Origin of the sequence: Microbacterium sp. NPDC080005 (genome assembly GCF_040702445.1) — a bacterium.
In the GTDB taxonomy this organism is placed as follows: Bacteria; Actinomycetota; Actinomycetes; order Actinomycetales; family Microbacteriaceae; genus Microbacterium; species Microbacterium oleivorans_D.
Genome location: NZ_JBFBLD010000002.1, coordinates 1,303,564 through 1,346,882 on the forward strand (window position 1 = coordinate 1,303,564; position 43,319 = coordinate 1,346,882).

Consider the following 43,319-nt stretch of genomic DNA (forward strand, 5'->3'; position numbering starts at 1 on the left):
ATGAAAGAGCGCGGGCTGCTGAAGGACGACACGCTCGTCGCGACCGTGATGAGCAACCTCGGTCTGCATCGCGCGATGGCGGCCCGCGGCATCCACCTCGAAACGACCGCCGTCGGCGACCGCTATGTGCTCGAGCGCATGAACGAGGGCGGCTACTCTCTCGGCGGTGAGCAGAGCGGCCACGTCATCATGAGCGACTACGCCACCACGGGTGACGGCCTGCTCACTGGCCTGCACCTCGCGGCGGAAGTGACTCGTCAGCGGAAGCCGCTGTCGGAGCTCGCCAAGGTCATGACGGTGTTCCCGCAGGTGCTCATCAACGTGAAGGGTGTCGAACGGTCGCGCGCGACGGATGCCGATGTGCTGTCGGCCGTTGCCGAGGCGGAAGCCGAGCTCGGTGATTCGGGGCGGGTGTTGCTGCGCCCGTCGGGGACCGAGCCGCTCGTGCGCGTGATGGTGGAGGCGGCGTCCGAGGCGGACGCGAAGCGGGTCGCGGAGCGTCTCGCAGAGGTTGTGCGCGGCTGAGTACGGCCCGCCTGCAGACGGCCGTGGCCGGCAGCGCCTGACGACGCGACGAGTCATGCCATAGTGTGAGCGGGTCACCCTCGAGGAGACCAGCGACCTGGGGGTTGAGCATGCTTCGAACGCGCCGCGCGGCGACCTTGTTGACGGCCTTCCTTATCGCGGTGCCGTTGACGCTCGTGTCGACGGAGGCGTCCGCAACGGACACGTCGACGGTCACGGGTCACATGCTCGGACCGGATGGCGAGGGGATCGTCGGTCAGGTCCAGGTTTACCCCGTAATCGGCCGCGAGAACGATCCCAGCGGCAACCGCACCATTCCGACCGACCGAGAGGGGGCGTTTGTCCTCGATGAGATGGCGTCCGGGGATTACATCCTCGAGTTCCAGACGCGGAACAAACTCGTCCTCGACGAGTATTGGCAGGACGCCACCACCTGGGAGACCGCCAACATCCTGACCGTGCAGGCGGGCGAGGACCTCCCCCCTCTGATCGCGCGCCTCGACGCCGCAGGGTCGATCTCGGGGCGTGTCGTCGATTCCGATGGGAAAACGCCATTCGCCTCAGCGCGGGTCCAGTTGACGCCCATCGTCGAGGGGGGAGGGCTCTACTCGCCCCTTACCGCGAACACGGCGGCTGACGGCACGTATCGAATCACCGGCGTGAAGCCGGGCGACTATCGGCTCGCTTTCGTCCCCGCATCTCCCGACTTCCGCCCCGGGGTCAGCAGCCTTTGGAGCGGTGCGCCGGACGGCAGACTCACCCTTGGCCGGAGCGAGGACCGTGTCGGCGTGAATGGCTCGGCGTGGTTCATCGACTGGCTTAGTGGCAACGTCTATCACCCCGACGGCTACGCGCAGCATGACGTCGATGTCACGCTGCGCTACCGCGACGGCAGACAATTCACGACGACCACGGGTGGCCGTGGCCAGTACCGATTCGATGAGGTGCCCGTCGGTGAGGTGACCTTCAAGTTCACCCCTCGGTCCGGCATCGATGCCCGCCCTCAGTGGTACGGCGGTTCAGAGACGTTGTCCGGAGCGACATGGCTGAGCACCGCTGACGCCGTTGGACTGCGCACCACTCTCGTGGGCACGATCCGGACGGAGCCCTCGTGGATCACCGGAACACCTGCCGCCGGGCGGACGTTGACCGCGCATGCCAACCCGTTCCTGCTCGGCATCACCTTCTCGTACCAATGGCATGCAGACGGCAAAGCCATTGCCGGTGCGAATAAACGGACGTTCACTCCGAATTCGTCGACGGTCGGTAAGCGAGTTACCGTCACCGTTACGCACAAGAAGGCCGGCTACCAGTCGGTGTCCCGTACTGCCCCAGCCACCGCCAGAGTGCAGCTCGTCGGCACGCCACGTATCACCGGTGTCGCACGCGTCGGTCGCATACTCTCGGCGAGCCCGGGCACGTGGGCCAAGGGCACCGCCTTTCGCTACCAGTGGTATGCGAACGGGAAAGCCGTCTCGAAGGCGTCGAAGAAGACCTTCACGGTCCCGGTCTCAGGACGCGGCAAGAAGTACACCGTGAAGGTGACCGGGACGCAAAAGGGCTTCGTCTCGATGAGCGCTACTTCCGCTCCGACCGCCGCCGCTCGCCCGCGGTGATCGGCGGGCCTCTGTCGGTCGGCCCGCGCAAAATCGGGTGAGCATCCGTCTCCTTCCGCGTGTAACCTCCGGAGGGTGAGGGGACCACACCGTTTTCGCACGCTTGGGGGCGTGTACGACCCGCGGATGAACGCGCTCAACTTCATCCGCCTGATGCTCGCCGTGTCGGTGATCGTCTGGCATTCGTTTCCGCTGACCGGGAATCCGGTCGAGTGGCCGGCGCTCCGGCAGGCACTCGGGGAGCTCGGCGTCGACGGCTTCTTCGCCATCAGCGGGTTCCTCATCTACGGCAGCTGGAAGCGCAATCCGAGCTGGTGGCGCTACCTCGCCGCCCGGGCCCTGCGCATCTTCCCGGCTTTCTGGGTGTGCCTCATCGTCACGGCGTTCCTCATCGCGCCGATCACCACCGCGCTGGTCACCGGTCGCAGCTACCTCGACGTCATCTCCGTCGAGAACGTGAAGTACGTGGTGCAGAACGCTGCGCTGCGCATCTTCGACCACAGCATCGCCGGCACACCGCTCAACGTCCCCTACCCGGGGTACTGGAACGGATCGCTCTGGACCCTCTTCTGGGAGTTCCTCTGCTACCTCGGCGTCCTCGCCCTCGGATTGCTCGCCCTCTACCGGTTCCGCGCCACGGTCCCGCTCATCTTCGGCCTGACCTTCCTCGGCCTGCTCGCCACCGCCTACGGTCCCGTCGAGAACTACTGGGCCGTGCACGGATCGCGCTTCGGCATCATGTTCGCGGCCGGCATGCTCATCGAGCAGTACGCCCGCCGCATCCCGGTCAGCTGGCCGCTTCTCGGAGCTGCAGCCGTCGTCACGGCCGCGAGCATGCTCCTCCCGGACTACCGGGTCGTCGGCGCGCTGCCGTGGGCCTACCTGATGCTCGGGCTCGGCGCGATGCTCAAGCACCCGCGCCTCAAGCTCGAGAACGACATCTCCTACGGCGTCTACATCTACGGGATGCCGGTGCAACAGGTGCTCGCCAGCTTCGGCCTCGCCGCGCTCGGCGTGCCGCTCTTCGGCATCCTGTCGATCCTGCTCACCCTGCCGCTCGCAGCGGCGAGCTGGTTCCTGCTCGAGCGGCACGCGATGAAGCTGCGCCCGGGGCGGCGGGTGCAGCGGAACGTGCAGACCGAGGCGGTGGCGGGCTGACGGCTCAGCTCCAGGTGTGCACCGGCTCGTTCGTGTGCATCGCCTCGCGATACTCGAGCAGCGTTGCGCGCAGGGCGTCGAAACGCTCCATGCCCTCGCGCGCCCGCATCCGCTTCGCGAACCACTCCGCCCCGTTCGTCTTCGCGACGCACCGTCCCTCGATGATCCCGAGGTAGCGGTCGCGCTCAGCGGGGGAGACGCCCCACGCGTCCAGGCCGTCAGCAGCGAGCGGCAGCAGCGTCTCGAGGATCAGCTCCGTCGCCGGCACCTGACCGACACCCGGCCACGACAGGCGCGCCTCGATGCCGTCGCGCGCTGCCGACAGGAAGCTCTCGCGTGCCGTCGCGAACGGCATGCGCGACCACACGGGGCGCTCATCCTCCGCCAGCGAACGCACGAGGCCGAAGTAGAACGCGGCGTTCGCAACCGTGTCGACCACCGTCGGCCCGGCGGCGAGGATCCGGTTCTCCACCCGCAGGTGCGGCATGCCGTCGGCGACGTCGTACACCGGGCGGTTCCACCGGTAGACCGTGCCGTTGTGCAGCTTCAGCTCGGCCAGCGACGGCACGCCGCCCGACTCGAGCACCTCGAGCGGGTCCTCGTCGTCGATGATCGGCAGCAGCGCCGGGAAGTAGCGCACGTTCTCCTCGAACAGGTCGAACACCGACGTGATCCAGCGCTCGCCGAACCACACCCGCGGACGCACGCCCTGCGCTTTCAGCTCCTCGCTGCGCGTGTCGGTCGCCTGCTCGAACAGCGGGATGCGCGACTCGCGCCACAGCTCCTTGCCCAACAGGAACGGCGAGTTCGCCGCCGCCGCGAGCTGCGCTCCGGCGATCGCCTGCGACGCGTTCCAGTACGACGCGAACTCCGCCGGCGAGGTCTGCACGTGGAACTGCGTGCTCGTGCACGCCGCCTCGGGCACGATCGAGTCCGTCGTCGTCTCGAGTCGCTCCCGACCGGCGATCGAGATCGCGATGTCCTCGCCGCGCGCGTCGAGCACCTGCTCGTTCAGCAGGTCGTACCGCGAGTCCGCGCTCAGCGTGCTGCGGCCCAGGTGCCGCTCCGCCAGCGTGGGCAGGATGCCGATCATCACCAGATGCGCGCCGAGATCCTCGCTCCGCACCTCGGCGTCGTTCAGCCGCTGCCGCATGCCCTCCTCGAACGTGGTCAGACCGCCGTCGCGGAGCTTCGCCGGCGGCACATTGATCTCGACGTTGAACCGCCCCAGCTCCGTCACGAACGCCGGGTCCGCGATCGCCCGCAGCACCTGCTCGTTCCGCATCGCGGGGTCACCCACGGAGTCCACGAGATTCAGTTCGAGTTCGAGCCCCGTCATCGGGTCATCGGTGTCGAAGCGGGCTTCGCGCAGCATCCGCTCGAAGACGTCGAGATTGCGACGGATCTTCTCCCGGTGAAGGGTGCGGTCGGCTCCGGTGATCTCTTGCTTCTCGACTTCTTCTCCCACCCCGCCACGATAGGTCGGGCGGAGGGAGGGGGCGGGGCGGTTGACAAGGCCACCGCCGTCGACCATGACGCGCTAACTCATCCCGGTCCGAATTGCCAGGGGTTGGCTCGTTCCCTGCCGCTGCCTAGCGTGGTCAGTCCCGGAACGCTCCGCTTCCGGGTGGATCGACGGAAGGACCAGATCATGGGACTCGACGACAAGATCAAGAACGCCGCTCAGGACCTCACGGGTCAGGGCAAGGAAGCTGCCGGCAAGGCGAGCGACAACGAGCGACTCGAAGCCGAAGGCCACCAGGACCAGACCGAGGCCAACCTCAAGAAGGCCGGCGAGAACGTGAAGGACGCGTTCAAGTAAGCCTTTCCACCGAACGCCCGGGCCCGTCACGGACCCGGGCGTTCGTCGTTCCCTGCCGCCTCGATCCGATGACTCACAGACGGATGCCGGGGCCCGCCGCACCCGTTCACGTACACTTCACTCGACGTTTTCCCCCGACGTGACGCGTGATCCCCCCTCTCCACGGCCGTCGGCGGACGCTTCGGGAGATCCATGAAACGGCTGACATCGCTCGACGGTCTGCGCGGTCTCGCCGCGCTCATCGTCCTGGTGCACCACATCATGCTGACGTTCCCGCTGTTCGCGGAGCCCTATCTCGAGGGCCGCGCCGAGAACGGTCTTCCCGAGCTGCTCGCCTACACGCCTCTGCACATCTTCTGGGACGGCGCGGGCGCCGTCTTCATCTTCTTCGTCCTGAGCGGTGTCGTTCTCACGCTGCCCGTCCTGAAACAGGGCCGCGACTTCTCCTGGGTCGGCTACTACCCGCAGCGACTGCTGCGCCTCTACCTTCCGGTGTGGGCGGCGATCATCGTCTACCTCGGATGGGTGCTGATCATCCCGCGCGACCGCGGCATGGAGAGCGCCTGGCTCGACATCACGAGCAAGCCCGTGAGCCCCGAGGCGATCTGGGGCGATGCGACCCTCCTTTTCGGCACCGGGGACCTCGTCAGCCCGCTGTGGTCGCTCCAGTGGGAGATCGCGTTCTCGTTCCTGCTGCCGGTCTTCGTGTTCCTCGGCGTCCGGTTCGCCCGCTACAACTGGATCCTCGCGATCGCCGCGATCGTGGGCATCGGCGTCTCGGCATCCCTCGGCAACCGGGCCCTCGTCTATCTGCCGATGTTCCTCATCGGCGTCGTGATCGCCACCTGGCTGCCGACCATCCGGGAGTGGAGGCCGAGCCGGGGCACGCAGGCCCTCCTCCTGCTCGTCGCACCGATCCTGCTCGTCTCCCCGTGGCTCATCCGGCCGTTCGAGTCCCTCCGGTTCCTCGTCAAGCCGTTCGACGCGGTCACCACGATCGGCGCCGTGGTCGCCGTGATCGCCGCCATCGTCGTGCCGATCTTCCGGCGCTTCCTCGAGAGCCGCGTCATGCAGTGGTTCGGGCTCATCTCATTCAGCCTGTACCTCGTCCACGAGCCGGTCGTCATCTCCATGGCGCACCTGTTCGGCGACCAGAACCTCCGCATCGCCGCGCTCGCGAGCATCGTGCTGTCGATCCCGCTGTCGTGGGTGTTCTTCAAGATCGTCGAGATCCCCAGCCACAAGCTGTCGCGCCGCGTCGGCGACGCCGTCCGCGCGCGGACGAAGAAGCGGCCGCAGCCGCACGCGCCGATCGCCCCCGACGTGCACGCACATCGCGCCTGACCCCTCGCTAGACTGGCGCCGGGCCAGCCCGGGCCCACCGGGGAAAGACGAAACATGGCCGGGGGAGATCCCGCACCCGCCGCCGTTCGGCGACGCATCGGTCTCGGCGCTCACGTGTGGTGGGATGCCGTGACCAGTGGTGCCTTCTTCTCGCCCGCTGCGCTGTGGATCAGCATCCTGATCTCGGTCACCGTCATGGCCCCGTTCCAACACGTCGGCGACGTCGTCGGATTCGCCCACGTGATGTTCGTCGGCTTCCTCGGGTGGGCAGCGCTCGCGCTGCTTCTCGTTCCTGTCGCGCTCGCCGAGCGACGTCTGCGTCGCCCGTCGCACCGCGGCATCCTCGTCCTCGCGGCGGTCGCCCTCGCCGCCGGCATCCGCCCGTTCGTCAACGAGGCCATCTACGTCGGGCTCTACGACGTCGCCCCCGACTTCGAGGCACTGGCGGCGCGCGTCGTGTCGAACATGTTCGTATGGCTCGCGGGCCTCTCGATCATCGCGATGACCGTGCGCTCCATCGAGCTGACCCGAGGTTCGCGCAGGCGGCTCACCGACGCGATCGCGGCACTGACCACCGGGCGACGCCGGCTCGCACGGTTCGAGTCCGAGAACCGGGCCGAGCTGGCGCCGCTCATCTCACGACTGCGCCGCCGGCGCGACGAGATGCTCAGCGGGACGATCGACTTCACCGCTGTCCGGGACTACGCCGACGAGGTGCGCACCGCCAGCCACCGCCTCGAGGAACGCGCCGGACTCGACCTGCGCGCCGTCGAGGGTGACACGGGCGAGCACAGGATAGACACCACGTCGCGCTCGCCGCTGACGATGCTCCGCCCGGCGCCGTATCTGCTCACCGGGTTCGTCTTCCTCGTCGGCGCCGTGCCCTACGCCTTCCAGTCGAACGGACCGTGGGCGGCGGTCGCCGCGATACTCGCTGGCGCGCCGGTGACGCTGGCTGGCGACGCGATCATCCGCTGGCTGTCACGCAGGAAGGCGCCGGCGCGTCGCGGACGGATCGTCGTCGCCGTGTGGCTCGCCGCCGGGGTCGGGATGACCGTCGTGGCCTGGGTCATCCTCGGACCGGATGATCCCACCCGGTTCGTGCCGCTCATCTCGTTGCCGCTCGTCGCGATCGCGTTGGCCGCGTGCACCGACGCCATCGCCCGCGCCGCCGACACCGCCCACCGTCTCGAAGCGGTGCTGAGCCTCGTGGCGCGGACGCTGACCGCGAAGACCGCGTCGGCCCGCCGCCCGCTGCGGAATGCGGCGCACGTGCTCCACGGGCGCGTGCAGGGCAGATGCGTCCTGCTCGCGGCGGCGGCCGACGAGTGGGAACTGACCCCGGAGGACATCGAGGCCTTCCGGCGAGAGACCGATGCCGCCTTCGACTCGATCCTGGCGTTCATCGCCGAAGCCGACTCGGTCGCGCTCGAGGGAACGCTGCAGAGCGCCCACGAGGACCTCTTCGAGCTCCTTGCCACCTGGCGCACGGTGCTCGGGGTGTCGAGCGAGATCTCGGCGGAGGCGACCGACGCGCTGCAGGAGCCCGCGCTGTCACGCCGGGTGGCGACCGTCGTCAACGAGGGGTTCGTCAACGCGATCAAGCACTCCGAGGCGAAGGACGTGTGGCTCTCGATCGACGTCGTCGACGGCGCGCTCCTCGTCCGCACGTGGTCGCGCGGAGTGCTCGACCGCGTACCTGCCGTGGGACCCGAGCTGCGCGGGATCGACGTGCTGGGGGCCGGGTCGAGGATCTATCAGCGCGACGACACCGTCGTGCTCGAGGTGCCGGTGCCGCTCAGCCCCGAAGCCGCGATTGCGGCGGCCCCTGCGACGCGACGGCACTGGTGGGCGCCGCGAACGTCGAGTGCCGGCTGAGGGTCAGTACTCCATGAGCGCCGCGACGACCAGTGCGATGGCGCCGAGTGCGACCACGACCAGCGCGACGTAGGCCCACCACGGCAGTCCCGGCGGCTTCGGCGCGGAACGCTTGCGACGGCGACGGGTCGACGAGCGAGCAGACATGAGTTCCTCCCCCAGGACGGTGTTTCGTCGCCGTTGACGAGGATCTGCGGTCAGGCTAGCGCAGCCGTGTGTCGGGGTCGTTGCGCAGCGGCGGGGGCGTCGGGTCGCTGTTCGCGGATGCAACGGATGCCGGGCGACACCCGGCATCCGTGGGTCGGACAGTGGCGTGTCGGGGCAGATCCATTGCATCCGCGAACGCGGCGGTGCCGGAGGAGCGCCTCAGCGCCCCGCGAGCATGAGGTCGGCGGTGCGCAGCGACAGGGCCATTTGCGTGAGGGCCGGATTCGCGGTCAGAGCGCTCGGGAAGGTGGAGTTGTCGCAGATCCAGAGGTTCTCGACCTCGTGGGACCGACCGGATGCGTCGACGACGCCGTCTTCCGGATCGTCGCTCATGCGCGCGGTCCCGAGAGTGTGGCACGAGCGCTGCGTGACCCGCGTGTTGCGTGCGCCCGCGGCGCGCAGGATGCGCTCCATGACGGCCACACCGTGCCGGTCGATGGCCCGCTCGTTGTCACCCTGCGAGAACGTGATCTCGGCCCGCGGCATCCCGTCCTCGGCGAGTTCGTCGCTGAGCGTCAGGGCGTTGCGGTTGTCGGGCAGGCACTCGCCGTTCATGCCGACGCCCGCGCTGAACGGGTACTCGTTCATAGCCGACATCAGGTCCTCGCCCCACAGGCCAGCACCGCGCACGAGCTGCGTGCCGAAGTTCAACGGCATCACGCCGAGGCTCTGCAGGAGGTATCCGCCGATGAAGTCCGCGTCCTCGGGCCGCACGAAGTCCTCGCTGATGATCGACGACGGGTAGCCGCGATATCCGCGGATCGGTTGGTCGAACCGACCCCACACCTGCACGCCGCCGTGCGCCATGAATCCCCGGCCCACCACACCGTTCGCGTTCGCGATATCCGTGTGCAGCAGCAGCCGCGGCGTCTCGACGCCACCCGCGGCGAGCACGAGCGCCGCGCATCGCTGGCGCACGTCGACCCCGCCCGCGCGGTACACCACGGCTGTCACCCGGCCGGCGGCATCCCGTTCGATCCCGTGCACGAACGAGTCCGGGCGCACCTCGGCGCCGGCTGCGACGGCGGCGGGCAGGTAGGTGTTCGCGGTCGTCGCTTTCGCGCCGAACCGGTCGCCCTGGTGGATGTCGCCGTTGTCGAGCGTCGCGGGCCGCAGGCCGTAGTGCGGCTGGTCGCGGTCGTGGGTGAGGATCGCGGCGGGGCCGTCGGTCGCGGTGATGCCGAGCGCCTCGCAGCCGCGGATCATCACGTCCGATGAGCCGTTCCGACGGACCGGCGGGTACGCGTAGCGGCGCGACGGGTCCCAGGGATAGTGCGCGGGACCGCTCACGCCGATGTCGGACTCGACGCGCTCGATGTAGCGGATCAGCTCGGCGTGGTCGATCGGCCAGTCGCGGCCCTCGCCCGTGTCGCTGCGCAGCCGCAGGTCGCGGGCATCCGGACGCGGCGTGAACGCGCCCCAGTGCAGGGTGCTGCCGCCGACGCCGTACCCGCTGTTGTTCGGCCCGAACGCGGTCGGATCCGCTCCGCCGCTGAGGCGCTCGGACATCCAGTTGATCTTCGTGGACTCGAGCTCGTCGGGCGTGAACTCGCTCGGCGCGAAGTCCGGGCCCGCTTCGAGCGCCACGACGCGCAGCCCCGCCGCGGCAAGACGTGCGAGCAGGGGAGCGCCGCCCGCCCCCGTACCGACCACGACGACGTCGACGACCTCGTCCAGGTCGAAGCGCCGCATCCCGGGGGCATCCGTCACCCGGCGACCGTCGCCGCTCATGCTGCACCTTCCCCGAGCTCGGCCGGCTCCCACGACTCGCGTGCACCGCCGGAGATCACGGTCCACCCCACGGGGCGCTCGCCCGTCCCCCCGACCGCGAAGCCGTCGAACCCGATCCGTGCCAGCGACGCCGGGTGCGACAGCCACATGCGCAGCAGGTCGTTGCGTGCGTCCTCGAACCAGGAGCGGATGCCGTCGGCCGGCAGACCGGCAGCGGGCATCCCGTCGGTGATGAGACGCGTGATCAGCGCGCGCTGCTCCGCGGCATCCTCCGGCCAGACCTGGGCTACCGCGTCCAGCCCGCGCGCGTAGGCGATCGTGTCATCGGGGGAGCCCGCGGGCCGCCAGCCGTCCCCGCCGCCGTCGGCGAGCATGTCGTCGATGCGCGCGGCGAGGTCGATCGGGGCCCCGTGCTGCGGCACGATCCGCGCGGCCAGCTGCCGCAGGGTCGCCACCTGCGCGTCGGTGAGCGCGCGCGGCACGCGACGCGGGTCGTCCGCGATCGCGCGGTGCGCGAGAGTGCGCCGCACCGCGACGTCCACGCGGGTCGACCCGAGCACACGTCCCCACTCCGCGGGGATCGTCGGGGCTGAGGTGCGAATCGCGTCCCACAGCTCGGCCAGCGCCGCCGCGACCCGCTCGGGAGCCTCGTACGGCACCAGGTGACCGACACTCGGCATCCGCTCGACACGGGCGCGGGGGTAGACGTCGGCGACCAGTGCAGGCTGCGCGTCCGCGCCGAGCGCGTCGTCGTCCTCACCGGCGAGGACGACGACGGGCAGGTCGAGGACTCCGATCAGTCCGGTGGCGTCCTCCAGGCTGCCCGAGGTGAGCCAGTCCCGCCACGCGGATGCAGGCTGTCGGACGACCGCGTCGACCGCGGACTCGTGCAGCTCACCGGGAAGCGGGGCGGCGACGTTCGCGGCGATGAAGGAGGCGGCATCCTCTCGCGACAGGTGCTCGCCCTGCGCGGTTGCGAGCATCTCGCCGCGCTTGTCGTCGGCCATCGGCTCGGGCTTCGGAGGAGAGGGAGCGAGCAGCACCGCGCCCGCGAGACCGAACAGCGGCTCGGTGCCCGAGAGCACCCGCGCTATGACGCGCGCCGCGACTTTGCCGCCGAGGCTGTGTCCGCAGACGAGGAAAGGCCCGCCGTCGGCTTCGGCGACGATCCGCTCGAGCGCGGTGTCGGCGAGGTCATCGACGGATGCCGCCCGGCCGCGGTCCAGAAGGTCGATGCCCACGATGCGCAGCCGCGGGTGGGCGGCGGCGACGATCGGGTCGGCAGCGGCAGCATCCAATCCCAATCCGGGCAGGAAGAAGACGGTGCACTCGTGGGTGGGGGACGGGTCGCTCGGCACGCGATAACTCTAGAAACGCGCCGGATCTCGACAGAACACTTGCGCCCCGGGCAGGCACCTGCGATCATCTCGGCGCGCGTCACGCAGCCCACTGCCACTGCGGGCCGCCGCTGGCAAGGGGGCGAGCGGATGCCGCATCCCGGCCTACGGTGGCGCGATGACCGATCAGTACACGTTCGACAACCCCGTCACCCGGTACGCCCGCGTCGAGCCGCCCCTGCAGCACCAGCCCGAGCCGGGCGTGCAGGCGCGCATGACGCCCGTGCCCGACCTCGGAGAGTCGACGTACCGCGGGTCTGAGCGTCTGCGGGGGCGCAAGGCGCTCGTCACGGGCGGGGACTCCGGCATCGGCGCCGCGGCGGCGATCGCGTTCGCGCGGGAGGGCGCCGACGTCGTCATCGTGCATCTGCCCGACGAGCAGGAGGACGCCGACCACGTGCTGCAGGTCATCGCCGACGCCGGCGTGCGGGGCCACGCCATCGTCGCGGACATCAGCGACCGTCAGCAGTGCCGTGAGCTCGTCGCAGAGGCGGCGGAGTTCCTGGGTGGCATCGACATCCTGGTGAGCAACGCGGGCAAGCAGGTCGCGGTCGAGCGTGTCGAAGACCTCTCCGACGAGCAGTTCAGCGCGACGTTCGAGACCAACGTCTTCGCCTTCTTCTGGATCGTGAAGGCCGCCCTCGTCCACATGCCTCCCGGGGCATCCATCATCAGCACGGCGTCGCTCGAGGCCTACAAGCCCGCTCCCGACCGCCTGGACTACGCGGCGACCAAGGCGGCGATCAACAACCTCTCCAAGGGTCTCGCGCAGCAGCTGGCGCCCCGCGGCATCCGGGTCAACGTCGTCGCGCCCGGTCCCGTGTGGTCCGCCCTGCAGGTCAGCGACGGGGTCTCGGACCAGCAGATGCAGGCCTTCGACGAGGAGAACGAGTACAAGCGCGCCGGGCAGCCCGCCGAGATCGCGCCGGCATTCGTGTTCCTCGCCTCGGCGGAGTCGAGCTACGTCTCGGGCGAGACCCTCAACGTCAACGGCGGCATGGTCACGCCCTGACGGTCAGACCGTCGGAGCGTTCCAGCTGAGCGACTCGATGTAGCGCAGCAGCACACCCTCGCGCAGTGCCCACGGCGACACCTCGAGCTCGTCCACCTGCAGCGCCGTCATCGCGGTGTGCAGCACGACCGCGCCCGCGACGATCTGGAAGGTGCGGTCCGCGGTGATCCCCGGCAGCTCCTGCCGAGCGGATGCCGGAATCCGCGCCAGCCGCGGGATCCACGACCCGAGCGCCCCGCGCGGCAGCACCATGCGCTCGGAACCCGCCCAGCCCGGCGCGGGGTAGCCGACGAGCTTGGCGAGCGAGCGGATCGCCTTCGACGAGCCGACGACGTGCTCCGGCGCGGGCTGCGACGACATGAGCGCGACGACCGGCTTCAGCGTGGCCTTCGCGTGCTCGCGCAGTCGCTCGACGGCATCCTCTCCGGGCGGGTCGTCGTGCAGGTACTCGACGGTCATCCGGCCGGCGCCGAGGGGGACGGATGCCGCGACCTCGGGCAGTTCGTCGCGCCCCGCCGCGAGCTCCAGCGAGCCGCCGCCGATGTCGAAGAGGAGGATCTGCCCGGCCGACCAGCCGAACCAGCGGCGGACCGCGAGGAAGGTGAAGCGCGCCTCGGTCTCGCCGCCGAGCACCTGCAGGTCCTGTCCCAGCGCGGCCTCGATGCGGGCGATGACCTTGGCGCCGTTGGTCGCCTCGCGCACGGCGCTCGTGGCCGTCGCGAGGAGCTCGACGACGTTCTCGCGCTCAGCGACCGCACGCGCCTCGACGACCGCCGCGACGAGGGCGTCGACCCCCCCCGCGCTGATCGACCCGTCCGGCTCGAGGTAGCGCATCAGCCGCAGGACGGTGCGGTTGCTCGTCGCTGCCAGCGGGCGACCGCCGGGGTGCACATCGGCGACCAGCAGGTGGACGGTGTTCGAGCCGATGTCGAGGACTCCGAGGCGCACGATGTGAGGCTAGCGGCTGGCGGAGAGCGACAGCTTCGGCTTCGCGGGCGGCTGCGGCGCGCTCAGGATGACGCCGACGTCGACGCGCGCCCCGTTGGTGAGGTTGGTGACGCCCCACTCGGTACCGCGACACGTGACGCGAGCGGACGAGGAGCCTGCTCCCGCGACGGAGCACGACATGCCCCACGCGTTGTCGATCGCGCTCGCTCCCGGAGATGCCCAGGAGGCGGTCCACGCCCGCACCTTGCCGGTGGACGGCGCGGTCAGCGAGAGGCCGACCTGGTACTTGCCCTGCCACGCACTCGTCACGGTGAGCGTGGCCGACACCCCGTTCGACGAGGCGCTCGACGTTCCACCGACCGCGGGGGGCTGGGACGGCTGAGGCTGCGATGGCTGCGGTTGTGGCTGCGAGGGTTGCGACGGCTGGGGCGCCGGCGTGGGTGCCGCCGGGTACGGCACGTTCTTCGGCGTGAGGATCGGCTTCAGCGCGGCGAGCTTCGCCTTGTCGCGCGTGTACCAGTCATCCTTCAGCAGGCCGCCGGTGTCGCCGCTGTTCGGGTTGAACGACCAATAGGCCCAGCTGAGCCCCTTGCCCTTCATGTAGGCCGTCAGCTTCGCGAGCCACTGCTTGTCGGAGGTCGTCTGGAGTTTCGTGCCGAACTCCCCGACGAACACGGGAGCGATCTTCTTCGTCGCGATGTAGCCCCAGTTCCGCTCCCACACGCTGGGGAGATTCGCGGGGTAGTTGGACGTGTGGAACCACGGCTGATCCGAGATCGACGACGGGTATTCGTGCGGCGAGTAGACGACGCGGTTCTTGACCTTCAGCGTGACCGGCTTCTTCGCGACGCCGCGGAGGTTGCCGCCCCACCAGGTGGCGCTCCCGTCGGGCGCGAACTGCACGCCCTCGACGATGATGATTAGCTTCGGGTTGACGTCCAAGACCGCGTTACCGGCGCGCACGGCGGCCGCCTGCCAGTCACGCGCGCGCACACCGCACCCCCAGCACGCGTTGCCGCGGGGCTCGTTGTGGAGGTCGACACCGATCACGGTCGGGTCGGACTTGTAGCGGGCGGCGAGCATCCGCCAGTCCGAGATCCACCGCTTCTCGGAGTACTTGTCGGTGTACCAGAGCTCGGACTGCGCGTCCGTGCCCGGCCGGTGTCGATCGAGGATCACGCGCAGACCGTACGAGCGAGCCGTGGCGATGACGGCATCCATGATCTTCAGGGGTGTTTTGTTGGCGAGCGCCGGGTTCATCGCCGTGTTGACGGAGGTCGCGGTCTTGCGGCTGAGGCACTCGTTCGCGAACGGGAGCCGGATCGTGTTGAAACCCATCCCGGCGATTTGCGCCATGCCCTGCTTCAGCGAGATGGACCACAGGCCGTGCGGAGCGCACGTCTCTGTCTCCATCCCGAACCACGACGTCGCCTTGAGCGTGACGGTCTTCCCTGTCGACGCGTTCACGATGCGCGAGCCCGAGGTCTTGTACCAGCCGGGTCCGGCGGCATCCGCCGACGTCGGTGTTCCGGCGATGCCGAGGGATGCGGCGAGCACCAGCGCGGTCGCGACCGCCAGCACGCGTCGGAACATGACAAAACCCCCGTCGAGAGCGGCAGAATCGCCGCGATGGAACACCAAATCTCAGGGTACGGCACGCGGACGCGCACGCGCGCGCGTAAAGGCCTGCGGCGGCACGGCTAGAGTTGCGGCAATGTCCCCCGACGAGACGCCGACGACGAACGATTCGTTGTACCGCGAGATCCCCCGTGCCGAGTGGGCGCGGATGGCCGCCGGCATGGAGCAGCCCCTCACCGAGACCGAGGTCGTGCAGCTGCGCGGCATCGGGGACCGTCTCGACATCACCGAAGTGCGCGAGGTCTACCTCCCCCTCAGCCGGCTGCTCTCGCTGTACGCCTCGGCGACCAAGCGTCTCGGCGCCGACACCGCCGATTTCGTCGGTGAGACGGATGCCACGACGCCGTTCATCGTCGCGGTGGCAGGATCCGTGGCCGTCGGCAAGTCGACGGTGGCCCGACTGCTGCGCGAACTGATGAGCCGGTGGCCCGGAACCCCGCGCGTCGAACTCGTCACGACCGACGGATTCCTCTACCCGAACGCCGAACTCGAGCGCCGCGGGATCATGGATCGCAAGGGCTTCCCCGAGTCGTACGACCGTCGGGCGCTGGTCGAGTTCCTCCTCGCGGTGAAGTCCGGCGAGGCCGAGGTCAAAGCGCCGTACTACTCGCACATGCGATACGACATCATCCCCGACGCCCAGGTCACGGTGCGGCGCCCCGACGTCATCATCGTCGAAGGGCTCAACGTCCTCGCCCCGGCGCCGAATCCTCACGACATCGCCGTCAGCGAGCTGTTCGACTTCTCGGTCTACGTCGACGCCGACCACGACCACATCGCCCAGTGGTACGTGAACCGGTTCCTCGCCCTCCGCGAGGCGGCCTTCTCCAACCCGAACTCGTTCTTCAAGGTCTTCGCCGACATCTCCGACGACGAGGCCGTGACGCGCGCGCTCGGATACTGGAACGAGATCAACCTCCCCAACCTGGTCGAGAACGTCGAGCCCACCCGTCACCGTGCGAAGCTCGTCCTCCGCAAGGCCGCGGACCACACCGTCGAGACGGTCCGCCTCCGCAAACTCTGACTCAGCGGCGCTGGAAAAGTCGCCAGACGGCGAGTCCCAGCATCCCTACGCACGCTCCCGTCACGTTCGCGACGATGTCCAGGACGCTCGGCACGCGCTGCGCGAGCACCAGCGCCTGCATGCACTCGATCGCCACCGTCGCGACGATCGCGATCGGCAGCACGAGCTCGAGCGAGCGACGCAGGAGGAGCGGCAGGAGCACGCCGAACGGCACGAACAGCGCGACGTTGGCGACGAACTCGACCCGGGGCCGGGTGATGGCGGGCAGCCGCCGCGAGAGCGCGTCGAGGAGCGGCGCGACACCGGCGTCGACCGGCGTCGGCCAGAACGCGATGAGCGCCAGCACCGCCACATACCCCGTGAGGACGAGGACCGGGACGGATGCCGGTGGGCGCAGGCGGCGCCGGGGGAGCGGCGGCCGCGGCGGGACGCGGGGTGGCAACGGCGGCCGGGGCGGGGTTTCGGGCATCGGTCCTCCTCGGGGGTGGCGCGACGCTGCGATGTGTGCGCGAGTCTACGACCTCGCCCGATCCCGCCCCGCCGGCCTCAGCGAGCCGGGTAGTACCCGAAGACCTGCGTGTAGAAGGGAAGCCCCTTCGACGAGCAGGCGACGCCGATCCCGATGCGGTTGTACGACCCGAGGATGTTCGCCCGGTGGCCCGTCGAAGCCATCCACGCCGCGGTCACCTTCTGCGGGGTGTACCCGAAGGCGACGTTCTCGCCCGCGCGGGTCCACCCCTTCGGGATCTGCGACGAGTAGTACGGGTTGTGACTCATCCGGTTGGCGGCGGCCTGCTTGCCTGACCAGTTCACCGCGACGGTCGACATCGCCGAGTTCAGCGTCAGGGCGGCCTTCCCCTTCGCCTTCCGAGCGGCGTTGACATCGGCGAGGATCCGCTTCTGCACGGCGGACTGGGTGGTACCGGTGCATGAGGTCGACACGGCCGCGGAAGCCGTGCCGGCGGGCAGGACCGAGAGGGCGAGCGCGAGGGCGGCGGTGAGGGCGAGCGCCGACCGTCGGCGGGCGCGGAGGGATGTGGACATGGGGGACTCCATCGTGTGGGGGCACGGCCGCGCTGGGGACGCGGAGATTCATAGGTACCAAACGCATGTTTCCGGCACCACCCCTAGGCGATTGTCGGCGGCGACGCGCCCGGCGCTCGGGGCGGGGCGGAGTCCCAGCCGCCCGCACCTAGCATGGAGCGCATGTGTGGAATCGTCGGATACGTGGGGCCTCGTGACAGCCAGGCCATCCTCCTCTCGGGTCTCGCCCGTCTCGAGTACCGCGGCTACGACTCCGCCGGTATCGCCGTCATCGACCGGGACGGCGACCTCGACATGCGCAAGCGCGCCGGCAAGCTGCAGGTGCTGCGCGACGACCTCTCCGCACACCCCATGGGCGACGGGACGACCGGCATCGGTCACACCCGCTGGGCCACGCACGGCGGCCCGACCGACGCGAACGCGCACCCGCACCTCGCCGACGACGACAAGCTCGCCGTCATCCACAACGGCATCATCGAGAACTTCGCCGAGCTGAAGGCCGAGCTGCTCGCCGAGGGGTACACGTTCCGCAGCGAGACCGACACCGAGGTCGCCGCCGTCCTGCTCGGGCGCGAGTTCTCGGCATCCCGTGATCTCGTCGCCGCCTTCCGGGGCGTCGTCGCCCGACTCGAAGGAGCGTTCACGCTGCTCGCGATGCACCGGGACGAGCCCGGCCTCGTCGTGGGCGCGCGTCGCAACTCGCCGCTCGTCATCGGGCTCGGCCACGGGGAGAACTTCCTCGGCTCCGACGTCGCCGCATTCGTCGAGCACACCCGCAACGCCCTCGCCATCGGGCAGGACCAGATCGTCGCCATCACGCCCGAGGGCGTCGAGGTCACCGACTTCGCCGGCGGCACCGTCGAGGTCGAGCCCTTCGAGGTCGTCTGGGACGCCTCCGCGGCCGAGAAGGGCGGCTGGTCGTCGTTCATGGCGAAGGAGGTCTCGGAGGAGCCCGAGGCGGTCGCCAACACGCTCCGCGGCCGGCTGCACGACGGGTCCGTCGTCATCCCCGAGCTCGACGGTCTGGACGACCTGTTCGCGGGAGTCAGCCGCGTCATCGTCATCGCCTGCGGCACCGCCGCCTACGCCGGCATGGTCGGCAAGTACGCGCTCGAGCAGTGGACCCGCGTGCCCGTCGACGTCGAGCTCGCCCACGAGTTCCGCTACCGCGACCCCGTCATCGGTCCCGACACCCTCGTCGTCTCGATCTCCCAGTCCGGCGAGACCATGGACACCCTGATGGCCGTGAAGTACGCGCGTGAGCAGGGCGCGAAGACGCTGTCGATCTGCAACACGCAGGGTGCGACGATCCCGCGCGAGTCCGACGCGATCGTCTACACGCACGCCGGACCCGAGGTGGCCGTCGCCTCGACCAAGGCGTTCGTGGCACAGATCACCGCGCTGTACCTGCTCGCCCTCCACATCGGACGGGTGCGCGGCTCGCTGTCACCCGAGGTCTCGCGCGACGCGGTCACGCAGCTCGAGGCCATCCCGGCCGGCATCGCCCGTGTCCTCGAGACCGAGCAGGAGCACATCGAACAGTTCGCCCGGTGGATGGGCGACACCCAGTCCGTGCTCTTCCTCGGCCGTCACGTCGGCTATCCGATCGCCCTCGAAGGCGCCCTCAAGCTCAAGGAGCTCGCCTACATCCACGCGGAGGGATTCGCCGCCGGCGAGCTCAAGCACGGCCCCATCGCGCTCATCGAGCCCGGTCAGGCTGTCTTCGTCATCGTGCCGTCGCCGCGAGCCTCGCGCGAGCTGCACAAGAAGGTCGTCTCGAACATCCAGGAGATCCGTGCGCGTGGCGCTCGCGTGATCGCCGTCGCCGAGGAAGGGGATGCCGCCGTCCTCCCGTTCGCCGACGAGGTGCTTCGCATCCCGCTCGCCGGTCCCCTCTTCGAGCCGCTGCTCGCGGTCGTGCCGCTGCACATCTTCGCGATGGGTCTGGCCACCGCGAAGGGTCTCGACGTCGATCAGCCGCGCAATCTCGCGAAGTCCGTCACGGTCGAGTGAGTCAGCCCGGGCCGCCGCCCGGCCCGAAGGAGCTGCTGCGCGCCTCGTCGACCCAGGCGCGCAGCTGCCACGGTGCGAACCGGAACAGCCGGGCGACGTCCTCCTCGGCGTAACCCGCTTCCAGGACGGCCGCGACCGCGAACTCCTGCATCGAGCCGAAATCCCTTCCCGCGAGCGGACCGTAGCGCAGGTCGCGGAAGCTCCGCGGCGTCGCCGGTCGCCTCGGGGCGGCGGGGGGCGCGGGTGCACTCGGGGCTGCTGACCCCTCGTAGGGCGCCGAGATGACATACCCCGGGACCGGACCTGCCGGTGGCAGTGGCTCGGGCTCGGGCTCCGGCGCAGGCGGTTGCTGCCGCGAGGGTGCGTAGGGTGCGTACGGCCACGGCTGCGCCGCGGGCGGTGCCGGCGTCGCGCCTGACGGAGGAGCGACGGGCTGCCGCGGGGACGCCGTCTGCGGTGGCCCGGCGTGCGGTGGGTCGTCGAGCGCGGGTGCGGGCGGCGCCTCAGGCTCCCACGCCGCGGGCATCTCGAGCGGCTGATAGCCCGGCGGCGGCGCGGCCAGCAGGTGCGCGTCCGGCCAGAGGAGGGAATGATCCTCTGGCGCGACGCGGTCGTCGGGCGTGTACTGGGGTTGGGCTCCGGGTCGGGTCTCGGGTGATCCGGCCTGGTGGGCGCCTTCTGCGGAGGTGCTCATCGTGACGTCCTCTTCGGGTGAGGTGATGTCAGAACTCGGAATGATGGTGCGGCTGTGCGCCCACGATAGCGATCCCGATGCGTCGCGTCACCCCTTTACACTTGCCGGGAGAGGCGCCGGTCGCGCGTCTCCGCGACGGGATGAGGCAGTGCGAGCACGACACCTCCTTCCCACCGTCGCCGCGGCGCTGCTCGTGCTGATCGGCGCCGCCGGGTGCTCAGCGTCGGCTCCGACAGCGTCGGCGCCGGCGTGCCCGACGGCCGTGCGTGTCGTGGGCCCGTCGATGGAGGACCTCCAACGAGCCGTCGACGCGGCCGCGCCCGGCGACGCGCTGCGCCTGGCGGACACCACCTACTCGGGCCGGCTCGTCATCAGCGCCTCGGGATCGGTGGCGGCGCCCATCGTCCTCTGCGGATCGCCGCAGGCGCGCATCGACGGAGGGGACGCGACGACGGGATACGCCCTGCACGTCGACAGCGCGTCCCACTGGCGCATCTCGGGTTTCGCGGTCACGGGCGCGTCGAAGGGGATCGTGGCCGACGCGGCATCCGACATCGTCTTCGACCGTCTCGTCGTCGAGGACATCGGTGAAGAGGGAATACACCTGCGAGCCGGCACAACCGACAGCACCGTCTCGAACTCGACCGTGCGTCGCACCGGGACCGTCACCCCCGAGTACGGCGAGGGTCTCTATGTCGGGTCGGCGGAGTCCAACTGGTGCCGATACACGGGGTGCGAACCCGATCGCAGCGACCGCAACCGGCTGATCGGCAACACCGTCTCGGACACGACGGCGGAGGCGATCGACATCAAGGAGGGCAGCTCGGACGGCGTCGTCGACGCGAACACCCTGACCCTGTCAGCGACAGCCGTGGTCGACTCGGCGGTGGACGTGAAGGGCAACGACTGGCGGGTCGTGGACAACCGGGTGACCTCGACGGGCATCGGCATCCAGGTGCAGCAGGTGTCCGACGGGTGGGGACAGCGCGCCCTGATCGAGGGCAACACCATCGACGCGGCCGCCGAGGCCTACGCGATCGACGTCGTCGGCGCGGCCCGCACTCAGGGCGCCGTCATCCGCTGCGACAACCGCACGGCGGGCGGCGCCGCCGTCCGCGCCAGCCTCGCCTGCACTCCCTGATCGCGTCGTCTGTCGCGCGCAGGAGCGCCGAACCGCTACGCTGTGCCCCAACCGACCGCCGACCCGAAAGGCGGTCGAGGCTCGCCGACCCCGAGCGGTGGAGCCGTACGGGGGACGGTCATGCCTGCCGAGTGGGTGTCATACGTCTGGTGGGTGCTGCCCTTCGGCATCTTCGGCGTGGTGTCGTGGGGCTACTGGGCGATCCGCAAGGTCCTGTCGGCGACCGCCCGGCCGGTCGTCAACGACTTCCGGACGACGACCACCGTCGTGGTGCCGTCGTTCCGCGAGGACCCGGACGTCCTGGTGCGGTGTCTCGGTACCTGGGTCGCGCAAAGACCGACGCGCATCATCATCGTTCTCGACACCGAGGACACGGAGGCCCAGGGGCGCATCGAGGCCCTGAAGTATCCGACCGTCGAGGTCGTCATGTTCGAGCATCACGGCAAGCGGTCCGCGCTCGGGCACGGAATGCGGATGGTCGACACGGAGCTCGTCATCTTCGCCGACTCCGACACGTCGTGGGAGGAGGGACTGCACGACGCCGTGCAGATGCCGTTCATCGACCCGTCGGTCGGTGCCGTCTCCACCCGTCAGAACGTGTACCGCCCGCGCAGCAGTGTGTGGCGTCGGGTCGCCGACTGGATCATCGACCTCCGCTACACCGACTACGCACCCGCGATGGGACGTTTCGGTGGTGTCATCTGCGCCTCGGGACGCACCGCCGCCTACCGGACGAGCGTCATCGTGCCGCAGGTCGAGAAGCTCGAGTGCGAGATGTTCTTCGGGCGTCAGTGCATCGCCGGTGACGACGGGCGGATGACGTGGCTGGTCCTCTCGCAGGGGTTCCGTGTGACGCATCAGGACAGCGCCCGTGCGCTCTCGATGTTCCCCGGCACCTTCCGCGCCTTCGTCAAGCAGCGCGTGCGATGGAGCCGCAACTCGTACCGCTGCTATCTGACCGCGATCGGCAGGGGGTGGGTGTTCAAGGTCCCGCTCATCTCGCAGATCGCGATGATGCAGATCCTCTTCACGCCGGTCACGATGTTCACCGCGCTCGCCTACGTCGTCCTGGCCGTGCGCTCCGAGCATCCGATCCCGGCCCTGCTCGTCGCCGTCATCTGGACGGTGGTCGGTCGCGGCATCCGCGGCTTCTCCCACCTGTGGCGCCGGCCGGAGGACATCGTCATCCTGCCTCTCGTGACGGCGATGATCATCCTCGTCGCGCTTCCCATCAAGACGTTCGCGCTGTTCACGATGAACAAGCAGGGGTGGTTGACCCGCTCGGCCACCACGCGCGGCGGCGAGGGGCAGACGGAGGCGAGCCTCTCCGGAGCGCCCGAGGCCGAAAGGGCGGCGGCCTCGTGACGGTCCCCGAGCAGCCACCCGTCATCTCGGCCGAGGAACGCGGCGAGACCTCCGTGCACCGAACGGTCGTGACCCGCACCGTCATGGTGCTGCTGACCGTCGCGCTCGCCGTCGGGATCGTGGTCGCGTCGAACCTCGTCGGAAGGGTCCCGCTGCCCTGGTCCGACCCGGGAGCGGACGCCGGTGCCCCGACCCCCGGAGCGTCGGCGTCGCCCGCCCCGAGCCCACAGGCATCCGATGCGGCCGAGTCGGAATCCCTCCTGCTCGACGTGCTCAAGGGCACCGGCGTGATGCCCACAGCCACCCCGACTCCGACGTCGGCTGCGGGAGGCGAGACCTGGCAGGAGGACGGTGCGGAGCGCATCCGTGCGTCCGAGGAGGAGATGATCGCGAAGCTCACGGACGCGGCCATCGGCGACATGATCCGCGCCGGGTGGGACAACCCCCTCCTGAAGAAGATGGGCATCGTCGTGCTCGATCCCCGTGCCGAGCCTTATGGACTCACCGACCTCGTCGCACTGCGAGCGCTGCGAGCCATGGGGGACGACACATACGATCTCGCGCAGTCGGTGGTGGTGCGGGCGGGCGCCACGTTGAAGGTCGATGCCCCCGGCCGCACCATCAGGATCCTCAGCACGAAGACGGGCTTCAGTCAGATCATCGGGTGGGGCGGCAACATCGTCTTGAACGGCTCAGAGGACAAGCCGCTCCGCGTCACGTCGTGGGACACCGCCACGGACGCGCCGGACGCGGACCTCAGCGACGGGCGCGGCTACGTCCTGGCTCGGAACGGAACGCTCAGCGCCGCGTACACCCAGTTCTCGGATCTCGGCTTCTGGAGCGGCCGGACCGGAGGGGTCGCCGTCGTGGCCACCGAGCCGGGCCTGGCGAGGGCGACCTTCGTCGACACGACGCACACCCGCCTCGCATTCGGCGTCTACCTGTCGGGGGTGCTCGGCGCGACGATCAACGGCATGACCGTCGACGCCCCGCTTATGTCGGGGATCACCGTGACCGGAGGATCAGCGGTCGTCCGCATCGCGGACGCTGTGGTCGGCGACGCCGGCGGGGACGGCATCGTCGTCAACCGCGAGACCTCCAGTGTGGCGATCGTCGACACCACCGTCAGTCATGCCGACGGCGTGGGTGTCCGGATCGCAGGCGCGCCGCGCGCCACGGGGCCCAACGCCGGGGGAGCGAGCACCTACGTCATGGCCGACTTCCTCCTCGAAGGGGTGACCGCCCTCGACAACCGCACGGGAGGGGTCCTCATCGACGGCGGCAACGGCGTCACCGTGAAGGACCTGACCACCAACGGCGTGGCCGGCGGACTGCGGATCGTCGGCCCCGCCCATACGGTCGAGGTCACCGACTCGACGCTGGTGTCGACCGGCGGCATCCCGCTGCGCCTTGAAGGGGACGTCGGCGACGCGACGGTGACGACCTCGCGGATGAAGGGGCCGGTCACCGGCGTCGAGCTCCGCGGCGTGCGTGTCGAGCTGCGCGGCAACACCATCACCGTCGGCGAGGGGCAGGGGGTGTCGGTGAGCGACGACGCACACCTCGTCCTCTCCGCCAACCGGATCCGCGGACTCGGTGAGACGCCGGTGCGCGCCGAGGACGGCGCGAGCGTCACGCAGCGTTTCGTCGATACGTCGGCGTGGAGCTATCGCCCGGCCCTGCTGCTGTGGCTGAACCACCACCCGATGGGGTGGCTCTGGCTGCTCGTGCTCCTCATCCCGGCCGTCGGTCTCCCCTTCGCGATCGTCCGTCGACGTCGCCGCGCCGAACTGCGCGGTCTGCTCGAGGACGCGATCGTCCAGTACGGCCGCCGGCAGATCGAGCTCTACGGGCCGGATGCCGGCGCCTCTGTCGTCGAGGAAGACCGTGAACCCGTCCTCGTCGCGGCGGTTCCGCAGGCCCACCCGCACCCGACGACCGCCCAGCCGGTCGTCGCACGTGCGCCCGTCCCCGAGATCGGCGCGCCGATCACGATCAACGGCGTCCCGGTCTCCGAATGGCCCGAGACGCCGCACCGCGGACATCGGCCCGTGACCCCGAGGTCGCTGCGCGATCTGCGCGAGGTGCTGCCGGCGCAGGCTTTCACCTCGCCCCAGCAGTTCGCCGTCGCCGCCGTCCTCGAAGCGGGATATCCGGTCTTCGATGTCGCGCGGCTCTTCCGCGTCCCCGCCTGGCGCCTCGAGAGCTGGGTCGAGGAGACGCTGGCCGCCCCACCCGCGCGCGCGGCGGTCCGCCGGCGATGACGCAGCCACGACACCTCAGGACCGACCCGCGAAAAATGACCGTCATCGGAATCTGGTAGACACGACCGGGGCGCTGACGACACGGCGCCGTTGTGGAGGGACTCTTTCAATGCGACTTTCTGTCATCGGATGCGGCTACCTGGGGGCCGTGCACGCCGCCGCAATGGCCTCCATCGGCCACGAGGTGGTCGGTATCGACGTCGACGAGCGCAAGATCGCCTCGCTCGCCGCCGGCGAGGCCCCGTTCTTCGAGCCCGGCCTGTCCGAGATCCTCGCCGAAGGCATCGCCTCGGGTCGCCTGTCCTTCTCGACCGACTTCGCCGCTGCGGCCGGTGCGAAGGTCCACTTCGTCGGTGTCGGGACACCGCAGGTCAAGGGCGGCTACGCCGCCGACCTCACCTACGTCAATGCGGCCGTCGACGCGCTGCTGCCGCACCTGTCCGAGGGTGACATCGTCGCGGGCAAGTCGACCGTGCCCGTCGGCACCGCCGCATCCCTCGCCCCCCGCGTGAGCGCGACCGGCGCCACCCTCGTGTGGAACCCCGAATTCCTCCGCGAGGGCTTCGCCGTTCAGGACACCGTCGACCCCGACCGTCTCGTCGCCGGCGTTCCCGCCGGTGACGAAGGCGAGCGCGCCACACAGGTGCTGCGCGAGGTGTACCACCCGTCGATCGCGAAGGGCACACCCTTCATCGTCACCGACTATGCCACCGCCGAGCTCGTCAAGGTGTCGGCCAACGCGTTCCTCGCGACGAAGATCAGCTTCATCAACGCCATGGCCGAGATCGCCGAGGTCGCCGGTGCCGACGTCACGATGCTCGCCGACGCGATCGGTCACGACGCCCGCATCGGCCGCCGCTTCCTCGGTGCCGGCATCGGCTTCGGCGGCGGCTGCCTGCCGAAGGACATCCGCGCCTTCTCCGCGCGCGCCGAGGAACTCGGGCGCGGCGAATCGGTCGCGTTCCTCCGCGAAGTGGACGAGATCAACATGCGTCGTCGCGAGCGCGCCGTGCAGCTGGTGCAGGAGGGCCTCGGCGGTGAGCTCTACGGCAAGAAGGTCACCGTGCTCGGTGCCGCCTTCAAGCCGCACTCCGACGACATCCGCGACTCGCCCGGCCTCGACGTCGCCGTCCGCCTGCACGGCCTCGGCGCCAGCGTCACCCTGACCGACCCCGAAGCGATCGAGAACGCCCGCCGTCAGCACCCGCAGCTCACCTACGTCGCCGACCGCGACGAGGCGCTGACCGGCGCCGACGCCGTCATCCTCGTCACCGAGTGGGACGAGTACCGTCGCGAGCTCGACCCCGGGCACGCGGCATCCCTCGCCGCAGGTCGTGTCGTCGTCGACGGCCGCAACGCGCTCGACCCCGCCGCGTGGCGCGCCGCGGGCTGGACGTACTACGGGATGGGTCGCCCCTGACCCACGCGGATCGCTCCGGCGGGTGGAGTCACTGCCCGCCGGAGATCGCCGCGCCCGCCGCCATGAGCAGCAGCATCGTCGTGTTGTAGACGATGTGCGCGAGCACGGCGCCCCAGACCCGACCGGTCAGGATGACGAGGGTCGCGCAGACGAGCCCGACGGCGCCGACCGAGAGGGACTCGCCGAGAGGCAGTGAGCCGTCCACGACGTGGATGAGGATGAACGTCGCCGTCGAGACGAGCACCGCGGCGACAGCGGCGGCCATGCGGCCTGCGCTGCGCCGCAGCAGTCCGTACATCGCCACGAGGACGACGGTGCGGAAGAAGAACTCCTCGATCACGGGTCCGATGAGCCCCGCGGGGAGGGCCTCGGTCCACAGCCACGACGAGGTGACGTTCGCCGTCGGGAAGGGGCGGGATGCCGCATCCGTGACCCATCCCTCGAACACCCGCAGCCCGAGACCGAGCGCGAGACCCCAGATGAGGTCGGTGCTCCGGAAGCGGAGCAACCCGGCCGGGCGGCCGCGGCGGAACGCGACCACCACCGGGACGATCATCCCGACCCACAGGATCGCCGTCGACACGAGCGGCGCCGAGGGCGACCTCCAGAGCAGCTGGACCAGCGATCCCGCGAAGATCGCGGCGCCGAGGCTGATCAGCGCGATGACGAGCAGACTGCCGTTCCACGGCCGCACGCCCGTCCCGCCCAGACGCCAGTCTGTGCGCTTCCGGCGGCGCCCGCGACGACGGGGCTTCGCGCCTTCGGGCTCGGCGAGCGGGGTCTCCGCATCGACCGCGGGGGACGAGGGGCCGTCGCTAAGCTGATCCTGCACGGGCCTACCGTATCGGGTGCCCGTCCGCGTCCCGCCCGTCCCGCCGAGCCCCGAGGCGGTGACATCTGCGCGGGGTGAGTCGCGGCATCCGTCTCGAAGGGCTCCTCGTGATCCACATCCTCACCGTCTGCACGGGCAACATCTGCCGCTCGCCGTTGGCCGCCCTGGTCCTCGAGCAGCGGCTCGCCGACCTCGGTGTCGTCGCGACGAGCGCGGGCATCCGGGCGCGTGAAGGGGTCCGGATGCCGGTGGAAGCCGCCGAGCTCGCCACCGCGCGTGGGGTGCCCGCCGACCGGATCGCCGCACACGGCTCGCGCTACCTCACCGAGACGATCCTGCGGGGTCCCGACCTCGTGCTCGCGATGGACCGCGATCACCGGCGCGCGGTGGTGGAGCTCGCGCCCGGTCAGCTGCGGACGACGTTCACGATGCGCGAGTTCGAGCGCCTCGCCGCGGCGACCCCGGATGAGGCGCTGCGGGCCGGTGCGGTCGGGGACGAGCCGCGGGACCGGCTCCGCGGTGCGCTCGCCGTCCTCGCCGGGCAGCGGGGGCTCGTGCTGCCGCCGGCCGACCCCGCCGACGACGACGTCGTCGACCCCTACGGCCGTTCGCGCGAGACCTACGCACGCTCCGACGCGCAGCTCGCGCCCGGTCTCGACGCCGTCGAGCGCGTCATCCGCCTCGCCGTCGGCTGAGACCCGTCGACGGCGACGACTTCGGAGGCCGCGCCGCGCGACCGTCCGGCCGTGCACCCCGGATATCCTGATCTGATGCCGCAGACGCGGCCAGGGGAGGGGTCATGATCATCGGCATCGGGGTCGACCTCGTCGACATCCCGCGCTTCGAGCGGTCGATCGCCCGCACCCCGAAGCTCATGGAGCGTCTGTTCACGGCATCCGAGCAGACCCTCAAGCCGCACTCGCTCGCCGCCCGGTACGCGGCGAAGGAGGCGCTCATCAAGGCGCTCGGCGGGTCGGACGGCGTGCACTGGACTGACATCGAGGTGGCGTCCGAACCGTCGGGGCGTCCCGTCTTCGCGCTGGCTGGCGAGACCGCCGCGACCGTCGCCGGCCGCGGAATCACCGCCGTGCACCTGTCGCTCTCGCACGACGCGGGACTCGCGACCGCCTACGTCGTCGCAGAGGCCGCAGCATGACCCGGATGCCGGAGGGCGTCGCGCGTGAAGCGGTCATCGACGTCGGCGCGATCGAGCACAACGTGCGGCACCTGGCGCGGGCGACGGAATCCGAGGTCATCGCCGTCGTGAAGGCCGACGGATACGGCCACGGCGCCGTCCGATCCGGCCGTGCCGCACTCGCCGGGGGCGCGGCCCGCCTCGCCGTGGCCGACGTGGGTGAGGCGCTCCAGCTCCGGGCCGCGGGGATCGACGCGCCGGTACTCGCCTGGTTGCACGCGCCGGGCGCGGACTTCGGCCAGGCCGCCGCCGCCCGCATCGAGCTGGGGGTGTCGAGTCTCGATCAGCTGCGCGCGGCCGCCGCGGCCGGGTCGCCGGAGCGTCCGGTCACCGTGCAGCTCAAGGTCGAGACGGGTCTGGCGCGCAACGGCATCGCCCCGGCGGACTACGGCGCCGTCTTCGCCGAAGCGGCCGCGTACGAGCGGGAGGGCGTCCTCCGCGTCATCGGGATCTTCAGTCACCTGTCGAACACGTCGGCGGACGACGACCGCACGGCGCTGTCCCGCTTCACCGTCGCCCAGGCCGCAGCAGAGGCCGCGGGGCTGCGCCCGCCGCTGCGGCACATCGCCGCATCCCACGCGGCACTGTCACTGCCCGAGGCGCGGCTCGGCTGCGTCCGGCTCGGGGTCGCGATCTACGGTCTCTCACCGTTCGACGACAGGTCCTCGGCCGATCTCGGCCTGCGCCCCGCGATGACCCTCCGCGCCGCCGTCGCCGCGGTCCGTCGTGTGCCCGCAGGGCAGGGCGTCTCGTACGGCTACCTGCACCGCACGACGAGCGAGTCGACGCTCGCGCTGATCTCGATGGGCTACGCCGACGGCGTTCCCCGCGCCGCCTCCGGTGCCGGACCCGTCTCGATCGGGGGACGCACCTTCCCCGTCGCCGGCCGCATCGCGATGGACCAGTTCGTCGTCGACGTCGGTGACGCCGAGGTCGCGGTGGGCGACGAGGCGGTGCTTTTCGGCGACCCGTCGACGGGTGTGCCCGCCGCGACCGACTGGGCCGAGGCCGCCGGCACCATCAACTACGAGATCGTCACGCGCATCGGTCCGCGCGTACCGCGACGGGAGGTGCGGTCATGACCGGGATGGCGCAGTTCGAGGGACGCCGCGAGGTCGCCTCGCCCGAAGAGATGGAGCAGCTCGGGCGTGAGCTCGGCGGCGTCCTCGGTGCCGGCGACCTGCTCGTCCTCACCGGTCCCCTCGGCGCCGGGAAGACGACCCTGACCCGCGGCATCGGCGCAGGTCTCGGGGTCCGCGGCCCCATCCAGAGCCCCACCTTCGTGATCGCGCGCACCCACCCGTCCGAGGTCGACGGTCCGCCGCTCGTCCACGTCGACGCCTACCGACTCGGTTCCCCGGCCGAGCTCGACGATCTGGGCCTCGACCCCGACCGCTCCGTCACGATCGTCGAGTGGGGTCGCGGCATGGTCGACGGGCTCGTCGACTCGTGGTGGGAGCTCGAGATCGAGCGCGGCTGGAGCGGCACGGGTGTCGACAACGCCTGCGGCACGACCGGTCCGTACGCGGCCGAGCTCGAGGACGCCGCGCCGCGCATCGTCACCGTCACGCGCCACCCCTGAGCCGGCGGCCGCGTCGCGGCATCCGTCTGCGCGGATACCCTTGATGCTGTGATCCTCGGCATCGACACGTCCCTCGGCACGGCCGTCGCCGTGACCGATGTCGACGGTGCGGTGCGCGCCGAGGTCGCGAGCGCGGATCCGCTGGGCCACGCCGAGATCATCGGCTCCCTCCTGCAGCAGGTGATGACGGATGCCGCGCGCGGCCCGATCGGCGCGACCGGCGTCCCCGAGACCGTCACCCTGACCCACGTCGCCGCGGGCATGGGACCCGGCCCGTTCACGGGACTCCGCGTCGGCATCGCGGCGGCGCGGGCGTTCGCCCTGGGCCGTGGCATCCCGGTCGTCCCGGTGCGCAGCCACGACGCTGCGGCCCTGGCGATCCTGCTCGCCGACCCGTTCGTGGACGTTCCCCGGTTCGCGGTCGTCACCGACGCGCGCCGGCGCGAGTTCGCCTACACCGTCTACGACGGCATCGACGACGACGGACTCCCGCGGAGGGTGACCGAGGCGACCCTCGTGCCTCGCGACGGCATCGACGACGCGCTCGCCGGGCACGATGCCGACCGCCGCGACGTGACGGCGATCCCCGGGGCGATGGTGGCGCTCGCCGCTGCCCGCGCCGTCGCCGCGGACCGGGTCGAGTCGCTCGGCGAGCCGCTCTACCTGCGGGCACCCGACGTGACGCTGCCCGGTGCCCGGAAGAAGGTCGGCTCGTGAGCCTCCGCACCGCGACCGCCGCGGACCTCGACGACATCATGCGTCTCGAGCGGGCCTCGTTCCCGACCGACGCCTGGAGCGAGGCGCTCATGGCGGGGGAGCTCGCCTCCCCGCACGGCCAGTACGTCGTGGACGTCGAGGGCGGGCGCCTGATCGGGTACGGCGGCGTCCGGGCTGTGCAGGGCGCGGCGGATGCCGACATCCAGACCATCGCGATCGCCGCCGACGCGCGGGGCCGCGGTCGGGGACGCGCGCTGCTGCGCGCACTGCTCACCACCGCTCGCACCCGCGGCGCTCGCGAGATGTTCCTCGAGGTCCGAGCCGACAACCCGGCCGCCTCCGCGCTGTATGCGTCCGAGGGCTTCGTCGAGGTCGGCCGCCGCCCGCGGTACTACCAGCCCGACGACGTGGATGCGATCGTCATGCAGCTCGATCTCGTCGCCTGGGACGCGCGCAACACCGCCGCTCCGACCGCCGCGGAAGGATGGTGCTGACGTGACGCGCGAACCCCTCGTCCTCGGCATCGAGACGAGCTGCGACGAGACCGGCATCGGCATCGTCCGCGGCCGCACGCTGCTGTCGAACACGATCGCGAGCTCGATGGACGAGCACGCCCGCTACGGCGGTGTCGTTCCCGAGGTCGCCGCCCGCGCCCACCTCGAGGCCCTCCAGCCGGCCATCGAGGCGGCGCTCGCCGAAGCCGGGGTCGACCTCGACGACCTCGACGCCGTGGCCGTCACGAGCGGCCCGGGGCTGGCCGGGGCTCTCATGGTCGGCGTCGGCGCGGCGAAGGCCCTGGCGGTCAGCCTGGGCAAGCCGCTCTACGCCGTCAATCACCTCGTCGGGCACATCGCAGCCGACATCCTGACCGGCGACGAGGTCGAGTACCCGACCGTCGCGCTCCTCGTGAGCGGCGGGCACACCTCGCTGCTCCTCGTGCGCGACCTCGTCTCGGACGTCGAGCTGCTCGGCGAGACGATGGACGACGCCGCCGGCGAGGCCTTCGACAAGATCGCCCGGATCCTCGGCCTGCCCTACCCGGGCGGTCCCGAGATCGACAGGGCGGCCGCATCCGGCGACCCGCAGGCGATCCGGTTCCCGCGCGGCATGTCGCGTGCGTCCGACATGGCGGAGCATCGCTACGACTTCTCCTTCTCCGGCCTCAAGACCGCCGTCGCCCGCTGGGTGGAGCAGCGCGAGGCGGCCGGGGAGCCCGTGTCGGTGCCCGACGTCGCGGCATCCTTCCGTGAAGCGGTCGTCGACGTCCTCGTGACGAAGGCCCTCGACGCGTGCGCGCGTCACGACGTGCCCCGGCTGCTCCTGGGCGGAGGCGTGATCGCCAACAAGCGGCTGCGGGACGTCGCACTCGAGCGTGCACAGGCCGCCGGGGTGAGCGTCCGCATCCCGCCGCTGTCGCTGTGCACCGACAACGGGGCGATGATCGCCGCTCTCGCGTCCGAGCTCATCATGAGCGGACGCCCCGCCTCGACGCTCGCCTTCGGAGCGGACTCGACTCTCCCCGTCACGACGATCCAGGTGGAGCCGTCGTCATGAGCGACGAGCGGATGCCGCCGCCCGCCGCACCCGCTGTCGGCGGGACTCCCGTCGTCGAGCCCGCGTCGCCGGACGTCGCGCCGGCTCCGACGGACACCGCCCTCCCGGGAGCGCACCGGGGCGGGTTCCGTCGGGAGCTGACGCAGCCGCTCCCCGTCGCTCCGCCGCTGACCGTGCATCCCGATCCTGACGAGAAGTTCGCGCCGGATGTCCGATGGATCCCGCCGGCGCCCGTGCTCCCGCGCAGTGCGGGCTGGTCTCTGCTGTTCGGGACGCTGGCGCTCGTCCTCGCCTGCTTCGTCGGCTGGGGTTTCCCGATCGGCATCATCGGGGTCGTCCTCGCGGTCCTCGCGCTCCGTCGCCCGTGGGAGAAGCGCGAGACGGCGCTCTGGGGCCTCGGACTCAGCGTCGGGTCGCTCGTGTACAGCGCGGGGTGGCTGTGGTGGGCGGCCGCGCAGGGCGGCCTGACAGGCTGACTCAGACCCGGTCGGCGAGGACCGCGACCCGTTTCGCGCCACGGCCATCGCCGACACGCGTGAGGATCAGGGTGGCCGAGGTGTCGCCGCGCAGCGCGAGCTTGCGCCGGAACTGCGCCGGGTCTACGTCGACCCCGCGCTTCTTGATCTCGACGGTGCCGACGCCCCGAGCCTGCAGGGCGGTGTTGATCGCGGGGACCTTCAGCGGCAGGACCTCCCGTACGCGGAACGACTGCACGAAGGGGTTCGTCAAGGCGGCGTCCGAGGTCAGGTACGCGATCCCGTCGGCGACCATCCCCGCCTGCAGCGCGCGCGCGACCTCGCCGATCAAGCGCGCGCGAATGACCGCGCCCTCGGGTTCGTGCACGAACGCGCCGAGCTCGCGGACCGGTTCATCGGGCGCATCCGCCGCGGCGGTGAGCTCCGCCGCGGCGCCACCCCGCAGCACCAGCGCGGAGCGCGCGACGCCTGCGCGCCGCAGCGCACCCGACCACAGCACGAGCTCGACCGTCGATCCGTCGACGCTGATCCACTGCGCCTCGACGTCGTCGGGGAGGAGTCCGCGGTCGAGTCCCGGTCCGAGCTTGATGCCCACCGGCATCCGCTCCGCGAGGGCGAACGCCCAATCGAGCGAGGGCGACCAGTCCTCCGGCCGGGTGCGACTCGTCTCGCTGTGCCCCGCGGTCCGGCGGGCGGGGTCCAGCCACACCGCGTCGCAGCCGGTCAGGTCCGTCTCCTCGGCGCGGCCGTGCTGCACGGTGACGGCCTCACCGAAGGGTGCGAGGTTGTACGCCGCGAGAGCGGCGGTCGTCTCGTCCGCGTCGACGGCGAGGACGTCGAGCCCGATGCCGGCGAACCCCAGCGCGTCACCGCCGATGCCGCATCCGAGGTCCGCGACGCGGGTGATTCCGGCGTCTCGGAATCGCGCGGCGTGGCGGGCGGCGACCTCGAGACGTGTCGCCTGTTCGAGACCTGCGCGGGTGAACAGCATCCGGTCGGCGAAGGGACCGAACTTGGCCTGCGCCCGCACGCGCAGGTGGGCCTGTCCGACGACGGCGGACACCAGGTCGGGGGAGTGGCCGGCCGCACGCAGTCGGGAGACGGCGGTGGCGACCTCGGCAGTGGATGCCAGGGGTCCGACCTCATCGATCAGCCGCAGTCCCTGGGGCGTCAGGAGAGCGGTGAGTTCGGCCTGTTCCATCCGGCCAGCCTAGGCCGACGCGGCATCCGTCATCGTGTTGGCACTCGCGTTGCGTGAGTGCCAACCGGCCTCTAGACTTTCGTTAGCACTCTCGGTAAGCGAGTGCTGATGAGTCTTGAAGCAGGACCCCACCAGCAAGAAAGAGGTAGACCGTGTCGGTTTCCATCAAGCCGCTCGAAGACCGCATCGTCATCAAGCAGGTCGAGGCCGAGCAGACCACCGCGAGTGGCCTGGTCATCCCTGACACCGCCAAGGAGAAGCCCCAGGAGGGCGAGGTCGTGGCCGTGGGCCCCGGCCGCATCGACGACAACGGCAACCGCGTTCCGCTCGACGTCGCCGTCGGCGACCGCGTCCTGTACAGCAAGTACGGCGGCACCGAGGTCAAGTTCGGCGCCGACGAGTTCCTCGTCCTGTCGGCTCGCGACGTCCTGGCGGTCGTCGTCCGCTGACACGCAGCGATCAGCAGAGGGCTCGGATGCTTCGGCATCCGGGCCCTCTCTCGTTCCTGTCCGCGGTGTTGGCAGGATCCGCACGACCGGCGGCAGTCCGCGGGATGTGCTCGCTGTCATGACCGTCGTAGGCTTGTGCTCATGACACCCGAGCAGGCCGCGCGCGAGAAGTCCCTGGGCGCGATCTTCGTCTTCTCGGCCTATGTCCTGTGGGGCTTCCTGCCCCTGTACTTCGTCAGCCTCGCACCGACCACCCCCTGGGAGGTCGTCGGCTGGCGCATCCTGTTGAGCCTCGTCTTCTGTCTCGCGCTGCTCGCGATCACGCGCGGCTGGGGGCGGATGCGCGTGATCCTGCACGATCGCCGGCTGATGCTCTGGACCCTCCTCGCCGGACTGCTCATCTACGTCAACTGGCAGGTCTTCCTGATCGGCACCCTCACGGGCCACGTCGTCGAAACGAGCCTGGGCTACTTCATCAACCCGATCGCGACCGTGCTCCTCGGCGTCATCGTCCTGAAGGAGCGCCTGCGGACCGTTCAGTGGGTCGCCGTGGGCATCGCCGGCACAGCCGTCGTCGTGATCATCGTCGCGGTCGGTCGGGTGCCGTGGATCGCCCTCGCGCTCGCAGCGAGCTTCGCGACGTACGGTCTCGTCAAGAAGAAGATCGGACCGTCGGTGGATGCCGTGAGCGGCCTCACCCTCGAGTCCTTCTGGCTCGTGCCGATCGCTGTCCTGCAGCTCGTCCTGGTCGGCGTCACCTCCGGCCTGACGATGGGCACTCAGGGCGCCGCACACACGACGCTGCTCCTGCTCGCCGGTGCGGTGACGGCGACCCCGCTCCTCTTCTTCTCCGCCGGGGCCCGTCGCACGTCGCTCACCGTGATCGGCATCCTGCAGTTCGTCGCCCCGATCATGCAGTTCCTCACGGGAGTCCTCATCCTGGGGGAGCCGATGCCGTTCGAGCGATGGATCGGGTTCGCCCTGGTCTGGGTCGCCGTGGCGGTGTTCACCGTCGACTCGATCGTGGCCTCCCGGCGCAGCCGGACCCGCGCCGAGGCGGTCGTCCCAGACCCCGTCTGAAGACGACGGATACCGCATCCCGGCACCGTTATGGGAGCGTGCCCACCTCGTTACACATCGTTAACGAACGGCAACATTGGGGAGACGAGCGCGCCGCTAGGTTGAACACACCGGGCTGGTCCCGAACTGACCCGTGTCACCACAGCAAGGAGCACAATGAGCGTTCTCACCCGTTCGCGTTCCGCAAAGGTCATGGGCGCCATCGCCCTGATCGGCGCGAGCGCAATGGTCCTGGCCGGCTGCGCCGGTTCCTCGACCCCCACTGCATCCGGCGGCGCCTCCGAGGAGCCCGCCGGTTTCGACTTCCCGGTCAACTGCGACGAGGCACAGCCCGCGTCGTACACCCCGGAGTACACCTCCACGTCGGAGGGTCCTGCCACCGACCTCGAGTACACGATCGGCACGGCCCTGCCCGTGACCGGCAACCTCGCCTTCCTCGGCCCGCCCGAGATCGCCGGCACCGAGTACGCCGCATCCGAGGTGAACGCCGCTGACAAGGGCGTGACCATCAACCTCGTCCAGGGCGACTCGGGCGACACCGACAACAAGGCCTACGAGACCGAGATCCCGCGTCTGCTGAACGCCGGTGCCACGGCCATCATCGGTGCCGCGTCGTCGGGTACCTCGCTGCAGTTCATCGACCAGGTCATCGCTGCCGACGCGATCCAGTTCTCGCCGGCGAACACCTCCGCTGCCTTCACGGGCTACGAGGACAACGGTCTGTACTGGCGAACGGCTCCCTCCGACGTGCTCCAGGGCCAGGTGCTCGGAAACCTCATCGCAGGCGACGGCGCTGAGACCCTCGGCATGATCATCCTCAACGACTCCTACGGAACCGGTCTCGCGTGCTTCGCGAAGGCTGCCTTCGAGGAGGCGGGCGGGTCCGTCGTGTCGGCCGCGCTGTACAACACCGGCGACACCAACTTCTCCTCGCAGGTCGAGACGGTGCTGGCGGCGGACCCCGACGCGATCGCCCTCATCACCTTCGAAGAGGTCAAGACGATCATCCCCGAGCTCGTCGCGGCGGAGTTCCCGAAGGACAAGATGTACTTCGTGGACGGCAACCTGGCGAACTTCGGCGAGGAGTTCGACGCGGGCACCCTGACGGGCGCCAAGGGCACCTACCCGGCTGTGGACCCCGCGTCGATCGCGGAGTTCCGTGACGGTCTGAACGAGTTCTGGACCGGCGAGGGCAACGCCGAGCTGGCGGACTTCACCTACGGACCGGAGTCCTACGACGCGGTGATCCTCCTCGCCCTGGCCGCCCTCGAGGCCGGCTCCTCGGAAGGCCCCGACGTCGCAGCGCACCTCCAGCAGGTGTCGGGCGGCACCGGTGAGGGCACGAAGTGCACCACGTATGCCGAGTGCGCCGACATCATCATCGCCGGTGACGTCGCGGACTACGACGGCGTTTCCGGCCCGATCACCTTCAACGAGGTGGGCGACCCGCAGGATGCCTCCATCGGCATCTTCGAGTACGGCGAGGACAACAACTACTCGTTCCTCAACGTCGGCTGATCGACGATCCCAGAACGGCCCCGGTCTTCGGACCGGGGCCGTTTTCTTTGCCTGGCCGGCCATCCCGGGGGCACCGGCGGATGCCGCCGCCCCCGGGTCCCCTCGTCGCGAGAGGCGGTGGCGTGCAGCATGTCGTGGCGGGGAAGCGGGCGCCGAGGCGTGGTCCCCTCACTCGGCGCATCCGACCCATGCGACGTCGCCCCCACCACGCAGCGACGCGTGCGACAGGTACGACGATGCCCCCGGCCGAGTGACCGGGGGCATCGTCAGGTACGGCGGGGCGTCAGGTGCCCAGTGTGCCGAGGTAGAGACCGATCACCTTGGGGTCGTTGAGGAGCTCACGGCCGGTACCGGTGTAGGCGTCACGGCCCTGGTCGAGGACGTAGCCACGGTCGCAGATCTGCAGGCAGCGACGCGCGTTCTGCTCGACCATGATCGTGGTGACACCAGCCTTGTTGATCTCCGAGACGCGCAGGAACGCCTCGTCCTGCCGCGACGGCGACAGACCGGCCGACGGTTCGTCGAGCAGGAGGACGTACGGGTCCATCATGAGCGCGCGTCCCATGGCGACCATCTGTCGTTCACCGCCCGAGAGCGAGCCCGCCCGCTGCTGCAGACGCTTGCTGAGGTCGGGGAAGATCGAGGTCACGAAGTCGATGCGCTCCGAGACGACCTTCGGCCTCTGATAGGCCCCCATCTGCAGATTCTCCGCGATCGACAGACTCGGGAACACATTGTTCGTCTGCGGCACGAAGCCGACGCCCTTGGCGACGAGCTTGTTGGCCCGAAGTCCGGTGATCTCCTCACCGTTGAGCACGACCTGGCCCGAGCGGATCTTGACCTGCCCGAAGATCGCCTTCAGCATCGTGGACTTGCCGGCGCCGTTGGGGCCGATGATGCCGATGAGCTCACCTTTGGCGGCGAAGAGATTCGCACCGTTGAGGATGTTGACGCCGGGCAGGTAGCCGGCGTGCACATCGCGCAGTTCCACGACGTTCTGTGCGGGTGCGGTTGTCGTCGAACCCGCGGGGGATGCGGCTGTGTCGCTCACTTCGTGTCCTCCGTTCCGGGCGTGGAGCCCGGGGTGCCGGGTGCCGTGGAATCCTCCGCGGCGTGCGTCGTGGCATCCGCCTCGACGGCGTCCTGCAGCTTGTGCTGCTCCTCGATCAGTTCCTGAGCCTCGGCGGTCAGTTCGCCCTCGTAACGGCCGGTGACGACGCCGAGGTCGACGTCCTGATGGGCTCCGAGGTAGGCGTCGATGACGGCCTGCTCCTTCATGACGGTGTCCGGCGGTCCCTCGGCGACGACCTTGCCCTCGGCCATGACGACGACCCAGTCGGCGATGTGGCGGACCATGTGCATGTCGTGCTCGACGAACAGCACCGTCATACCGAGGTCCTTGAGGTCGAGGATGTGGTCGAGCAGCGACTGCGTCAGTGCCGGGTTCACGCCGGCCATCGGTTCGTCGAGCATGACGAGGGTCGGGTCGCTCATGAGGGCGCGTGCCATCTCCAGGAGCTTGCGCTGGCCGCCCGACAGCGAGGCCGCGAAGTCCTTCTCCTTCGCGTCGAGCTTGAACCGTTCCAGAAGGCCGCGCGCCTTCTCCTCGATCTCGGCCTCCTGCTTGCGCCAGAGGAAGGGGAGGATGCCGCGCCAGATGCTCTCGCCGCCCTGACCGGGCGCACCGAGCTTCATGTTCTCGAGCACGGTGAGCAGGCCCAGCGACTTCGTCAGCTGGAAGGTGCGCACCTGTCCCATCCGAGCCGCCTTGAAGGCAGGGATGCCGGCGAGGTTCCGGCCGTCGAACGACCAGACCCCCTCGTTCGGCTTGTCGAATCCCGTCAGGAGGTTGAACAGCGTGGTCTTGCCGGCACCGTTGGGCCCGATCAGCGCCGTGATGGCGTTGCGCGGGATCTCGAGGTGGTCGACATCGACGGCGGTGAGGCCACCGAAGACGCGCTTCACGCCGTCGGCGACGATGATCGGGTCGACCTTCTCGACACCGGGGCGGATCTCGCCCTTGTGCAGACCGGTGGCTTTGGGTCGGGGGGCGGGGGGCGCGACGTCAGCGGACAAAGGTCAGCTCCTTCTTGCTACCGAGGATGCCCTGCGGTCGGAAGATGACCAGCAGCATGAGGGCGATACCCACCAGGACGAACACGAGCATCTGGCTCTGCTCCGCTGTGAGGAACGGCAGCCAACCGATGTTCACGAGCGCCGGCAGGAGGTTGGAGAGGAACGCGCGCACGACCCAGAACAGCACGGCGCCCAGTACCGGTCCGAAGATCGTCGCGGCCCCGCCGAGCAGAAGCGCCGTCCACACGTAGAACGTCTGGGAGGTGACGTAGACGTTGGGGTTCACGTTCGTTCCGAGGGCCGTGACGATCCCGCCGGCGGCGATGATCACGCCACCCACGATGAGCGCCTGCATCTTGAAGGCGAAGACGTTCTTGCCCAGGGACCGCACGGCGTCCTCGTCTTCACGGATGCCCCGGATGACGCGGCCCCAGGGGCTCCGCATGAGCAACCAGACGAAGGTGACGACGATCGCGATCGTGATGATCCCGACGATGATCACCCACCACTGGTCGGACTGGTACGTCCACGGGCCGAATCCGAACCGTCCCGCCGGGAGAGGGTTCGTGGACCGGAAGCTCGCCTGGAAGCCGACGAGGCCGTCGGCGGAGCCGGTGGTCTCGCGGAAGCTGGAGGTCAGGAACAACAGGCGCACGACCTCGGCGGCCGCGATCGTGACGATGGCGAGGTAATCGCCGCGCAACCGCAGCGTCGGGATGCCCATGACGATCGAGAACAGCACCGCGCCGACGAGGCCGACGAGGGCGGCGACCGGCCAGGGGAGCCCGAACGTCAGCGTCGAGATCGCGAAACCGTAGGCGCCGATGGCCATGAAGCCGGCGACGCCCATGTTGAGCAGGCCCGCGAAGCCGAAGTGGACCGAGAGACCGATGGCCGCCAGCACGAAGCCCAGCGTGACCGGCGACAGGATCTGAGCCGCCGTGTTGTTGAGGATTTGCAGGAAGTCCATGAGCCGTTATCCGATTCGCTCTCGGCGTCCGAGGAGACCCTGCGGACGGAACAGGAGGATGACGATCAGCACGACGAGCGCGCCGACGTACTTCAGGTCGGAGGGGATCCAGAGCGTCGACACCTCGACGAGCAGGCCCACGATGATCGAGCCGAGGAGGGCGCCGAACGCCGTTCCCAGACCGCCGAGCGTGATCGCGGCGAAGACGAGGAGCAGGATGCTGGTGCCCATGTCCCACTTGATGCCCGGCCGGAAGTAGGCCCAGAGCACGCCCGAGAGCCCGGCGAGGGCGGCGGCCATGACCCACACGATCCGGACGACGGCGTCGACATCGATCCCGCTCGCCGCGGCCAGCGACGGGTTGTCGGACACCGCTCGCGTGGCGCGCCCGATCCGGGTCCGCATGAGCCAGAACGCGAAGGCGACGATGACCACGATCGACACCCCCATGCTGATGACGTCGGTGAGCGACAGGCTGATGGGGCCGAGGCCCGGGATGTTGGCGGTCGCTCGCCCGGGCAGGTTCACGGTGCCGCCGCCGACGAACATCTGGAAGACGTATCGGAGGGCGAGCGAGAGGCCGATGGAGACGATCATGAGCTGCACGGTGCCGATGCCCTTACGGCGGAGGGGTCTCCAGAGTCCAGCATCCATCCCGTATCCGAAGAACGCGGAGACGATGACCGCCAACGGGATCGCGATCCAGATCGGCACGTTCACGGCCACGGAGAAGAAGAGGGCTGCGAGAGCGCCGAAGGTGACCATCTCGCCGTGCGCGAAGTTCGACAGTCCGGTCGTGCCGAACACGAGCGACGCTCCGATCGCGGCCAGTGCGAGCATCAGACCGAAGTTCAGGCCGTTCACCGCTCGGGACAGGAACTGGTCGAAGAACGAGGTCGTCGTCCGCTCCGCGGCCCCGAGGGTGAAGTTTCGGGTGATCGTGCTGGTCGGCCCGAATTCCACTTCCTGCGTGAAGTTGAACCCCTCGGGCGCGGTGACACCCTCGGGAAGCGAATCCTCGACGAGCTCGACGGTGTAGGGGACGTCCTTGGTGGGAACCGGAACGCGCCACGATCCGTTGGCGGCGGTTTCCGTCTCGCCGCTGTACTCACCGCCGGAGACGACCACTGTGGCGCCTTCCACGGGTTCACCGGCGACGCGCACGTTGCCCTGGACGGCGAACGGGAAGTCCTCGGGGTTCTGGGTGTCGGCTGCCGCGGGGTTCGCGAGGCCGAACAGCAGAGCGCCGGAGAAGACTCCGGCGATAAGGGCTACGAGTGCGCGTCGCCATCGATTGCGGGCGCGCACAGAGCGGGTGGTCGTCACCGACACCTCCTGGTTGAAGCATGGTCAGCGCGCAGAGGTACGGGTGCCCCCGGCGCCACACGACCGTATCCAGCGATTGTTGCCGCTGTGTTTCCCTGCCGCAACCATCGACACTCCGCCTTCTGGCCGGATCTCGCCCCCGGGAATGAATGGAGCGTCGCGCGCCTTAGAATTCAGACAAGCCGTTCGACGCAGGAGAGCACATGGAGCACAACGACCCGTTCGGATTCGTGGGACTGACGTACGACGACGTCCTGCTGCTGCCCGGTCACACGGACGTCATCCCGTCCGAGGCCGACACCTCCTCCCGGGTCACGCGCCGCATCACCGTCGCGACTCCTCTTCTCTCCGCCGCGATGGACACCGTCACCGAGTCGCGTCTCGCCATCGCCATCGCGCGCGAGGGGGGAATCGGGATCATCCACCGGAACCTGTCGATCGCCGATCAGGCCGCCATGGTCGACCGCGTGAAGCGCAGCGAGTCGGGCATGATCACCGACCCGATCACGACGACACCCGACGCGACCATTGAAGAGGTGGACGCACTCTGCGGCCAGTACCGCATCTCGGGTCTCCCCGTCGTGGACGACGAAGGGCACCTGGTCGGCATCGTCACCAATCGCGACATGCGGTTCGTCTCCGGCTTCGAGCGTCAGACCACGAAGGTCCGCGACGTCATGACGAGCGAGAACCTCGTGACCGGCAAGGTCGGCATCGGGGCGAATGAGGTCATCGCGCTGTTCGCCCACCACCGCGTCGAGAAGCTGCCCCTCATCGATGAGGACGGCAAGCTCGCGGGCCTCATCACCATCAAGGACTTCGACAAGAGCGAGAAGTACCCCCTCGCGACGAAGGATGATCAGGGTCGACTCCGTGTCGGCGCCGCGATCGGCTTCTTCGGCGATGCGTGGGAGCGCGCAGAGGCGCTGCGGGATGCCGGGGTCGACGTCATCGTGGTCGACACGGCGAACGGACAGTCCGCGGGTGTCATCGACATGGTCAAGCGGATCAAGGCCGACGCCTCGTTCGCGCACATCGATGTGATCGGCGGGAACGTCGCGACCCGTGAGGGCGCGCAGGCCCTCATCGACGCAGGAGTGGATGCCGTCAAGGTCGGCGTCGGTCCGGGGTCGATCTGCACGACGCGGGTGGTGGCCGGTGTGGGGGTCCCGCAGGTGACCGCCATCTACGAGGCGTCGCTCGCGGCGCGGGAGGCCGGCGTCCCGATCATCGCCGACGGCGGTCTGCAGTACTCGGGCGACATCGCGAAGGCGCTGGTCGCCGGCGCCGACACCGTCATGCTCGGTTCTCTCCTCGCCGGCACCGATGAGTCGCCCGGAGAGGTCGTCTTCCAGGGGGGCAAGCAGTTCAAGCTCTACCGGGGGATGGGTTCTCTCGGAGCCCTGCAGACCCGCGGCAAGAAGACCTCGTACTCGAAGGATCGCTACTTCCAGGCGGACGTGCCGAGCGACGACAAGCTGATCCCCGAGGGCATCGAGGGCCAGGTCGCCTACCGCGGTCCGGTGTCGGCCGTCGCCTATCAGCTGGTCGGGGGACTCCGGCAGTCGATGTTCTACGTCGGCGCCCGCACGATCGACGAGCTGAAGGCACGAGGCAAGTTCGTTCGCATCACCTCGGCGGGGCTCAAGGAGTCGCACCCGCACGACGTGCAGATCGTTGTCGAAGCGCCGAATTACAAGCGCTGAGAGGGTCTGCGGCCTCGACACGCCCGGGATGCGGGGCTGATTTGCCGAGTCTCCGAACGCCGCGTAACTTATTACTTGTTCGCCCCACAGGGAAGAGCGAGAGGCTGAGAGGCCCGCCGCCCCCTCAAGCTGGTGAACCACCCCCTCCAAGAAGAAACAGTCGCTCTGCGGTTGGGTCTGACCTCTGGTCTAGGACGGGACATCGGGACGCACCCACGGTCGTCGCCCGCAGTCATGATCTTCCGAGATCATCGGCGTGTCGGGTTTGACGGTTTCGCGGGTGTCATCCTAAGGTAGAGAAGTTGCCTCACTACGAAGCCCTTGCGGGGGTGGTGTGGGAGCATCCGATCCTTGAGAACTCAACAGCGTGCACTTGTCAAATGCCAAATAACCTCG

The 43,319-nt window shown here is 69.8% G+C and carries 40 protein-coding genes (1 of these 40 running past the window's edge); 25 read left to right on the top strand and 15 right to left on the bottom strand.

What is annotated here, in order from left to right; all coding sequences use genetic code 11:
* From glmM to AB0259_RS13095, 3 genes are all read left to right on the top strand, one after another.
* Positions 1 to 525, top strand: partial view of a phosphoglucosamine mutase gene (gene glmM, locus AB0259_RS13085; RefSeq protein ID WP_366222958.1) — the final stretch only. 819 nt of this gene lie to the left of the window's left edge; the window shows 525 of its 1,344 coding nt (coding positions 820-1,344); the start codon falls outside the window, past its left edge; the stop codon is at positions 523 to 525.
* A 110-nt stretch (positions 526 to 635) separates the two neighbouring features.
* Positions 636 to 2,141 carry a carboxypeptidase regulatory-like domain-containing protein gene (locus AB0259_RS13090; protein WP_366222959.1) on the top strand — a complete coding sequence of 502 codons (1,506 nt, stop codon included), beginning with the start codon at positions 636 to 638 and terminating at the stop codon, positions 2,139 to 2,141.
* Positions 2,142 to 2,252: 111 nt separating this feature from the next.
* Positions 2,253 to 3,299 carry an acyltransferase gene (locus AB0259_RS13095; RefSeq protein ID WP_366222960.1) on the top strand — a complete coding sequence of 349 codons (1,047 nt, stop codon included), beginning with the start codon at positions 2,253 to 2,255 and terminating at the stop codon, positions 3,297 to 3,299.
* Between the two features lie 4 nt (positions 3,300 to 3,303).
* Here AB0259_RS13095 and AB0259_RS13100 read toward each other — a convergent pair whose 3' ends face one another.
* Positions 3,304 to 4,767, bottom strand: coding sequence for a glutamate--cysteine ligase (locus tag AB0259_RS13100; protein WP_366222961.1), 1,464 nt, complete (start codon positions 4,765 to 4,767; stop codon positions 3,304 to 3,306).
* A 183-nt stretch (positions 4,768 to 4,950) separates the two neighbouring features.
* On the opposite strand from AB0259_RS13100, the gene AB0259_RS13105 reads away from it, so the two are divergent.
* From AB0259_RS13105 to AB0259_RS13115, 3 genes are all read left to right on the top strand, one after another.
* Complete coding sequence (locus AB0259_RS13105; protein WP_366222962.1) at positions 4,951 to 5,121, top strand: CsbD family protein; 171 nt, start codon at positions 4,951 to 4,953, stop codon at positions 5,119 to 5,121.
* A 192-nt stretch (positions 5,122 to 5,313) separates the two neighbouring features.
* Complete coding sequence (locus AB0259_RS13110) at positions 5,314 to 6,465, top strand: acyltransferase (protein ID WP_366222963.1); 1,152 nt, start codon at positions 5,314 to 5,316, stop codon at positions 6,463 to 6,465.
* A 54-nt stretch (positions 6,466 to 6,519) separates the two neighbouring features.
* Positions 6,520 to 8,343, top strand: a complete 1,824-nt coding sequence (locus tag AB0259_RS13115; RefSeq protein ID WP_366222964.1) for a hypothetical protein — start codon at positions 6,520 to 6,522, stop codon at positions 8,341 to 8,343.
* Between the two features lie 3 nt (positions 8,344 to 8,346).
* Here AB0259_RS13115 and AB0259_RS13120 read toward each other — a convergent pair whose 3' ends face one another.
* The 3 genes from AB0259_RS13120 to AB0259_RS13130 all read right to left on the bottom strand — a co-directional run bounded on the left by AB0259_RS13120 (position 8,347) and on the right by AB0259_RS13130 (position 11,639).
* Positions 8,347 to 8,490, bottom strand: coding sequence for a hypothetical protein (locus AB0259_RS13120; protein WP_251581976.1), 144 nt, complete (start codon positions 8,488 to 8,490; stop codon positions 8,347 to 8,349).
* Positions 8,491 to 8,709: 219 nt separating this feature from the next.
* Positions 8,710 to 10,281 (bottom strand): GMC family oxidoreductase, encoded by a 1,572-nt coding sequence (locus AB0259_RS13125; protein ID WP_366222965.1) that lies wholly within the window; start codon positions 10,279 to 10,281, stop codon positions 8,710 to 8,712.
* Positions 10,278 to 11,639 (bottom strand): alpha/beta fold hydrolase, encoded by a 1,362-nt coding sequence (locus AB0259_RS13130; protein ID WP_366222966.1) that lies wholly within the window; start codon positions 11,637 to 11,639, stop codon positions 10,278 to 10,280. Before AB0259_RS13130 ends, AB0259_RS13125 begins: the two co-directional genes overlap by 4 nt.
* A 157-nt stretch (positions 11,640 to 11,796) precedes the next feature.
* On the opposite strand from AB0259_RS13130, the gene AB0259_RS13135 reads away from it, so the two are divergent.
* Entirely contained in the window at positions 11,797 to 12,690 is an 894-nt protein-coding gene (locus tag AB0259_RS13135; protein ID WP_366222967.1) for an SDR family oxidoreductase, read from the top strand.
* A 3-nt stretch (positions 12,691 to 12,693) separates the two neighbouring features.
* On the opposite strand, the gene AB0259_RS13140 is transcribed toward AB0259_RS13135, so the two are convergent.
* Positions 12,694 to 13,638, bottom strand: a complete 945-nt coding sequence (locus tag AB0259_RS13140; protein ID WP_366222968.1) for a Ppx/GppA family phosphatase — start codon at positions 13,636 to 13,638, stop codon at positions 12,694 to 12,696.
* A gap of 9 nt (positions 13,639 to 13,647) precedes the next feature.
* Positions 13,648 to 15,231, bottom strand: coding sequence for a cellulase family glycosylhydrolase (locus AB0259_RS13145; protein ID WP_366222969.1), 1,584 nt, complete (start codon positions 15,229 to 15,231; stop codon positions 13,648 to 13,650).
* A 121-nt stretch (positions 15,232 to 15,352) separates the two neighbouring features.
* Between AB0259_RS13145 and coaA the strand changes: the two genes are divergently transcribed.
* Complete coding sequence (gene coaA, locus AB0259_RS13150; protein ID WP_251581987.1) at positions 15,353 to 16,300, top strand: type I pantothenate kinase; 948 nt, start codon at positions 15,353 to 15,355, stop codon at positions 16,298 to 16,300.
* Position 16,301: 1 nt separating this feature from the next.
* Here coaA and AB0259_RS13155 read toward each other — a convergent pair whose 3' ends face one another.
* Positions 16,302 to 16,769: a VanZ family protein gene (locus AB0259_RS13155; RefSeq protein WP_366222970.1), complete on the bottom strand. Its 468-nt coding sequence runs from the start codon at positions 16,767 to 16,769 to the stop codon at positions 16,302 to 16,304.
* Positions 16,770 to 16,846: 77 nt separating this feature from the next.
* Positions 16,847 to 17,344: a CAP domain-containing protein gene (locus AB0259_RS13160; RefSeq protein WP_366222971.1), complete on the bottom strand. Its 498-nt coding sequence runs from the start codon at positions 17,342 to 17,344 to the stop codon at positions 16,847 to 16,849.
* A 162-nt stretch (positions 17,345 to 17,506) separates the two neighbouring features.
* Between AB0259_RS13160 and glmS the strand changes: the two genes are divergently transcribed.
* The gene (gene glmS, locus AB0259_RS13165; RefSeq protein WP_366222972.1) at positions 17,507 to 19,357 is read left to right on the top strand and encodes a glutamine--fructose-6-phosphate transaminase (isomerizing); all 1,851 of its coding nucleotides are present in this window, start codon (positions 17,507 to 17,509) and stop codon (positions 19,355 to 19,357) included.
* Position 19,358: 1 nt separating this feature from the next.
* Here the strand turns inward: glmS and AB0259_RS13170 are convergent, their stop codons facing one another.
* On the bottom strand, positions 19,359 to 20,051 hold the full coding sequence (locus tag AB0259_RS13170; protein ID WP_366222973.1) for a hypothetical protein: 693 nt from the start codon (positions 20,049 to 20,051) through the stop codon (positions 19,359 to 19,361).
* Between the two features lie 148 nt (positions 20,052 to 20,199).
* Here AB0259_RS13170 and AB0259_RS13175 point away from each other — a divergent pair, with 148 nt between their 5' ends.
* From AB0259_RS13175 to AB0259_RS13190, 4 genes are all read left to right on the top strand, one after another.
* Positions 20,200 to 21,192 carry a right-handed parallel beta-helix repeat-containing protein gene (locus tag AB0259_RS13175; protein ID WP_366222974.1) on the top strand — a complete coding sequence of 331 codons (993 nt, stop codon included), beginning with the start codon at positions 20,200 to 20,202 and terminating at the stop codon, positions 21,190 to 21,192.
* 120 nt (positions 21,193 to 21,312) lie between these two features.
* Positions 21,313 to 22,557 (top strand): glycosyltransferase, encoded by a 1,245-nt coding sequence (locus AB0259_RS13180; RefSeq protein WP_366222975.1) that lies wholly within the window; start codon positions 21,313 to 21,315, stop codon positions 22,555 to 22,557.
* Complete coding sequence (locus AB0259_RS13185; protein ID WP_366222976.1) at positions 22,554 to 24,821, top strand: right-handed parallel beta-helix repeat-containing protein; 2,268 nt, start codon at positions 22,554 to 22,556, stop codon at positions 24,819 to 24,821. The genes AB0259_RS13180 and AB0259_RS13185 overlap by 4 nt, the downstream gene beginning before the upstream one ends.
* A 109-nt stretch (positions 24,822 to 24,930) precedes the next feature.
* A complete protein-coding gene (locus AB0259_RS13190) occupies positions 24,931 to 26,241 on the top strand; it encodes a UDP-glucose/GDP-mannose dehydrogenase family protein (protein WP_366222977.1) in 1,311 nt (436 codons plus the stop codon).
* Positions 26,242 to 26,269: 28 nt separating this feature from the next.
* On the opposite strand, the gene AB0259_RS13195 is transcribed toward AB0259_RS13190, so the two are convergent.
* Positions 26,270 to 27,073, bottom strand: coding sequence for a CPBP family intramembrane glutamic endopeptidase (locus AB0259_RS13195; RefSeq protein WP_251582013.1), 804 nt, complete (start codon positions 27,071 to 27,073; stop codon positions 26,270 to 26,272).
* A gap of 74 nt (positions 27,074 to 27,147) precedes the next feature.
* On the opposite strand from AB0259_RS13195, the gene AB0259_RS13200 reads away from it, so the two are divergent.
* The 8 genes from AB0259_RS13200 to AB0259_RS13235 all read left to right on the top strand — a co-directional run bounded on the left by AB0259_RS13200 (position 27,148) and on the right by AB0259_RS13235 (position 32,597).
* Entirely contained in the window at positions 27,148 to 27,768 is a 621-nt protein-coding gene (locus tag AB0259_RS13200; protein WP_251582015.1) for a low molecular weight phosphatase family protein, read from the top strand.
* A gap of 104 nt (positions 27,769 to 27,872) precedes the next feature.
* Positions 27,873 to 28,229 (top strand): holo-ACP synthase, encoded by a 357-nt coding sequence (locus tag AB0259_RS13205; RefSeq protein WP_251582017.1) that lies wholly within the window; start codon positions 27,873 to 27,875, stop codon positions 28,227 to 28,229.
* A complete protein-coding gene (alr, locus tag AB0259_RS13210; protein ID WP_251582019.1) occupies positions 28,226 to 29,350 on the top strand; it encodes an alanine racemase in 1,125 nt (374 codons plus the stop codon). Before AB0259_RS13205 ends, alr begins: the two co-directional genes overlap by 4 nt.
* On the top strand, positions 29,347 to 29,850 hold the full coding sequence (gene tsaE, locus AB0259_RS13215; protein WP_251582029.1) for a tRNA (adenosine(37)-N6)-threonylcarbamoyltransferase complex ATPase subunit type 1 TsaE: 504 nt from the start codon (positions 29,347 to 29,349) through the stop codon (positions 29,848 to 29,850). The genes alr and tsaE overlap by 4 nt, the downstream gene beginning before the upstream one ends.
* A gap of 48 nt (positions 29,851 to 29,898) precedes the next feature.
* The gene (tsaB, locus tag AB0259_RS13220; RefSeq protein ID WP_366222978.1) at positions 29,899 to 30,567 is read left to right on the top strand and encodes a tRNA (adenosine(37)-N6)-threonylcarbamoyltransferase complex dimerization subunit type 1 TsaB; all 669 of its coding nucleotides are present in this window, start codon (positions 29,899 to 29,901) and stop codon (positions 30,565 to 30,567) included.
* The gene (gene rimI, locus AB0259_RS13225) at positions 30,564 to 31,061 is read left to right on the top strand and encodes a ribosomal protein S18-alanine N-acetyltransferase (RefSeq protein ID WP_251582039.1); all 498 of its coding nucleotides are present in this window, start codon (positions 30,564 to 30,566) and stop codon (positions 31,059 to 31,061) included. The genes tsaB and rimI overlap by 4 nt, the downstream gene beginning before the upstream one ends.
* A 1-nt stretch (position 31,062) precedes the next feature.
* Entirely contained in the window at positions 31,063 to 32,121 is a 1,059-nt protein-coding gene (gene tsaD, locus AB0259_RS13230) for a tRNA (adenosine(37)-N6)-threonylcarbamoyltransferase complex transferase subunit TsaD (protein WP_251582041.1), read from the top strand.
* On the top strand, positions 32,118 to 32,597 hold the full coding sequence (locus tag AB0259_RS13235; RefSeq protein ID WP_251582043.1) for a hypothetical protein: 480 nt from the start codon (positions 32,118 to 32,120) through the stop codon (positions 32,595 to 32,597). The genes tsaD and AB0259_RS13235 overlap by 4 nt, the downstream gene beginning before the upstream one ends.
* Position 32,598: 1 nt before the next feature.
* On the opposite strand, the gene AB0259_RS13240 is transcribed toward AB0259_RS13235, so the two are convergent.
* Positions 32,599 to 33,798, bottom strand: a complete 1,200-nt coding sequence (locus AB0259_RS13240) for a class I SAM-dependent methyltransferase (protein WP_366222979.1) — start codon at positions 33,796 to 33,798, stop codon at positions 32,599 to 32,601.
* Positions 33,799 to 33,950: 152 nt separating this feature from the next.
* On the opposite strand from AB0259_RS13240, the gene groES reads away from it, so the two are divergent.
* The 3 genes from groES to AB0259_RS13255 all read left to right on the top strand — a co-directional run bounded on the left by groES (position 33,951) and on the right by AB0259_RS13255 (position 36,845).
* Positions 33,951 to 34,247 carry a co-chaperone GroES gene (groES, locus tag AB0259_RS13245; protein WP_017203655.1) on the top strand — a complete coding sequence of 99 codons (297 nt, stop codon included), beginning with the start codon at positions 33,951 to 33,953 and terminating at the stop codon, positions 34,245 to 34,247.
* Between the two features lie 141 nt (positions 34,248 to 34,388).
* Positions 34,389 to 35,327 (top strand): EamA family transporter RarD, encoded by a 939-nt coding sequence (gene rarD / locus AB0259_RS13250; protein ID WP_366222980.1) that lies wholly within the window; start codon positions 34,389 to 34,391, stop codon positions 35,325 to 35,327.
* A gap of 156 nt (positions 35,328 to 35,483) precedes the next feature.
* On the top strand, positions 35,484 to 36,845 hold the full coding sequence (locus tag AB0259_RS13255) for an ABC transporter substrate-binding protein (protein ID WP_251582056.1): 1,362 nt from the start codon (positions 35,484 to 35,486) through the stop codon (positions 36,843 to 36,845).
* Positions 36,846 to 37,128: 283 nt separating this feature from the next.
* Here AB0259_RS13255 and AB0259_RS13260 read toward each other — a convergent pair whose 3' ends face one another.
* The 4 genes from AB0259_RS13260 to AB0259_RS13275 are packed head-to-tail and all read right to left on the bottom strand — an operon-like array spanning position 37,129 to position 41,217.
* Positions 37,129 to 37,896, bottom strand: a complete 768-nt coding sequence (locus AB0259_RS13260; RefSeq protein ID WP_251582058.1) for an ABC transporter ATP-binding protein — start codon at positions 37,894 to 37,896, stop codon at positions 37,129 to 37,131.
* Positions 37,893 to 38,921 (bottom strand): ABC transporter ATP-binding protein, encoded by a 1,029-nt coding sequence (locus AB0259_RS13265; protein WP_251582060.1) that lies wholly within the window; start codon positions 38,919 to 38,921, stop codon positions 37,893 to 37,895. The genes AB0259_RS13260 and AB0259_RS13265 overlap by 4 nt, the downstream gene beginning before the upstream one ends.
* Entirely contained in the window at positions 38,911 to 39,891 is a 981-nt protein-coding gene (locus AB0259_RS13270) for a branched-chain amino acid ABC transporter permease (RefSeq protein WP_366222981.1), read from the bottom strand. Before AB0259_RS13270 ends, AB0259_RS13265 begins: the two co-directional genes overlap by 11 nt.
* 6 nt (positions 39,892 to 39,897) lie before the next feature.
* Positions 39,898 to 41,217, bottom strand: coding sequence for a branched-chain amino acid ABC transporter permease (locus tag AB0259_RS13275; protein ID WP_251582065.1), 1,320 nt, complete (start codon positions 41,215 to 41,217; stop codon positions 39,898 to 39,900).
* Positions 41,218 to 41,420: 203 nt separating this feature from the next.
* Here AB0259_RS13275 and guaB point away from each other — a divergent pair, with 203 nt between their 5' ends.
* Positions 41,421 to 42,923, top strand: a complete 1,503-nt coding sequence (gene guaB / locus AB0259_RS13280; RefSeq protein WP_366222982.1) for an IMP dehydrogenase — start codon at positions 41,421 to 41,423, stop codon at positions 42,921 to 42,923.
* Positions 42,924 to 43,319 lie beyond the last annotated feature (396 nt).

Bases quoted from the DNA above. Each gene is read 5' to 3' on its own strand.
- AB0259_RS13090 (WP_366222959.1), top strand. From the start codon at position 636: ATGCTTCGAACGCGCCGCGCGGCGACCTTGTTGACGGCCTTCCTTATC.
- AB0259_RS13105 (WP_366222962.1), top strand. From the start codon at position 4,951: ATGGGACTCGACGACAAGATCAAGAACGCCGCTCAGGACCTCACGGGT.
- AB0259_RS13110 (WP_366222963.1), top strand. From the start codon at position 5,314: ATGAAACGGCTGACATCGCTCGACGGTCTGCGCGGTCTCGCCGCGCTC.
- AB0259_RS13115 (WP_366222964.1), top strand. From the start codon at position 6,520: ATGGCCGGGGGAGATCCCGCACCCGCCGCCGTTCGGCGACGCATCGGT.
- AB0259_RS13120 (WP_251581976.1), bottom strand. From the start codon at position 8,490: ATGTCTGCTCGCTCGTCGACCCGTCGCCGTCGCAAGCGTTCCGCGCCG.
- AB0259_RS13125 (WP_366222965.1), bottom strand. From the start codon at position 10,281: ATGAGCGGCGACGGTCGCCGGGTGACGGATGCCCCCGGGATGCGGCGC.
- AB0259_RS13135 (WP_366222967.1), top strand. From the start codon at position 11,797: ATGACCGATCAGTACACGTTCGACAACCCCGTCACCCGGTACGCCCGC.
- AB0259_RS13145 (WP_366222969.1), bottom strand. From the start codon at position 15,231: ATGTTCCGACGCGTGCTGGCGGTCGCGACCGCGCTGGTGCTCGCCGCA.
- coaA (WP_251581987.1), top strand. From the start codon at position 15,353: ATGTCCCCCGACGAGACGCCGACGACGAACGATTCGTTGTACCGCGAG.
- AB0259_RS13155 (WP_366222970.1), bottom strand. From the start codon at position 16,769: ATGCCCGAAACCCCGCCCCGGCCGCCGTTGCCACCCCGCGTCCCGCCG.
- AB0259_RS13160 (WP_366222971.1), bottom strand. From the start codon at position 17,344: ATGTCCACATCCCTCCGCGCCCGCCGACGGTCGGCGCTCGCCCTCACC.
- glmS (WP_366222972.1), top strand. From the start codon at position 17,507: ATGTGTGGAATCGTCGGATACGTGGGGCCTCGTGACAGCCAGGCCATC.
- AB0259_RS13170 (WP_366222973.1), bottom strand. From the start codon at position 20,051: ATGAGCACCTCCGCAGAAGGCGCCCACCAGGCCGGATCACCCGAGACC.
- AB0259_RS13180 (WP_366222975.1), top strand. From the start codon at position 21,313: ATGCCTGCCGAGTGGGTGTCATACGTCTGGTGGGTGCTGCCCTTCGGC.
- AB0259_RS13190 (WP_366222977.1), top strand. From the start codon at position 24,931: ATGCGACTTTCTGTCATCGGATGCGGCTACCTGGGGGCCGTGCACGCC.
- AB0259_RS13205 (WP_251582017.1), top strand. From the start codon at position 27,873: ATGATCATCGGCATCGGGGTCGACCTCGTCGACATCCCGCGCTTCGAG.
- alr (WP_251582019.1), top strand. From the start codon at position 28,226: ATGACCCGGATGCCGGAGGGCGTCGCGCGTGAAGCGGTCATCGACGTC.
- tsaE (WP_251582029.1), top strand. From the start codon at position 29,347: ATGACCGGGATGGCGCAGTTCGAGGGACGCCGCGAGGTCGCCTCGCCC.
- AB0259_RS13235 (WP_251582043.1), top strand. From the start codon at position 32,118: ATGAGCGACGAGCGGATGCCGCCGCCCGCCGCACCCGCTGTCGGCGGG.
- AB0259_RS13240 (WP_366222979.1), bottom strand. From the start codon at position 33,798: ATGGAACAGGCCGAACTCACCGCTCTCCTGACGCCCCAGGGACTGCGG.
- rarD (WP_366222980.1), top strand. From the start codon at position 34,389: ATGACACCCGAGCAGGCCGCGCGCGAGAAGTCCCTGGGCGCGATCTTC.
- AB0259_RS13255 (WP_251582056.1), top strand. From the start codon at position 35,484: ATGAGCGTTCTCACCCGTTCGCGTTCCGCAAAGGTCATGGGCGCCATC.
- AB0259_RS13270 (WP_366222981.1), bottom strand. From the start codon at position 39,891: ATGGACTTCCTGCAAATCCTCAACAACACGGCGGCTCAGATCCTGTCG.
- guaB (WP_366222982.1), top strand. From the start codon at position 41,421: ATGGAGCACAACGACCCGTTCGGATTCGTGGGACTGACGTACGACGAC.